Genomic DNA, 57671 nt, shown 5'->3' on the forward strand with positions numbered 1-57671 from the left:
CTGGTACGCTCGGAAAATCGCTTCAAGTCGCCCCTCCGCTCCGACGCGGGGACAAAGTTCATTTCGTTCCGGTCCTCTAAGCGAGGACCATCCACTCCATTTCCTTGCCCCCGCTTCTCCGAAAAAAGTCCCGCTTGCTTCGCCTGCTCGGTTGGTAAACGCCCTCACAACGGCTCCACTGCGCTAGCAACTTTTTTCGGTATGCTAAGGTAGTTTTAGTTGCCGCCTGACACACGGGGGCGGCATTCCCTCGCTCCGACCCACAGCAGGAAGTACAGATACCGCCGCCTTGCTAATACCGGAATTCCGCTGCCGCCCTCGCAGACGCAAAGTCCGCTATGCTCCGGTCCCCTGTACGGGGACCATCCGCCCGCTCCCTTGCGTCTGCTCCTCCGGAAAAAGTCACGCTTGCTCCGGCTGCTCGGTTGTAAACGCCCTCCCGACGCCTCCGCTGCGCTAGCAACTTTTTCCGGGCGACGGTGTTTTTATTTGATGCGGAACCGGTATTCCGTTGCGCGGATAAGGTAGAATTCAAATCCGCCACGGGCGGATAGGGCTTGAGACAAAAGTGAGCGGACAGGACTTCTCCTCTGCAAAACTCCAGTTTCGTTCTTTTATGGGCGGCGGATAAACCGCCGCCAGCGGGTCTCCCCCAGCTTTTCAGAAAACTACGGGGTTTGTAAGCTGAAATGAGATGATAAGTCCCTTTTCCTGCAAACCGACAGTTTCGCTCTCTTTTGGGGGCGGCGCAGCTTAGCTGCGCCGCCTTTAAGCCGCACATTTGCGGTACTACCAAAATTCCCTCTTGAATTTTAATGGCCTTCGCCCGAAAAAAGTTGCTAGCGACCAGACGGCGTCAATAAGGCGCGCTTGCAAGCCTTTAGCTGGACGGGAGCGGGACTTTTTTCGGAGGAGCGGGGGCAAGGAAATGGAGTGGATGGTCCCCCCACAGGGGACCGTAACGGAATGGACTTTGCCCCCGCGAGCAGCGAGTGGATTGTCTGGCTTTACCCAGACAACCGGCGAGCGGGCGGTTTTGGCGATACTCTGATAGAAACACAAACCAGCCTTTCAGCCCGTTCCCCTTAACACTGAAAAGTACCAACAAAAACTGTGGCCGGCACTTTCTCTGACTAACCAGATCGTGATCGCCTCAACTATGGGTTTCCAAAGGGACGAGTCCCTTTGGGCGCATCCCCTTCCCGTATCCCTTTCGCATCCCTCGTATTCCTCCTGCACAAACCTTCGTCCTTGCTATTCCAGCGGCAAAATCAGCTGATTTTACCCCAATCTATGCTTTTTCTTATGGAAAGGTGCGCCGTTATTTTAAAAGGTCAGCTGGCTGGATGCCACGCCGCTGCCTGCTGCCGGGGTCAGGCCCAGGTGCTCATAAGCTTTGAGGGTGACGCACCGTCCGCGGCTGGTCCGGCTGAGGAAGCCTTCCTGCATCAGGTAGGGCTCATAGACATCCTCAATGGTGACGCTTTCCTCCCCCACTGCTGCCGCCAAGGTATCCAACCCTACCGGGCCGCCGTTGTAGGCCTTGATGATGGTGGTAAGAATCCGCCGATCGATGTTGTCCAGGCCCATAAAGTCCACTTCCAGCCGCTCCAGGGCTTCTCCGGCAATCTCCGCCGTAATGGCCCCGTCTCCCATCACCTGGGCGAAATCCCGCACCCGCTTGAGAAACCGGTTGGCGATACGGGGGGTGCCCCGGCTGCGGCGGGCCAGCTCCAGAGCGCCGTCCGGCTCACAGGGGATACCCAGAATACCGGCGCTGCGGGTAATGATACGGGCCAGCTCCGCCGTGGAATAGAGCTCCAGGCGGAAGATGACGCCGAAGCGGTCCCGGAGGGGACCGGTCAGCTGTCCTGCCCGGGTGGTGGCTCCCACCAGGGTGAACTTGGGCAGGTCGATACGGATGGACCGGGCGGAAGGGCCCTTGCCGATAATGATATCCAGGGCAAAGTCCTCCATGGCCGGGTAGAGGACCTCCTCCACCGAGCGGTTGAGGCGGTGGATCTCATCAATAAAGAGGATGTCGTTTTCCTCCAGGTTGGTCAGCAACGCCGCCAGATCTCCCGGCTTCTCAATGGCCGGGCCGGATGTGATGCGGATGTTGACCCCCATCTCCCCGGCAATGATCCCTGCCAGGGTGGTTTTGCCCAGGCCGGGAGGCCCATAGAGGAGCACATGGTCCAGAGGCTCCCCCCGCATTCGGGCCGCTTCGATAAAAACCCGGAGATTTTCCTTGGCCTTCTCCTGACCGATATACTCTGCCAGGGTCTTGGGCCGGAGGGTGTTCTCCACCTCGCTGTCATCCCGGGTGTAATCCGGGGCCACGATGCGGTTTTCCAGGTCCATATCCTTTTCATGATCGAAAATATTTACCACAGCTTTTCCCCCTGCCCCTTCAGAGACTTTTTCTCAAACAAATCATGGCATCTGCTGCAAAAATTTCTTTCCATGTGCGGAACTGAAAGGCAAAAAAACAGCATACTTATTTGAAGCAGCTCACAGATTTCTGGACAGCTTTTTCAGCGCCGCCTTGATCAGCTCGTCCGCCGGCAGCGACCGGTCCAGACGTGCCACCACCGCCGCGGCGTCAGTCTGGCTGTAGCCCAGCGTCACCAGGGCGCCAATGGCTTCTCCCTGGGCGGAAAGCTCCCCATCCGCGTTCTCAGTCAGGTTGAATACAGCTCCTGTCAACCCCTTGGCCGCATCGTCGCTGCCCACCTTGTCCTTCAGCTCCAGGATGATCCGCTGCGCGATTTTGGGACCCACGCCCGGGACCTTCAGGGCCTTGACATCCCCCGCCGCGATGCTCAGCAGCAGCCGCTGGGGTGTGGTGCCGGAAAGAATGGATACCGCCACCTTGGGACCCACCCCGGAAACAGTGATGAGCATCCGAAAGCACCTCAGCTCCTCCTCAGTGGCAAATCCGTACAGCTCCAGCACATCCTCCCGCAGATACAGATGGGTCAGCAGTGTCACCTGGCTGCCCCGGGGCGGCAGACTGGCCAGCGTATTGGTAGTGGAGGTGCATTTATAGCCCACCCCTCCGGCTTCCACCACAGCGTAGCCCGGCTCCACCACCAGCAGCTTTCCCGTTACACTATAGATCATGGTTTCTCACCTCAGCAAATCGAGTTTCCGGGTCAGATTGGAGGACCCGGTGTGTCCGTGACAGATGGCCACCGCCAGGGCATCGGCGGTATCGTCAGGACGGGGGACCGCCTTCAGGCCCAGCAGCCGGCGGGTCATCTCCATCACCTGGGCCTTTTCCGCCTTGCCGTAGCCCACCACCGCCTGCTTGACCTGCATGGGGGTATACTGAAAGGTAGGCACACCTGCCTGACAGGCCGCCAGCAGAATCACACCCCTGGCCTGGGCCACATCAATACCGGTGGTCTTGTTGTTGGTAAAGAACAGCTGCTCCACCGCCATGGCCTCAGGCCGGGTCCGCTCCAGCAGTTCTGTCATATCGTCATAGATCATCTTCAGCCGCTGGGTGAATTCCATCCCCGCCGGGGTAGTGATTGCCCCGTACTCCACTGTGCGGAAGCGGCTGGAAGCATAGTCCAGCGCCCCATAGCCCACAATGGCATAGCCGGGATCGATGCCTAAAATACGCACGTTTTCCGTTCCTCCAGAATCACAGAGTGATACAGTTTATATTATATCATGTTTGGTATATTGGCACAAGAACCAATGGGGCGTTTATGGAATTTTAACAACTTCTGTCAAAAAGCAAAAAAACACTTGATTTTTGGTTTTTCCTTGTGTATAATATAGCTTGTTCTCGGGCAAAAATGTCTTCGAGAGACAGAATATGGACGTTTAGCTCAGCTGGTAGAGCTTCCGCTTGACGTGCGGAAGGTCGGGGATTCGAGTTCCTCAACGTCCACCAAGGAAGAAATCCCTGCAATAGCGGGGGTTTCTTTTTTTGCTTTTTGGCGGGCAGCACTGCCTTTTATAAAAAAACAGCCGCTCTGTGGATCTTCTTTGGCAGGCTCTGCAGACCGGTGATTTTTTATACTTTTTGGAAATTTTGGACCTGAACGCCGCCACCTGATTCTCTCCCGACAGACTGCCCCATGGCCCTTCCGGACAGGGGGCGGAGGCGCTTTTACAGTATCCCGCCTGTCGTTCTTTGGCTGTGGGGATGGGGCGCGTCAAGAGCAATCCCTGTACTTTTTTATTTCACTTCTCTCCTCTTGCCTTTCGAAGCAGCGCCACGGCCTCCTCCTTTTTCAGCACCCTGCCGCTGGACAATACCTTACCATCTACCACCAGCGCGGGGGTGCTCATCACACCATAAGCGGCGATCTGGGCAAAATCAGTCACATGATCTATCGCCGTATCCATGCCCAACTCCTCCAAAGCGGCCCGGACAGCCTCCTCCAGCCCATTGCATTTTGCGCAGCCGGAACCCAGCACCTTCACTCCTTTTCATTCATATCAAAAATTTTTGATGTTTTGTGCTTGAATAAACGCCGCCTTTGGGGACGGCGCTTTAGCTTTTGGAAAAACTTTATTTCAGAAGCTGTATCTATCTGAAGTCATAAAAGTCACAGCATACAACGGACTTTCAGCCCGCGCCCCACCCACAGAGGCGTCAAGCCCCAGGGCATCGCTGGTTTGGTAAGGAACCGGAGGGCATTTATGTTTCCTCATCATCTTCATGGCTGTGCTGTTCCGTGCAGGGAGTGGTCAGCTTCCGCAGCAGCTCCACCGCTCTTTCTCTTCCCGGGGCACTGAGGCGATAATGAGTCCACTTGCCCTCCTGACGGGCTGTTACCAGACCGGAATCACACAGGACCTTCATATGGTAGGAAAGCCCAGACTGGGTTAAGTCCATGGGTTCCAAAAGCATACAGGCGCACTTTTCCCCATCCCGCAGCTGCTCCAAAATCGCCAGGCGCTTGGGGTCACACAACGCTTTGAATACTCTGGCATCCCGCTGGTAGTCTCCCACCATTTTCACCTCACATCAAAAATTTTTGATGAATCTAATATATCCCCTTCTCCTTTTTTTGTCAAGTGCTGTGCCTGTACTTTTTTATCTGCCTTTACCGCAAAAATCCGCCACCCATGGGCGGAACATATCAGGCAAATGCCGCTGGAGGCACATCTTCTTTGAGCAAAACCACTTTACTTCTGACCCTGTTGGGAATGGCAAATCAAAATTTCATGGACAACTGCCCCTATCGCTCACCAGGTCCTCCATGACCTTTTTCCCTCTTTTTGACCTGGGAAAGGGGAAAATTCCTCTGTATCCCGTGGTGTAAAAGAATTTTGACGCCGTTTTATAGAAATGCAAAAGACCTTTGATAGACAAAAAGCGCACCGGGAAGTACAATGGAACCGGAAGGGGCGGTGGAAAGGATGGAGATCGGCGCCAAACTCAAAGGAGCGCGGATCAGCGCAAAACTGACACAGGAACAGGCGGCCCAGGCCCTGGGGGTCAGCCGCCAGACCATATCCAACTGGGAGAACGAAGTTTCACATAGTTAAGGATACCAAATCACAAACCCACGCTTACATTACTTCCAGAACATTAAATTTTGGAGGTACATCCCATGAAACAACTGATTTCCTGTGAGTTTAATATCGACACCGCCTGTGTAGAACTTTACTTCACTGATGAGAGTAGGATTTCTATTGACTGCACTGCCGTTGAGAATGAAGTGGCCGATAACCGCTTTCAGAGATCGGAATTGGATTGGTTGATTTATAATGACCCGATCGCTTATGCAGATCTTGTTCTCAATGGCGATCCCAAAAGATACCTCAAATCCGTAACGGAATACAAACAATAAAAAATCATAGGGTACAGGAGCACCAGTGCAACCACTTATCGTATGCACTGGTGCTTTACATTTGTAAAATGATCGCGTGATTTCAAAGGTAAAAGTAATGCGTTCGCATAATATTTCTCGCTTTTCACAGCAAGATATGCTATAATGAAATTGTAATTTCGCCACAATGTAGTTTAGAAGATGAGGTGCAAAAAATGGCAGTGTCCTATAAGAAGCTATTCAAGATTCTCATTGATCGGGATATGAAGAAAAAAGAGTTCCGCGATTTTGTCGGCATCAGCTACTCTACAATGAGCAAACTTGAAAAGGGTGAGAACACAACTGTTGAAGTGCTGGAAAAAATATGCCTCAAACTCGGATGCGGAATTGAAGATATTATGGAAATACTCCCAGACACCACTATTTCAAAAGGCGCAGAGTAACTTTCAGAAAAAGGGTATCCACAAAATATAAGTAGGGTTTAAAGCTGTTCCCTTCCTGAATATCATCAGTATAAGTTATCCGCTTCTTCTGAGTGGAATGTGATAATATGTGATGGAAAATCATGAGGTGTTACCGTGCAAATATTGGACAACATTAATAATACCATTAAAGATGATTTGCAGAAGGAAGTCAAAAAAGGAAGCAAAATATCGATTGCTGCTGCTTGCTTTTCCATCTATGCTTATCAAGAATTGAAGAAACAGCTTGAGGGCATAGAAAAGCTACATTTTATTTTTACATCGCCTACTTTCATTACCGAGAAAACCCCAAAAGCCAAAAGAGAGTTTTATATTCCCCGTTTATCTCGAGAGCGCAGCCTATATGGGACTGAGTTTGAGGTAAAACTGCGCAATGAACTTACTCAAAAAGCCATAGCTAAAGAATGTGCAGAATGGATTAGAAAAAAGGTTGTTTTCAAATCCAATATTACTCAAGAACAAATGATGGGGTTTATAACTGTGGATGAAAGCACTTATATGCCAATCAATGGATTCACCACAGTTGATTTGGGCTGTGAGCGCGGAAATAATGCTTATTATCCTGTACAAAAAACCGAGAGCTTTGAAAATGCAGACTACTTTCTGAAACTCTTTGACGATCTGTGGCACGATGACAAAAAACTTCAAGAAGTAACAGATATTGTAATTGAAAGTATCAGTACTGCCTATAAAGAAAATTCGCCAGATTTCATTTACTTTTTTACTCTCTACAATATTTTTAATGAGTTTTTGGAGGATATTTCTGACGATGAGCTGCCCAATGAGGCAACCGGATTCAAGGACAGTAAAATTTGGGGAATGCTTTATAACTTCCAGCGAGATGCTGTTCTTGCAATTATTAGTAAGCTTGAAAAATTCAACGGCTGTATTCTTGCAGACAGCGTAGGCTTGGGTAAAACCTTCACTGCGCTGGCCGTTATCAAATACTATGAGAACCGCAACAAATCCGTCCTGGTCCTCTGTCCCAAAAAACTGTCAGAGAACTGGAATACATATAAAGGCAACTATATCAACAATCCCATTGCCTCTGACCGGCTGCGCTACGATGTCCTTTACCACACAGACTTGTCCCGTGAACACGGCATTTCCAACGGGATTGAGCTTGACCGTCTAAACTGGGGCAACTACGACCTTGTGGTCATTGATGAGAGCCACAACTTCCGCAACGGCGGCGAGATCACCGGTGAGGATGCCAAGGAAAACCGTTATCTAAAACTGCTCAACAGAGTGATCCGTGCCGGAGTTCGGACAAAGGTGCTGATGCTCTCCGCAACGCCGGTCAACAACAAATTTATCGACCTGAAAAACCAACTTGCCCTTGCCTATGAGGGAGACGCTGCACAGATCAACGAAAAGCTTGACACCACCAAGAGCATTGACGAAATCTTCCGTCAGGCGCAAACCGCCTTCAATGCGTGGAGCAAGCTTCCCGCTGAGCAGCGCACCACGGACGCTCTGCTGAAAACACTGGACTTTGACTTCTTTGAGCTGCTGGACAGCGTAACGATTGCCCGTTCCAGAAAGCACATTGAAAAATATTATGATACCGCTGACATCGGCAATTTCCCAAGCCGGTTGCCGCCCATCTCGCTCCGGCCATGCCTGACCGACCTTGACGGGGCAATCAACTACAATGAAATCTATAATCTGCTGATGTCCCTGAGCCTGACCATCTACACACCGTCCAGCTACATCATGCCGTCCAAGATGGCAAAGTACATTGACCTCACCCACAACAAGGGAACGAGCCTGACACAAAAAGGCCGTGAGGAAGGCATACGGCGGCTCATGAGCATCAATTTGCTCAAGCGCCTGGAAAGCTCGGTGTACTCCTTCCGGCTGACGCTTGATCGCATCAAGGAGCTAATCAACGGTACCATCCAGACCATCAAGAACTACCGGTCTGGCGGCTGTATGCTTGACCTGACCGATATGTCCAATGCGCAGGACTTCGACTATGACGATCAGAACACCGACTTCTTCTCTGTCGGCAAGAAAGTCAAAATCGACCTTGCGGATATGGACTATGTATCATGGCAGCGGGAACTTGAAAAGGATGCCGACAATCTGGAACTGCTCTCCTTGATGATTGCAGACATCACGCCGGAGCATGACACCAAGCTGCAAACCCTCTTTGATACCATCCGCTCCAAGCAGAAGCATCCCATCAATCCGGGCAACCGTAAGCTGATCATCTTCACCGCATTCTCCGATACGGCAGACTACCTGTACGCCAATGTCAGTGCATTTGCGAAAAAAGAGTTCGGCCTTGAGACGGCGGAGATCACCGGCTCGGTGGATGGCCGTACAACGATACCCCGCCTGAGAGCGGATTTGAATACGGTTCTGACCTGTTTCTCCCCTCTATCAAAAGGCAGAGCCGTCCTCATGCCGGGAAGCACAGATGAACTGGACATTTTGATTGCCACCGACTGTATTTCTGAAGGTCAGAACTTGCAAGACTGCGATTATCTCATCAACTACGACATTCACTGGAACCCAGTGCGTATCATCCAGCGTTTCGGACGAATTGACCGTATCGGCAGTAAGAACAGCCAGATTCAACTTGTGAACTTCTGGCCGGATATGGACTTGGATGAATATATCAGTCTAAAGAGCCGCGTAGAGACCCGCATGAAAATATCGGTCATGACTTCTACCGGCGACGATGACTTAATCAACCCGGAGGAAAAAGGTGATCTGGAATACCGAAAAGCGCAGCTCAAGCGGCTACAAGAAGAGGTTGTGGACATTGAAGAGATGTCCAGCGGCATTTCCATCATGGACTTGGGACTGAACGAATTCCGGTTGGATTTGCTGGAATATATGAAGAAGCACGATGATGTAGAAAAGGCTCCCAACGGAATGCACGCCGTCGTGCCAAAAGGCGAGGGTGCGCCCGCCGGTGTTGTTTTCGTCCTGCGAAACATCAACGACAGCGTGAATAAAGACAACCGGAACCGCATTCATCCGTTCTACATGGTCTACATCAGCGAGGATGGTGAGATTGTCTGCGACTACCTCAACCCGAAAAAGATGCTGGACACCATCCGACTGCTCTGCAAGGGCAAGGACAAGCCTTGCGTGGAGCTGTGCAGGCGTTTCAATGAAGAAACCGAAGATGGCCGTAGGATGGGCGAGGTATCAGAGCTTCTGAGCGATGCCATCAACTCCATTATTGATGCAAAAGAAGAGAACGACATTGACAGCCTGTTCAAGAGCGGCGGCACGACGGCCTTGATGTCCGCTGTTTCCGGGCTGGATGACTTTGAGCTGATCTGCTTCCTTGTCGTGAAGTAAGGAGGGATTGCCATGCTGGGTCTACCCGAAAGAACAGAATTTAATAAGCGCATCCCTAAACAAAAGTTTTATGAGAACATAGACATCCCTCACACGCTCAAGCGAGTGTTTGTAGATCAGATCCGTATCATCTATTGGCGCAACAAGCTGGCAGCGACCACCATGAACATTGCAGCTGGGGAGGAAGTCACGGAGATCGAAGTGTTTGAGGTCAGGGTGCAGGAGCCGCAGTTTGACGAGGCCGTCCTGCGGCAGATTGACAAAGAGATTCCCTATCACATTCTTTTTCTGCTCACCTGTGACAGAAAAGAACAAGCGTGGATTGGCTACAAGGAGGCCGCTGCTTCCGGCAGCAACGTCTTCAAAGTCAGCCGGTATTATCACACCGACTAGGTACCGGAGGGAAGCCTCAACTTCTCCATCGACGGTCTGAACATGGATGCCGTCTATGCTAACCTTGTGCGGCAGATCGCTGGGGATTCCCTCTCTTCTACACAGGGGGAAACGCTTCAAGAATCTGTGGCACGGGATGAAGCAAAGCAGGAACTTCTAAAAAAGATCGCTTCTCTCGAAATGAAAATCCGCAAAGAAAAACAACTAAACCGAAAAATGGAATTAAACGCAGAGCTGAAAAAGATTCGCAAAAAAATGGAGAGCCTTTTAGGGGGCGGTGAGTAAGTGAAAAACACGAAACGCATAGAGGAATCTGCGACAACCGCTTTGAAATCAGCATTATTAAAGTGTCCCATATTGGATGCTTACATTGATTCAAATGACAAGACGCCTTCTTGGGATGGAACGGTTTTTGTTTACAAATCGGAGGATCAAAAGAAAGAAAACATCAAAGGGCGTGTTCCAATTCAGGTGAAAGGGACAGAAAAGATTTTTGTCTCGGATGTTGCGACATTTTCATGCAGCACAGTGGATTTGAGAAACTATTATCATGATGGCGGCTGTATTTTTTTCTTAGTAAGCGTAGTACCTGCAACAGGAGAACATAAGATTTTCTATGCGAGCTTACTTGTTGTGGATCTTGATAAAATCCTGAAAAGTGCAAAAGCACAGGGAACCTATTCCATTCGACTAAAATTATTTCCTGAAAATGATCCGAAGGAAATGGCGCATATTTTCTTGTCTTTCACCAGCAATGCTCACAAACAATCGAGTTTTATAGGGAAAGACTTGCTTTCAATAGAGGAACTTGAACGCAGAGGAACAAAAATTGAAAGCTTGACTTTCAACGCTTCTGGGATCGGTTTGAAAGAGGAAGATTTGCCGAGCTTTATGTCCGCGCACGATTTCTATTTGTATGCAAAACCAGAAGGACTTGATATTGAAATTCCCATTGATAGGATAACGGATGCAATCGTTTCGAAACCTGTTGATGGGGATATAAAAGTCAAAGAACAGATTTATTATAATTCCTATGCAGTCCAATATTTTAAGGGCGAGCCGACGATAAGAATTGGTAGAGGGCTAAGTTTAGTTCTAAATCAGGAGCAGAAAAAGTCTTCTATAAGCTTCAAACCCAGTGGTACGCTTTCCGAATTTATAAAGGACGCTTCCCTTTTTTTGGATGTTCTTGAAAGCCGGGAAATCAGCATCAATGGTGCAAAAATCACTTTTAATGATCCAATTACAGTAGATGTTGCATCGCGCAAAAGCAGCTTAGCCTATTATAAGGATGTAAAAAAGATGCTTGAATTGCTCGGAGTAACCGAAGAATTGCAGATTGACTCTATTTCTCCTCAAGACGAATCTAACCTTAAAAACTTTGTTGGAGCTGTATTATACAATCGAAAAATCGGTTTCCGAAACATGACGGAAAAAACTTTTTACGGTCCGTTCAAAATTGCTAATCTTGTAATCTGGATATGGGCTGAGCGAAATCAAGAAGGGCAATATTCCGTCCAGAACTTCTTTTCCCCGCGCCATATCGCAATGTTTACATTAGATGACATGAAACACAAGAATCCGATTCCTGCATCTCAATTTCTTTTCCTTGATAAAAGTGCGTTCATCCACACATCAAACATAAACTATGAACTGATGTACCAAGATATAATCCAAAAAGAACTAAAACCTGAGATGGCGGATCGTTATGTTTTCTGGCTTTTGGATATATTAAGCGCCTATGATGAACAAAAGCAGAAAGACCCCCTGCTTTTAGGATTTGCTGAGAAAATATGCGAATGGCTTCAAGCGCAAGGGCTTACTGATGGAAACATTATGCTGCTCAATAAATTGCAAATCGTAAAGCGGCGGCGCAAGTTAAACCCATCGGAAATTGTTGAGTTGGCTAAACTTACTGTTCCAGATTGTCCTCCAAACATTCGCTGCGGTGCATATTTATTACTGGATGATAAAGTAGCTGCGCAGAGAACTTTTAATGAAATGGATGAGGAAATTCAAAAAGCATTTCTCACATACCCGATTTGCTTTTTTGGGAATCTCCAAATTGCGGAGTGCGATAAATTCAGCCATAAAGTGGAACTGGAACCAAGCTGATCTGACCAAGTGTAATTTTTGATATGATAAGCCTAATTTGGCGGCGATATAAGCTGACCGAAAGCTCTTATGAATATTGCACTTGGTATATGGTGCAGAGATTGAAAAAAACATCTGCCAACTTAGTGTATCCAAAATTAGTTTTATCTTTATTATGTGAAATCCTCCCCAAAAAAGATTAAGAAAGGGGACGCTAAACAAAAATGCTACTAAGTAAAAAGACTCTGGAAATATTGCGAAGTATAATAAATGGCGATGGAACAGATCATTACCGATCAGGCCCCAAACTTGTCAGCTTTTTTAATCAGCTTGGCTTTAATGATGCCTATGGACAAGGCTTCCCTTCACGATGGGCATATACTGATGATCGTCTTCAAAGGATCAATGGAACTCCTGAGTTAGATAAATGTATTAAGATGACATTTGCCGTTATTGATTTTGTCGGTGAGATAGATACGCTGGATCAGCTAATTGCGCAGTTCAATCAATATATGGCTTTTGATAAATGGCAAGTTATCAGAGATAATGAAATCATATCTTTCAAACGACTTGATAAGATTGTCATATCAAAATCTCAAAGAGAATCCTCGGAAATACAAGAAGAAGACTTCTTAAAGCAAACATTTGATGTTAATGTAGGAAAGTTGCAATTAGACGCTAACATTAGCGATATTGTTAAATATAGGCTTTGCGAAGTAGAAGCTTGTATCAAATCAGAGGCACCATTAGCAGCTATATTCATGATCGGGAGTATTTTAGAAGGTATTTTATTAGGAGTTGCAACTGCATATCCCAAACAATTTAATCAAGCAAAGTCTGCTCCCAGAGACAAAACAAGCGGGAAAGTTAGAGCTTTTCCAGAATGGACGCTAAATAACATGATAGATGTGGCAACAGAAATTGGCGTTTTAAAACAGGATGTTCAAAAGTTCAGTCATGTTGTACGCGATTTTAGAAACTATATTCATCCTTATCAACAGATGGCTACACAGTTTCTTCCTGATAAGCATACTGCCATAATATGCTTCCAAGTATTAAAAGCGGCTATATACCAGATTGGTACATATCGTTATGAAAATCGATAATGATGAAATGTAGGTGAGGAAATGAATCTTAAATTTACGGCAAAGATGGAGCCTGAATGCAAAGATTTTCTAAAAATAAGAGATGCATCAAGCGATTACATGACAATAGATACTTTTATACAAAGGCACCCTGACATATCTGAAAAAGAACTAAATGAATGCTATATTAAATATCGTGGAAAGGAACAGACTTACAAAGAAAATACAGAAGAATACTGTGCTTTTTCCGAAAAGATGAAACTGATACACTACACACCTCCGATTATGGTTGTACAGCCGTTCATCAAACCATCCATTTATTTTATGCAGAAGGCTATTGAATGCTTGGGATTTGCGCGTTTTTTTACCATGAAAAGCGCCCTTCTTTTGGATACTGATTATAACATTCGATGGTCACAAGGCTATATTCCACAGTATCTATTTCGCTGTATTTATTTTGGAACTGCATCAACATGGTATTCTAATGCTTTTGATCATGTGCTACAAGCAGTTTATTGGGGGAAAGAACTGTATACATCTGTTGTAGACAGGGACGGAAATCCTTACGATGAAGGATGGGACACAAAGAAAACTCTGTCATTATGCACTTACGAGTTTGTGGTAGGAGAACTAAAAAATCGTAATGAAACAAAAGCAAGAAAACTACTTACATCTTGCTCAGCCAAAATTGAAGAGGTTCGTAAGTGGGCTAATTATATTAAGCACAAAGGCGGCATTGATTATAGCTACCTTGAAGCTGAAAACCCGTTTAAATTCTATGTTATCCCTACGAGTTCCATTAGCTCAACAAGTATGAAAAATGGTGCGCAATACCAGCCACCTGATGAAAAATACGAAATAAAAGATTTCAAATCGCCAATAAAAATAGACATTGACGACAAGATGCAAGAACTTGTCAAAGCGTATGATGCAATCTTTGAGTGCATTGAAAAGATGATCGCCGAAATGGACTATGATCAGTACGCAATAAAAATTGGAGGAAACTCATAATGGATCATATGAAACTGGAAACGCCTGATTTAACGGCGCAAAATATCGAGAAGATCGGCGCACTGTTCCCCAACTGTGTTACAGAAACGGTGGACGAGAACGGCAAGCCGAAAAAAGCCATCAATTTTGATCTGCTGCGGCAAATGCTCTCTTCTGATGTGGTAGAGGGCGACGAAGCCTATGAGTTTACATGGGTAGGCAAGAAGGCTGCCATTGTGGAGGCTAACAAGCCCATCCGCAAGACGCTGCGCCCCTGTCCGGAAGAAAGCAAAGACTGGGATACTACCGAAAACCTCTATATCGAGGGCGACAATCTGGAAGTCCTCAAGCTCTTGCAGGAGAGTTATCTGGGCAAGGTTAAGATGATCTACATCGACCCTCCCTACAATACTGGCAAGGATACCTTTGTGTACTTTGATCAATTTGAGATGGATAAGGACGAATATAATGAGGGTATATCAAGATATGATGAAAATGGGAATCTGAATTTTTCTCAAAATCCAGAAACTAATGCTCGTTTTCATTCTGCGTGGTGCTCTATGATTTATCCATGCCTACTTCTCTCAAGGAATCTTCTTGCAAATGACGGTGTTATCTTTATCAGCATCGATAACCACGAAGTAGATAATATGCTCAAGATATGCGATGAAATTTTTGGCACCGCAAACAGAATTGCTTGTATTGTCAATGTTAATAATCCTAAAGGACGATCCGATGAAAAGAACATAGCCACAGCACATGAATACATTGTGGTTTATCAAAAAAACGAAGCAATATTGTCGGGGTTTGAGCCTGAAGAAAATGTCACCAGAAGATATAACAAAGTAGATAAAGAGGGTAATCGCTATCGTTATATTGATCTTAGGAAAACAGGTGATAGTGATCGGCGCGAAGATAGACCAAAAATGTTCTATTACTTCTACTTCAATCAGGCAACTGGCGAATTTTATCCCTCGTATGATGAGAGAACTCCTGATGGATGGATTAAAATTGTCCCTATGAAGGACGACGGGTCTTTTGGACGATGGAGAGTTGGCATTGAGACAGCCGAATCTCGAAAAGAACTTCTTGAACCTACATATATGTCCGTAAAAAAGAGATGGACAGTTATGGAGAGAGATTACCTGTCGGACGATCTCCGAGTGAAGGCGACAACTGCATGGACATTTAAAGATTTGAACAGCGAACGAGGCACAGAACAGTTCGTAGATTTGGGGTTTGATAAAAATATTTTTCCTCGGCCAAAACCCTTGGGTACGATTCTCAGGCCATTACTGCTATCCACTAAAAAAGGCGATGTTGTTCTGGACTTTTTCTCTGGTTCCTCTACTACTGCCCATGCAGTGATGCAGTTAAATGCTGAGGACGGGGGCAATCGTAGGTTCATCATGGTTCAGATTCCTGAGCCTTGCGATGAAAAGAGTGAAGCCTACAAAGCTGGATACCGGAACATCTGTGAAATCGGCAAAGAACGTATCCGGCGTGCTGGTGAGAAAATTAAGGCTGACAGCCCGCTGACCACGGCAGATTTGGATGTGGGTTTCCGTGTGTTCAAGCTGGCTGACAGCAACATGAAAGATGTCTATTATGCGGCAGATGAGCTTGACCAGCAAACTCTTGCAGATATGGTTTCCAATATTAAAGAAGATCGCACCGCCCTTGACCTGTTCTTCGGCTGTTTGCTGGATTGGGGGCTACCCCTTTCCATGCCTTACCACAGTGAGAAAATTGACGGCTGCACCGTCCATACCTATAACGATGGAGACCTGATCGCTTGCTTTGATAAAAACATCCCGGAAAGCGTGGTCAAGGAAATTGCCAAGCGTAAGCCGCTCCGTGCCGTGTTCCGCGACGCCGGTTTTGCTGACAGCCCTGCGAAAATCAATGTCTTTGAAATTTTCAAGCTCTATATGCCGGAAGATGCGGATGATATAACCAAGCGTGTGAAGGTGTTGTAATGCAGGCGGAATTTCTTGTTTTTCAGGCTAAATCATTTTATAATGCGTATCTTAATCTTGAAAGAATTGATATGCAATCTGGCGATTTCTTATTCACAGTTCCAATGCTTGTAAATGGGGCTTTTTCTATTGAACTGTGCTTAAAAGCAATTTTGACCCAAAATAGCATCAGCTATAAAAAAGAACACAATCTAATGGTTCTATTTAGGATGCTGCCTGAAGAATTTCAGTGTGAAGTCATTGGTTATTTAATAGAAAAAGCACCCGAGTACAAAGACATGGAGAAGTTCACAAAAGAATTTGTTCTTGTTTCAAATGCATTCGTTGATTGCAGATATGCTTTTGAAGGAGTTGTTCCATCCTTTGACTTTCGTTTTCTTGCTGCCTTGGCAAATGCTTCCATCAGAGGTTTACTTGCGCACTATGATGTCAAGCTTGTTGCAATGGAAGAGAAACCGATGACAGATGAGGAACTGGACAAAGTAATGGAAGATAACCGTCAACAATTTATTGAAAAGAATATCAGCTATATTGCAAAAAAGGAAAAGGGATCTCTGTCATGAAACTTCAATTCAAACATCAGAAGTTCCAAGCAGATGCAGCAAAAGCAGTTGTGGATGTCTTTGCCGGTCAGCCATACCTCACGCCAACCTATATGATGGACAGAGGTTCTGGTACATACCAGATTGGCATGGAAGAGGAACACGACTTTACCGGCTGGCGTAATGAGCGTATTGTGCCGGAGCTGTCTGATGCACTGATCTTGGAACATCTGAACAAAATACAAAGAGCCAATCAGATCGCGCCTTCTCCCAAATTGGAAGGTCGGTATAATCTGACGATCGAAATGGAAACCGGTGTGGGTAAAACATATACCTATATCAAGACCATGTTCGAGCTGAACAAGCACTACGGATGGAGCAAATTCATCGTGGTGGTTCCCTCTATTGCGATCCGGGAAGGTGTGTATAAGTCTTTTCAGGTGACGCAGGACCATTTTGCTGAGGAATACGGAAAGAAAATCCGCTTCTTCATTTATAACTCGGCTCAACTCACCGAAATTGACCGGTTTGCCTCCGACAGCTCCATCAATGTCATGATTATCAACTCACAGGCATTCAATGCAAAGGGCAAGGATGCCAGACGCATTTATATGAAGCTGGATGAGTTCCGTTCCCGTCGCCCCATTGACATTATTGCAAAAACCAATCCGATTCTCATCATAGACGAACCGCAGTCTGTGGAAGGTAAGCAGACAAAGGAGCGTCTGAAAGAGTTTAATCCCCTTCTTACCCTGCGCTACTCCGCCACCCACAAGACGGACAGTATTTACAACATGGTTTACCGGCTGGACGCAATGGAAGCATACAACAAGCGTCTGGTCAAGAAGATTGCCGTCAAGGGCATCACGGAGTCCGGCAGCACGGCAACTGACGGCTATGTGTACCTTGAAAGCATCAACCTGTCAAAAGCTGATCCTACTGCTACTATTCAATTTGACTTTAAGGGTGCTACGAGCATTCGCAAAAAGACAATGACGGTAGGGATTGGATTCAACCTCTATGATAATTCCAACGGCATGGAGGAATACAAAGACGGTTTTGTGGTCAAGTTCATCGACGGACGGGACAACCACATCGAGTTCCTGAATGGCATCAAAATCTATGCTGGTGATGTGATCGGCAGGATTAGTGAAGAACAGCTTCGCCGGATTCAAATCCGTGAAACCATTCTCTCCCACATTGAGCGGGAGCGCCAGCTATTCCATAAAGGCATTAAGGTGCTGAGTTTGTTCTTTATTGATGAGGTTGCCAAATATAAACAATATGACGCAGCAGGACAAGCCTACAATGGCATCTATGCGGATATGTTTGAGGAAGAATATGCGGATATTGTGGGGAATTTGCAGCTTTCCATTGGAGATGAGGCATACATAGCCTACCTCAACGCTATCGAGGCAAAGGATACCCATGCAGGATACTTTTCCGTCGATAAAAAGGGCAAGATGACCGACAGTAAGCTCTCCGACAAGAAGGAAAAGACTTCCGACGATATTGATGCTTACGACTTGATTATGAAAAACAAGGAATTGTTGCTTGACCGCAATCCAAAGCGTTCGCCGGTGCGTTTTATTTTTTCCCACTCTGCACTGCGAGAAGGCTGGGATAACCCCAATGTATTCCAGATTTGTACCCTGAAACAGAGCAGCAGCGATGTTCGCAAGCGTCAGGAGGTAGGCCGTGGCCTCCGTCTGTGTGTCAATCAGGACGGCGAGCGTATGGATGCTAATGTGCTGGGCAACGATGTCCACAATATCAATGTATTGACGGTCATTGCCAGCGAAAGTTATGATTCCTTTGCTAAGGGCCTCCAAAGCGAGCTGGCCGAGGCTGTTGCAAACCGGCCTGAAAAGGTCACTGCCGATCTTTTCAAAGACAAGGTCATCACTGATGCACGAGGCAACGAACAGGTCATCGATGGTGAGATGGCACAGGCTATTTACTTTGACATGGTGGTCAACGGCTATGTGGACAAGAAGGGCGCATTGACAGATAAATACTATGCTGACAAGGCCAACGGAGAAATCAAGGTGGCCGAGGAAGTAGCCGACTGCGCAGATGCTGTCATCAGGATTGTGGACTCTGTTTACGACAGCCGTTCCATGCAGCCTGAGAACGCCCGCGATAAGAATGTCGAACTGCGAGTTGACCCAGAAAAACTGGCTATGCCTGAGTTCAAGGCATTGTGGCAACGCATCAGCCCGAAATCTGTTTATGTAGTGGACTTTGATACAGATGAGCTTGTATGCAATGCGATTACTTCTCTTAACAGAAATCTTCATGTGCCGAAGATCTACTTCAAAGTTGAGACTGGCGCAATGGATGAAATAAAATCAAAAGAAGAACTCGCAAGCGGAAATGCTTTCGTGAAAAAGCAGTCTGCAACCTATGACAGCGGCAAACGAATCCATGCCAGCAGCAGTGTGAAATATGATCTTATCGGAAAGCTCGTGGAAGAAACAGGTTTGACCAGAAAAGCCGTAGTTGCTATTCTGACTGGCATTGAAAAGATCACTTTTAATCAGTTCAAAGACAATCCCGAAGAGTTTATCATTCGTGCTGCCGCCCTGATTAACGACGAGAAGGCAACTGCAATTATCCAGCATATCACTTATAATGTACTGGATGAGCGGTACACCACCGACATCTTCACCGAGCCGACCATCAAAGGTAAGCTGGATGTCAACGCCAGAAAAGCAACCCGCAGCCTGTTCGACCATATTGTTTATGATTCCACTAACGAGCGTGATTTCTCAAGTGAGCTGGATGCCAATAGCGATATAGCTGTTTATGTAAAATTGCCGGACAGTTTTTACATCTCTACGCCGGTGGGACACTACAATCCTGACTGGGCGATTGCATTCTATGAAGGAACTGTAAAACACATCTATTTTGTGGCTGAAACCAAAGGTTCGATGCGTTCCATGCAGTTGCGATTGATTGAAGAATCCAAAATTCACTGCGCCCGAGAACATTTCAAAGCCATTAGTGATAACAATGTGGTTTACGATGTTGTAGACAGCTATCAGACATTGCTTGAGAAAGTTATGCGATGAAAGATTGACATAAAAACATTGCATATCAGCAAGAAACAGCTAATATGCTTTCCTTTGTTTGATAATCGCCATCTTTCATAACAAGAGCAACTACTTTTGTGGCGAATACTTTGCTGATCGTCGTATCCCACTCTGCCAAGCGGATAATCTCCGCTGTTCCAGCCTCAAAATCAAACGAAATCTCACCCCATTCGCCGTCGTTGTCCACCTGGTAGAGGTAGACAGCGGCGGCGATTTTCTTTTTGTGTTTGGTCTGGGATTTGCGTTTCAGCCGGATCATGTGAAGCACACCGGCTTCTGTCAGCAGACAGGCTAAGTGTTCCACGGCTTTGCGGTAGGCCCGTTCTGCACCACTGGCCGTGCTGCCCTCAAAGAGGACTGCCAGTTCTTCAAAGGTCAACCGGGTGCTGGTGGGACTGACCCGTCCACAGGTCATACAGATGGCGTTTCTCTTTTCCAAGAGGGTCTGTTCCCGGTAATTCAGCTTTTCAAATGCCTCCCGGACAGTTTTAGCCTGGATGCCGTCCCATAGAATCTCCGTATAATCCCAGTGGTCATCCCGGCTGACATCCTCGCCGGTTTCTTCACTGTCCTCATCCTGAATGGTCTGATAAAACGGAACACGGCTTCGATTTTGTTTGGCCAATGCCAAAAACTTTGCTGCGGTTTCCTCGGTACAACCGTTTTTCTGGGCATATTTCTGGATTGCCGCCTGTTCAGACTGACCGGATTGATTGTAGAGCCATGCAATCCCTCGCACAGCCTTGTACTCATCCACATTTTCAAAGGAACCGGCCTCCTCCTGCATCCGACAGGTCAAAAGAGCATTCCCGATAAAATGATGGGCATAGGTCAGAAAATCCGCCCCTTGTGTTGGATTGTACTCCCGGAGACAATCCAGCATGGCAAGCACACAGCCCATTTTATAATCCAAAAAGCGTTCCGGGTCATAGCGATCCAGCCCCTCCCGCAACAGGAAACGGCGAACACGACTATTAAGCCGGTTTTCATAGTGGTGCAGGAAAAAGGAAAACCAGCGCAAATTACGGCTCTGCACAGCCTTAATGATATAATCATTCAGATTTTCATGGACAGGCGGTTCGGGGTCAAGCTGAAAGATGCGTTCCACTTCCCGCATGTTCAAGCCCTTGGGTTCCGTCAGAAAGCTGTATTTGGCACAGTAGCCGGACAGCTCCCATGTCCACGCTGTATCCATTTTCCCTCACCACCTTTCGGATGTTTCTCTGCTTATTTCTTTTGTACGGCCTTCAAAAGTGCATCTTGGGTCATTTCCTGCTCATAGACAGTGCTGGCATAACGCTGATCTGAAAGCGCACGGAGCATCTTATCTTTTGCCAGCTTTTTCATAGCTGCTGCCGTTTCTTCATCCAGCTTTCCACGGCGGGTGCTTTGCAGGATGGTGTTCATACGGCGGGTATAAATGGCCTTGATGGGGTGATCGTCTGCAAGCTCCCGCTGTTCCCGACCTCTCAGATTGCCGATTTGTCGGCACGTCCGTCCCCGTTGGTCGCCGGTGGCCAGACCGCCGCAGTATTTGGTATGCCGTGCGTCAATAGTGAGAAACCATCTGCCGCAGATGGGGCATTTTTTAGGTGCATGGCCCACACAAAGCCCCTCAAACAGATCGGAACGGAACATCCCCACAAAGGAAACATAGTGCATCCGTTTGACCAGCTGTGGCTCTGTCTTTCCGGGCCGAGTGGCGGCTACATACTGCACAGAAGCATTGGTCAGGGTCATCCAGGCTGGGTTATCCAGCGACAGAGTTGGCTCACTTTTGAAGAACTGCCCGAACATTGCCGCATAACCGTCCGAGGTACGGTCATAGCCGGGTTCATTCAACCGCTCTGCAAATTTCGTCAGGGTTTCCTTGTATTGCCCCAGAGAATAACTCAAATGCCCCAGTACCTGCGCTATTCGGACGAGCATTGTTGCCTTGCTGTGCTGACCAGTCAAAGCACAAATCAGCTGCTCCTGCTGGGTAAGCTGCAAATAGGCTTTGGCGTCCTCCATGTATTCTTTGGAAAAGATGGCTGCAAGTTTTTGCTCAAAATAGCTCCGATTCAATCGGGAGAAGGGTGGTGTCGCCTGCAAAAAGGAGATGATCTCGCCAGCGGCCTGCTGCACCTGCGGCAGCAGCTCCATATCCACGGAACCGGTGTTCATCCCCTGAAGCAGCTGGTTCAGCACATTGCAGGGAGTATCCAGTTTTTCAATGGTACTGTCCGGGATGTTCAGCACCTCGCAACCAATGGTTCCTGTGGGCATGGTACACCCCTCATAGTTCACGGTGTCCTGCCAGAAATCCAGCGACAAAACCGCATGGTTGATGATCTGATCCATCTTCTCCCTCCTGTCATGTTTTTTTATTTTTATAATAGCACACAATTAAATTCTTGTCATGTTTTTTGAAAATGCCTTGTCATGCCATTAGCCTGTTTTTTTCGATTTTCCCCATAACCTATACAGAGGGGTGAGAAAACTGCCCCATCAAAAAGGAAATGGAGGGAATCTGTATGAATCTGTTTGAAGTGGTGAAAGCCAGTATCAACACACAGGAAGCAGCGCAGGCGTATGGAATTGACGTCAACCATTATGGCATGGCACTGTGTCCGTTCCACAATGACCGTCATCCGAGCTTATATGTATCGGATGACCACTACCACTGTTTCGCCTGCGGGGAACACGGGGATGTGATCGACCTGACTGCCAAGCTGTTTGACCTTCGGCTATATGATGCGGCCCGAAAACTGGCGTCGGACTTTCACCTTGCGCCGGACAAGCCCTTGCCGGAAGTCATTCGCCGGAAAATGAAACACAAAACCAAAGCACAGCAGCTTCGTGAGAACGAGCGGCTGTGCTTTTCTGTTTTGAACGAGTATCGGCGGCTGCTCCTGGATTGGGAAAAACGGTATGCACCGCAAGCACCGGAAGATGTGCCGGACAAGCGGTTTGTAGAAGCCTGCCACCGGCTGCCCTGGGCAGAGTATCAGCTGGACATCCTGCTGCAAGGCTATTCCTATGAACGAGGCGAAGTCGTAAGCGAACTAACGGCAGACGGATACATCCGCAAATTACAGGCCCGCCTGAGAAAGGAGCAATACCATGAACAGCCCTGTTTGGATTGATGAGAAAGGGAAAATCATCGAGCCGGAATATTGCCGGGATTTCCTGTCCCGGCATCCAATGCGCTGTATCAACGACCGCTTTTATACTGTGGAGGGACCGTTGCCGGATGAAAGCAAATTAAAGCGAACGATTTATGAGGAAATCTCGCCCTGGCTTCATGCCAAGGTCGCACAGACGGTGGAGCAGGTGCTCAAGACGTTGAAGCTGGCGGCATATGCAGACCCTTTGCCCCTGCAATGTGACCGCATCCATGTGGCGAACGGCACTTGTTTTCTGGATGGCACGTTTACGAAGGAAAAAGAGTATTGCAGCAACCGTCTGTCAGTATCCTATCGGGCTGATGCTCCGGCACCGGAACACTGGCTGCGCTTCCTTTCGGAACTGCTGGGGCCGGAGGATATTCCTGCCTTGCAGGAGTATCTGGGCTACTGCCTGATTCCATCCACCAAAGGACAGAAAATGCTCATGCTGATCGGCAAGGGAGGCGAGGGCAAAAGCCGGATCGGTGTGGTGATGAACGCCATTTTCGGGCTCAACATGAACACCACTTCCATTCAGAAGGTAGAAACTAATCGGTTTGCCAGAGCCGATCTGGAGGGTAAGCTGCTGATGGTGGACGATGATCTGGACATGAACGCCTTGACCAAAACCAACTATGTAAAATCCATTGTGACAGCAGAACTGCGGATGGATTTGGAACGGAAGAAAGAGCAGAGCTATCAGGGGCTGCTTTATGTGCGTTTCCTCTGCTTCGGTAATGGGGCATTGACTGCACTTCATGACCGCAGCGACGGTTTCTTTCGCCGCCAGATCATTCTAACCACCAAGGACAAGCCTGCGGATCGGTTCGATGACCCGTTTCTTGCCGAGAAACTGATTGCCGAAAAAGAGGGGATCTTTCTCTGGATGCTGGAGGGATTGCGGCGGCTGATCGCCAATCACTACCACTTCACCATCAGCCAGAGAGCCAAGGACAATATCACTTCCGCTGTCCGTGACGCCAATAACATTCTGGACTTTCTCGATTCTGAGGGATATGTGGCATTTAAGGCCGATTATGAAGCCAGCACCAAAAATCTATACGCAGCCTATAGGCGGTGGTGTGAGGACAACGCAGAAAATCCACTGTCCCCAAAGAGCTTTGCAAACCAGCTCAGCCAGAACGCAGAACGCTACCATTTGGAGCCAGTCAATAACCTGCACATCGGTGGTGGAAAGCGGTGCCGGGGGTATATGGGCATTTATGTTCTGCTCTCACCTGTGGAGTTGTAATGAAACTTCAAAACCTTCTGTTCGTGCGTTCATGCGTTCCTAATCGGGTGCAGCCTGTGGAACGAAGGAACACACGAACGCAAAAAATAGAAGTTCATTTTTTATTGTTCGGCTCAGAGGGCGCTCTAAAATCCGCACTTCCCAATCAATGGTTGTGCAAACAGTGAAAAACACTACCATAAGCAGAACACAAATCATTATTCGGTGATTTACAGAATGGTGATGGTGGTATGCGGGAAGGTGGCTATTTTCACGGTTTCGCTTGCAAGCCCACCTAATGGCAAAGTCGATGGGGTGCTGTTGTGGACAGTTCTTCATAGGCGCAGTCCTGAGCGATTTTATGAATGTTATCCGTGTTCGCTGAGGCGTGTAGCGTGCATTCTCCACGGCAAACTAACTTTACGAAAGAATGAGGTGTTTTCCATGAAATCCAATTTGAGAAATGAAATCAAGTCGTACATCGTGCGTTCCGGTTATACGATGCAGGAAGTCGTTGACAGGCTTTCTGAGGATTACGGCTGGAGTGACAGCGTTTCCAACCTGTCCAACAAGCTCCAGCGGGAGTCTCTGCGGTATGTGGAAGCGGTACAGCTTGCCGACGCCCTTGGCTATGATCTCGTATGGCAGAAACGGAGGGACACATGATGCCCGCCGTTCTTACCCGTCGTATCTCCCGTCCCCATCGAAAAATCCGCAGATTTGGAGATGGATGGCAGAGTGGATTTGCAAAATCTGCTCTACCTGTGAGCGGCAGAATTGAAGCAATCAAGAGTGCGGAGAGACTGTCGGTCACACCGCCTTTTGAGGATTTGGGTGCCACACACAAGCCTCTAAAGGCGGCAAGGCATCCGCAGATGCCGCATTCTCCCTCGGAGAGCCCACGGCACTTTGCAGCCCTTCGGGATGAAAGTGTCATAGTGGGTTATTACACTTCCCGCAGGAAGTGCATCCCCGTCCCCCAGCCGTCTGCCGCACAACAGAAAGGAGCTGATTTTTATGGCCAGAAACGACGGAATCGACCGCACCTTTGCCCGTAACCAGGACTTGCCCACCCTTGATGATGTGGCGAAGGTGCAGGAGCATAACGAACGGGAAAAGGACAGCTACTCCAACCAGGATATTGATACCACCCAAACCTACCGGAATATCCACTTCAAGGCTCCCACCGACAGCTATGCCGCTATGTTTGATCAGATGATTGCCGATGGTGTCATCTCCACTCGTGGTCTGAAAGCCGATGCGGTGAAATACGGGGAACTGATTTTTGATGTGAACTCCGCTTACTTTCACAATCACGGCGGATATGAATATGCCAAGCAATTCTACACCGACGCATACAAAGCTGCCGTAGAGATCGTGGGCGGTGAGCAGTATATCCTCTCTGCCGTCATGCACGCCGATGAGCGCAACCGAGCCATGTCGGAAGCTCTGGGGCAGGATGTGTATCACTACCACCTTCATGTGGTCTATGTCCCGGTGGTGGAAAAACAGATTCTCTGGTCGAAGCGGTGCAAGGATAAGTCCCTTGTAGGTACAGTCAAGGAGACCATTATGCAGGTCAGTCGCAGTAAAAAGTGGGAATCCAAAGTTGCTCTGGATGAACAGGGCAATCCGCTTCTGACCTCCAAGGGCAAGAAAGTTCTGCGGACATCGTACAGTGTCCTGCAAGACGATTTCTTCAACTATATGAAAGCTGCCGGATATACCGATGTGGAGCGTGGAGAGCGTGGCAGCACTGAAGAACATCTGACTGTGACCCAGTTCAAGGTGGCACAGGAGCAGCAGCGGTTGGAAGATGTGACCGCCCAAATCGCTCAGACAGAACAGGCGCTGGGCACCGCACAGGCTGCCGTTGAGAAAAAGCAGAAGGAACTGCAATCCCTGCAAAAGCAGACCAAAGAACAGCGCACTGCCGCCCTGACCGTACAGGAAATCCGCTCCATGGGGAAAAAGACGATCACCGGCAATATCACTCTGACCCCATCCGAGTGCAGCACACTCAAGGATTATGCGGTCAATGGGATTCTTGCCAAGGCGGAAAACAGCCGTTTGGAAGAAAAACTGCAAAGCGCACAAAAAAGTGCCGCTGTCTGGAAACAGCGATATGAAAAGATTTATGACAAGTACCAAGAACTGAAAAAGGAAGTCCAGCCATATCTGGACGCTGTCAAGCTCGCACCCGAAAAGGTGCGGGCTTTTCTTGATGCCATTTTGACCCGGACCCGGCAAACAAGGCAGCACGATCAGCCTGTCCACCGTAAGCCGCAGGATATAGAACTTTAATTGATGGAGGAAACTGCATGAGAAAACACAAAGATTTTATGAGCGAACCCGACTATGGTTATATCGACATTGAAGCCTGCTTTGAACCTGTTTTTGAGCCGCCGTTGGAAACTCTGGAAGAATGGCGCAGATGGGAGGATGAACCCGAACCGACGCTGGAGAACACCTCGGTCTATGTCACAGAGCCGGATGGCATTCAATATTTTTACTGCGGCAATACCAGGATTCGGGTATCCGAGCATTTCTCCCAGGCAGGCAAACCCATGGACAAGCTAATTGAAAATGTGGTCCAGTATGCTGCCCGCAACGCTGGATAAACCCATTCCACAACAAAATGTCGTTGAACCACACCCACGCTTACGGTATAATAAAAACAGAAGTATTGTAAGCGTGGGTTGTTTCGATTAGAAGGAGGATTTTTACCGTGAAACAACCTTACAATACCGCACTCTATATGCGTCTCAGCCGTGACGACGAAAACTATGGCGACAGCGTGAGCATCGAGACCCAGCGCACCATTTTGCAGCAGTACGCAAAGGAACATGGCCTTTCGGTGTATGGCGAATATGTCGATGACGGATGGAGTGGAACGAACTTCGAGCGTCCCAGCTTTCAGCGGATGATGGATGATGTGGAGGCCGGAAAAGTCAACTGCATCGTTACTAAAGACCTCAGTCGCTTTGGCCGTGAACACGTGATGATGGACTACTATCTGGAATTTGTGTTCCCGGAAAAGCAAATCCGCTACATTGCCGTGGCTGAAAACGAGGACACCGAAAAAGGACTTTCGGATTTTGTGCCGTTCAAGAACCTTTTCAACGAATGGTTCGCAAAGGATACCAGCCGCAAGGTGAAAACGGCGCTCCGTGCCAAATTTGCTGCCGGAGAACGCACTTTTGCCTATGCGCCGCTGGGATACATCCGCCATCCCGAAATCAAAAACACTTTAGCCATAGACGAAGAAACCCGCTGGATCATCGAGAAAATCTTTGACCTTGCACTTCATGGGGCGGGTGCAGCGAAAATCACCAAGACCCTGATTGCAGAGAAAGTTCCGACTGCGGGCTGGCTCAATTATCAGCGGTATGGAACTTTCGCCAATATCTATGCCAATGCGCCGGAAGAAAAATCCTATGCCTGGACGATCGCTCAGGTCAAAAGTATTCTGCAAGATGAAACCTACATCGGCAACAGTGTACACAATAAGCAGACCAATATCTCTTATAAAAACAAGAAAAAGGTGCGCAAGCCGAAAGAAGAATGGATTCGGGTGGAAAATACCCATGAGGCGATCATTAGCCGGGATGTGTTTGAGCAGGTACAAAAGCAGATCGCCAGCCGCAGGCGGCAGCAGAAGGATGCCACAACGCAGATTTTCGCCGGTCTTGTAAAATGTGCAGATTGTGGCTGGTCTATGCGCTTCGGCACGAACCGGCAGAACAAAACGCCGTACAGCCATTTCACTTGCAGCCAGTACGGACAGATGGGAACACAATGCTCGGCGCATTATATCCGCTATGACACGCTCTATGTCTATGTGCTGTCCAGAATCCAGTATTGGTCCCATCGGGCGCAGCTAAGCGAAGAAAAACTCTTGCAGCAGATTTTGAAAAACGGTGACCGGGAACGCATGACCGCCGCTAAGCGTCAGGAATCCGAACTGCAACGAGCGGAAAAGCGCAAGGCAGAAGTGGACGGAAAATTCGTCCGAATGTACGAGGACTGGTCCGCCGGACGCATCACCGAGTATAACTTCAATCTGCTGACGAAAAAGTACCAGGCAGAACAGCTGGAGCTGGAGGAAAAGATCAGCCGCTTGCAAGCGGAGCTGTCCGCAGAGCAGCAAACTGCCCTGGATGCCGAAAAGTGGGTCGCTCTCATCAAGCAGTACGCCAATCCCACAGAACTGACCGCTGAACTTCTCAATACCCTGATTGAGAAGATTGTGATTCATGAGGCTACTAAAGGTGCGGATGGGATGCGAGATCAGGAGATTGAGATTTACTACCGATTTATCGGCAAAATTGATTAACTTGCATCCATATCCTTAACTATGGGAAACAGAAAAAACTTATCCGGATATTATCAGTGTGGTCAAAATGAGTGATCTGTATCAAATCAGCCTGGACCATCTGCTCAAGGAGGAGCATACCATGGGAAACTACCTTCATTATCTGGAGGAAAGCACCAATACTGTGCGCAGCAATAAAAAGAAAGGAAACATCATCCTCATTGCCGCCTATCTTGTGATCTGGGCCACGGCCATCCTGGTGTTCTGGTTTTTCACAGAGGGTTCCGACGCCATGGGATACAGCCTGATGTTTCTGTGGATCCTGCTTCCGGCGGCCACCTTTTTCTTTTCCGCGGCAATGGGAAAAAACCGCTGTTGGGGGCGGTGGAGCTGGCTGGCCCCCATCCCATTTGGAATCCTGTATATGCTGGGGGAATACGCCACCTTCAGCGCCGCCAATATGGCCGCTTTCAGCAAAATAAACCCGCCCCATTGGGAGATGATCCCCATAGGAGGGGCCATTTCAGCCGCCGGGCTGGCGATTGGATGGGCAGTGAGCCTGATGGGGAGAGGGAAAAAAGAAGGATAAAGGGATTTTCAGAACCAGCTTTATTTTAAGACATTTGCAAGAAAAAACGAAAATCCGCCGGACACAGCAGCCTGTATCCGGCGGATTTTCGTTTGTTTGGTATTTTGTGTATGTATGAAGGAAGAAAGCAAATGTTACAGCTGCGCCAGCTTCCGGCAGATGGCCTGACCCATACCAGTGGTAGTGCCGCTGCCGCCCAAATCGGGGGTGACGGCCTCCTTGTCGGTCAGTACCGCCGTCATAGCCTGAGCCAGCTCATCGGCGGCCCGGACACCGGCGGCGTCCCCTTTCTTGTTGGCCAGCCAGGAGAGCATCATCCGGGCGGATTCTATCATGGCGAAGGGATTGGCGATATTCCTGCCGGCGATATCGGGGGCGGAGCCGTGGGTGGCCTGGGCCATACAGTAATCAGGACCCACGCAGAGGCCGGGAGCCATCCCCAATCCTCCCACCAGTCCGGCGGCCTCATCGGAAAGGATATCGCCGAACATATTGGTGGTGACCACTACATCAAATCGGGTGGGGTCCATGAGCATCTTCATGGCAAAGGTGTCCACCACCACTGTTTCCAGTGTGATGTCCGGATACTCCGTCGCCACCTCACGGCAGGCGTCCAGAAACAGGCCGCAGCCCAGCTTGAACACCGTATTTTTATGGACGGCGGTGACCTTCTTCATGCCGCCCCGCTGACGGGCCAGCTCAAAGGCGGTGCGGGCCGCCATGGAGGAATTGCGCCGGGTGATGACCCGGAGGGAAAGGGCCATGTCAGGCGTGGGCATACAATCGCTGGTGCCCTTATACATATTCCGGTCCGGCTGGAAGCCCTCGTTATTTTCCCGGACAATGATCAGATCGGTTTTGGGGTTGATGCAGGACACTCCCGGATATGCCTTGGCGGGCCGGATGTTGCTCACCAGATCATAGTTCCGCCGGAGGATGGGATGGGGATTGACGCAGTTGGGGTCCTTGGGGTAGGCCATATGGCCAATGGGTCCCAGAATCCAGCCGTCCAGGGTGTAGAGGGTCTCCAGCACCTGGGGCAGAAGGGAATTGCCATGCTCCACAAAGGAACGGTATCCGATGGGAAGGGGCACCCACTCAATACGCACTTCCGGATGACGGGCAACCGCCGCTTTGACAGCCTCCACCGCCACCGGTACGATCTCCAGACCGATATCGTCTCCATCCAAAACGCCAATGCGATATTCCGCCATTTCATCATCCCTGCCTTTCTGCCCATCAGCATAGCAGAATCCTCTTTTCCCCGCAAGAGCGGCTGTTTCGGCTCTTGCTTTTATCGGCATTTTTCTGATAAAATAAGATTATCAGTTATTGATTTTTTCTCAGATAATCTCAGTTTACTGATTTTCCTGATCAAAGTTTCAGATCAAAAAATTTATGCAGTCAGGAGGTGTTGGTCTGTGCGCTCCGAAGCTCTCGCTGTTTTTATCGCCATTGCCCAATGCCGCAGTCTGGCGGGAGCCGCCCGGGTCTGTCATCTTTCCCAGCCTGCTGTCAGCTCCATCCTGGCGGGGCTGGAGGAGGAAACCGGCTGCCGCCTGGTGGAACGGAAAAGCCGGCAGCGCACCCCCCTGGAACTGACCCGCAGCGGAGAGATCTTTCTGGCCTACGCCCAGTCTGCCCAAACTTTGGAGCAGCAGATGCGGGAGGAGCTTTCGGCGCTGCATGAACAGCAAACAACATTGATCCTGGGCAGCGGCCCTACCAGCAGCGCCCTGCTGCTGCCTCGTCTGACCCAATTGTTCCGCCGGCGCTTTCCCCATATTCCCCTGGTGGGAAAAGCCTGTCCCAGCTCCGCTGATGTTTATGACCTGCTGACCCAGGGGGGCTGCTGCTTCGGCCTGACCAGCTATCTGCCTCAGGAGGACCGCTTCGGCCTTCATCCCCTGCTGCGGGACCCCTTTGTACTGGTGGTTCCCCGGTCCATTTCCCTCCCCCGCACCATCTCCTGCCGGGAACTGCTCAGCTTGCCCCTGATCCTTCGGGAGGAGGGCTGCTACAGCCTCCAGCTGCTCAGGGAAAAATTGGAGGAGCTGGGGCACAGCACAGGGGAACTGAATGTGGTCCTTCAGGTATTCGGCAACAGCGCCGTCAAACAGGCGGCGGCCATGGGCATGGGATGCGGCTTTGTGGCGGCCAGCTCCATCCTGCCGGAGGACCGGAACTTTCGCCAGGTGGCGGTATCGGACCTGACCCTGGAACGGTGGATCTACCTGACCTGGTACCGTCAGCGGGAGCGCACGGCCCAGGAGGAAACCTTTTTCCGTTTCGCTTCCTCCCCCACCACCGCCAAAGCATTGTCCACCGCTTCCCTGAAATAAAGGGCACAGCGCTGCTTAAAAAAGAAAAATCAGTTACTCATCCCAGGGGCGGACCAGCACAGCTGCTCACCGCCTCATTCCCCACCGATTCAACTCGTGGGCTTTCCGCCGCAACGAAGGCGGTTTTTCAAACTGGACGGACACAAAGGCAGCCCTTTCCAGCGGCTGATCACAAGGAGGTTTTTGTCATGAGCGGACCTTTTTCTCTGGGCATCGATTATGGCACCCTGTCGGTGCGGACAGTGGTGGTGGATATGACAGACGGCCGGGAGGTATCCTCCGCGGTCTATGAGTATCCCCATGGGGTGATGGACCGGGTATTGCCCGACGGCACCCCTCTTCCCGACGGCTTCGCCCTGGCCCACCCCCAGGATTATCTGGATGGGCTGACCGACACCGTCCGCCGGGCACTGGCCGCAAGCGGGGTAAACGGAGGGGAAATCATCGGCATCGGGGTGGACGCCACCTCCGCTTCCCTCATCCCATTGGACGAAAACCTTGCCCCCCTGTGCCTGGATCAGCGGTACGCCGGCCATCCTCACAGCTACATCAAGCTGTGGAAGCATCACGGGGCGGAACCTCAGGCCAAGATGCTGCGGCAGACCGCTCTGGAGCGGGGAGAAGACTGGCTCTCCCTGTGCGGCGGGGATATCCGGTGTGAATCCCTGCTGCCAAAAATCGTGGAAACCGCCCAGGAGGACCCGGAGGTCTATGATGCCGCCGCTGTTTTTGTGGAGATTGGGGACTGGCTGGTAAGCCATCTCACCAGCAAACCGGTGCGCAGCCTGCAAATGGCGGGATCCAACTGCTTCTATCACCTGGAAAAGGGATATCCCAGCGAAGAATTTCTCAAAGCCGCTTTTCCCCATCTGCCGCCGGTGACCCGAAAAATGACCGGCACTTTGGTCCCGGTGGGCAGCTCCGCGGGGGGACTGGCCCCGGAAGTGGCGGAGGCCCTGGGCCTTCCGGCGGGAATCCCTGTTTCGGCTCCCCATATCGACGCCCATACCGCCGCCCTGGGCTGCGGCGCCAGCCAGGAGGGGGACCTGACAGCTGTGCTGGGTACCAGCGCCTGCTATCTTCTCAATTCCGCCTCCCCCAACGGCGCGCCGGGGATCTACAGCACCTTCTGGGAGGCCAATGCCCCCGGCTGGTACGGTCTGGAAGGGGGACAATCGGCGGTAGGGGACGGTCTTGCGTGGTTTGTGGAACAGTGCGTTCCTGCCGCCGTTACCAGGGAGGCGGCGGAGCGGGGGCTTTCCGTCCATACGCTGCTGACGGAGAAAGCCGCTGGGCTGGCTCCGGGGGAAAGCGGCCTGCTGGCCCTGGACTGGTGGAATGGCGTCCGTTCCCCCTTGATGGACCCCACCCTGCGGGGGGTGGTAGTGGGACTGTCCCTCCATACCCGCCCGGAAGAGCTGTACCGGGCTTTTCTGGAGGCCATCTGCTTCGGCGCCCGGCGGATCATCGACTGCTGTGAAACGGCGGGTCACCCGGTCAAACGGATCTTTGCCGCCGGAGGCATCGCCGCCAAAAACCCCCTGATGATGCAGCTGCTGGCGGATATCTGCGGCAGGCCGGTACGGGTCTGCGCTTCCGCTCAAACCTGCGCTCTGGGCAGCGCCATTCTGGGAGCTTCCGCCGCCCGGCCCGGAACCTTTTCTCAGCTGATCGGTCAAATGGCTTCTCCTGTTGTTTCCATCTACCAGCCACAGCCGGAGGCGGTGAAGGTATACGAGGACCTTTACCGGCAGTATCTTGACCTTTCGGAATTTCTGTGCCGTCCCCAAAGTCCGCTGCGGCAGATTTCTTCTTTGAAAAAAGATTGTTTATAAAGCTTTGCCCCATCCCACAGGAGCAGAAAAGGGGCCTGATTTTTGGCCCCTCACCTGCAAAGGACACGGGGAGCGATACCGGCAAGCATTTTATTCTCGATTCGTGTACTGAAACCAAAATCCCCGGGCGGAAACCATAGCAGCTTCTGCCCGGGGATTTCAGACTGTAGGAAAACCTGTTTCCAAGAAAAAACAAAATTCAAAACCATAAAAATCAGGACATGTGCCTGATTTTTATACCTCGACCCGCGCCCACTGGGGCGCGAAACCGGGGGTATCGCCGCTGGTTTCGTCAGGAACCTGCGGCGTATCCAGGGGGACTGGGTCCCCCTGGAAGTGTGCCGAACCCCTTCGGCACACTCAGAGGGACATGCGCCTGATTTTTATACCTCGACCCGCGCCCACTGGGGCGCGAAACCGGGGGTATCGCCGCTGGTTTCGCCAGGAACCTGCGGCGTATCCAGGGGGACTGGGTCCCCCTGGAAGTGTGCCGAACCCCTTCGGCACACTCAGAGGGACATGCGCCTGATTTTTATACCTCGACCCGCGCCCACTGGGGCGCGAAACCGGGGGTATCGCCGCTGGTTTCGCCAGGAACCTGCGGCGTATCCAGGGGGTATGGGATACCCCCTGGAAGCATGTCGAACTTTTTCGACATGCTCAAATCCCCGGGCGGAAACTATGGCGGCTTCCGTCCGGAGATTTTTACCAAGCGCTGTTTTATTGTGTAAGGAATTAGCCCCAAAACCCTTCCTCAGACATTGAAGCGGAACAGGACGATGTCGCCGTCCTTCATCACATACTCCTTGCCCTCGCTGCGTACCAGGCCCTTTTCCTTGGCGGCGACCATGGAACCGCAGGCCATCAGATCGTCAAAGGCCACCACCTCAGCACGGATGAAGCCCCGCTCAAAGTCGCTGTGAATCTTTCCGGCGGCCTGGGGAGCCTTGGTACCCTTGACAATGGTCCAGGCCCTTACCTCCGGTTTGCCGGCGGTGAGGTAGGAAATCAGTCCCAGCAAAGCGTAGCTTGCCTTGATCAGACGGTCCAGGCCGGATTCCCGCAGGCCCAATTCCTCCAGGAACATCATCTTGTCCTCGGGGGACAGCTCGGCGATCTCCTCCTCCATCCGTCCGCAGATGGGGATGACCTCCGCCCCTTCCCCCTGGGCGATCTTCAGCACTTCCTGGTAATGAGGATTTTTCTCCACATCACCGGCGAAGTCCGCCTCGCTCATGTTGGCGGCATAAATCACCGGCTTGCCGGACAGAAGGGGCACTGTGGCGATCAGCTCCCGCTCCTCCTCAGAGCACGGAAAACTGCGGGCGGAACGGCCCTGCTCCAGATGCTCCTTGAGGGCGGTGAAGAGCTTTGCCTCCTCCAGCGGCTTCTTGTCCCCCGCCTTGGAGGCCTTGAGGCAGCGGTCGATACGCCGCTCCACCAGATCCAGGTCGGACAGGATCAGTTCCAGCTCAATGGTCTCAATATCCCGCTTGGGGCCGATCTCCCCTTCCACATGGACGATGTCCGGATCCTCAAAGCAGCGCACCACATGAACGATGGCGTCCACCTCCCGGATGTGGGAAAGGAACTTGTTGCCCAGGCCCTCTCCCTTGGAAGCGCCCTTCACCAAACCGGCGATATCCACAAACTCCACCACCGCGGGGGTGACCTTATCAGGGTTGTACATCTCTTTCAGGCGGTCCAGCCGCTCATCCGGCACCGCAACCACGCCTACATTGGGCTCAATGGTGCAGAAGGGATAGTTTGCCGACTGAGCGCCGCCGCCTACAATGGCGTTAAACAGGGTGCTTTTGCCCACGTTGGGCAGTCCGACGATACCTAATTTCATATATCTCTACATCTCCTTAAAAAATGCCGTATTTACAAGGTTTTTGCGTTTTAGCGTTTTGGCGGCTACGCCATTTTTACGCCATTTACACATTAACTTGTATTGGGTTATATCAACATACGCTGCTGAGCTGAAATTGCTTGACCGCCTGATCCAGCGTTTCATCTGTCACATGAACATACCGATCCATTGTGGTTTTGATGCTGGCGTGCCCCAGCAGCTTTTGCAGCACTTTCGGCTGCATTCCGCTTTCAATCGCACGGGTTGCGTAGGTATGGCGCAGCGCGTGCATACAAAAGCGGTTGATCCCCGCTTCATCGCAAAGCTTATAGAGGTGGGTATCATAGGAACTGTTTTTCGCCGGTTCCCCTGTGCGCCAGTTGATAAAAACCAGATCATGCATCACGAGCCGGGAAATAACGCCGGTGCGCCTGTCCATATATTCCAGCGCTTGCGCCAGCAGTGGGGATTCTTTTCTGTTGCTCCGGCTGTCCCATTCCTCTTTCAAAATATCATACGCTTTATCCGTTAAAGGAATAGTGCGATAGCTCTGCTGGGTTTTGGGTGGACCTGCGCGCCAAGCTTTCTGCCCGTGACGAAACTCTAACGTCTTGTTCACCGTAAGCGTCCGGCGCTCAAAGTCGATTGCGTCCCATGTTAAGCCGATCATTTCCCCCGTGCGCAATCCCGTTTCGAGGATGAGTGCATACTGGTTGTAATTATGGGAGCGCTGTGCTGTTTCGAGGAAGAGACGCTGCTCTTCCCGCGTCAGATAACGAATGTCGTCTGCCGCACGGACGGGTTTTGTAAACCGAACACCATCCATAGGATGTTTTACGATTAAGTCGTTCATCTTCGCAGCCTTAAACATTGTCCCCATCGTGATATAAGCCTGACGGATGGTGGAACCTGCATAATTCGCATCCATCTGGATGAACACCTTTTTGCAGTGCATCGGTTTTACATTGGCAATCCGCATTTTTCCAATTACCGGCTGGATGTTGTGAATATAGCGATCCCGATAATTTCTGAGGGTATTGGGGGCCAGATCGCCGACAATATTTTCAATCCAGAATTCAAACCATTCATCCACCGTCGTATCGGTAGCGACAAACACATCGTCATGCTTATCAGCGTATTTCGCTTCCTCGATCCAGTTTCGCGCTTCAGGCAGCGTCTGAAAATACTTCTCATGCCGCTTCCCGGTCTTATCAACAAATCGTGCGCTATACAATCCGTCCTTTCTTTGGTAGATACCCTTACCGCAGTCTTTTCCCTTGAGAGTTTTTCCCATGGACGAGCTCCTTTCCCGCAGAGAAGAAAAGAGCACACTACTACACTATATAGTATAGCGCATGGTGCTCTTTTCCTCAAGGCTTCTCCGCGAATTTTTCAAATGCTATGTCAGATCACGAGCGCCTGACTGATGTACTGTTCAAACTCTTTGCGCTTCACCAATTTCTTGCTGCCCACAAAAAGTACGAATGAGCAGTTTGGAGAGCGCAGCATACTGTCGATTTTATTGATTCCGATATTGCTGTACTCAGCGGCTTCCTTTGCCGTGAGTGTCATTTTCAGGTGGATCGGCACCTTGCCGATGGAATTATCCATGTGATTGCCCCTTTCGTAGAATAATAGTTCGTTAATTTGTCTGATTTAGAATTTTCGCCGCCCGCTTCACATTTTCCACAGCGTTGCCCTTTCGGAAATTCTCACCGTTAAACTGGATGGGGATGCAGACCTCCAAAACCCTGTCATAGATACGGCGCTCGTCCAGATCGGCGGCCTTCTGCATCACGGAGAGTGGGATGTTGGTGGTGACGATCATCGGCTTGCCGGTAAGCAGCCGTTTGTTGACCACATCAAACACGCGCTCCTTGCCGAAGCTGGTATTCCGTTCCGCGCCCAGGTCATCCAAAATCAGTAGCTCCGGGCGCATCAGCATTTTCATGTAGGCATCCCGGTCAGCGCCGAAATTGCCCTGCATCCGGTTCACCACATCGGACAATCCGACAAACAGGACGGAAACCATTTGCTCAAGTAAGGCGTTGGCAATACAGCCCGCCGCATAGGATTTTCCGGTCCCCACATTTCCGAACAGGAGCAGTCCGATTCCGTCTCGGCGAAAAGCATCCCAATTTTCGGAATAGGCTTTCGCCTTGACAAGCTGCGGCGTCATAACATCGGCATTTTCAAACCGCCATCCGGCGGCGGGAATATCCCGAAACGCTTCGGAACGAAGCATGGCAATCCGATTCAGCCATTCCAGCTTTCGTTGTTCCGCTTCACGCTGTGCTTGTTCCTCAGACGCGCATTTACAGGCAATCGGGTGTTTGTCCAACCCGCTTTTGCGGTACTGTTCGGGGAAATAGGCTTCCTTGGGCGTGTGGCACTTGCCGCAGTATTTCAGCCCGTCATCCGGGTTGATATAATCCTCCGGGGCGGTGTTCAGGGTCTCTGCTGCCTCAACGATTGCAGCCATAATCGGATTCACATTCACAGACATTCTCCTTCCTCATAGGTCTCTGTGTAGTCGTAATTCTTACCGGGTTTTGATTTGCTGTCCTCGTCCAGCCACTTGCGAATGGTGGCATAATGGTTGGCGTAGTGCTTTCCGCTGGAGGCCATATAGGCCGACAGCCGGTTGATGTAATCCTCGTATTGGCCGGGATATGTCGATTGCAGATCGGCCAATTCACTGTCCAAAAGAAAAACATTTCGATACTGTCCAAAACAGCGGCGGGCATTCTCTCTCCTGTTATTCTGACTGGAATCTGTTTTCTTCTTCTCTTTCTTACTTGTGGGCAAATTTTGCCCCATGCAAGGGGAAGATTCCTGCCCTTCCAGCAGGCAGATGTTACCTTCTGGATGGAAAGAAAGCTGCACCTTATCAGGCAGTTGCAGGAAAATACGGTTTGCCCGGTTCCAACCTTGCCGGACGCGGGTGATGAGGCCCGCGCTTTCCAATTCGGCCAGCGCGGCCTTGACCGTCCGCTCGCTCCGGTTCATGTCGTTCGCCATCTGCCGGATGGTGTAGATCACATAGACATCCCCATCCTCCGACACCCAGCCGGATTTCTGGGAGAGCTGTGTGCGTCCCAGCAGCAGGGCATAGAGCAGTTTGGCATTGATCGAGTATTCTCCCCGAAGGATAAACCGAGGCAGCGGTACGAAAGGCGGCAGCGGGGTGTCGGTTTTGTAGTAGATGGTACATCACTTCCTTTCTCCGGAACAAGGCGATTAAGGCGGACGGTGGGATCGTTTGGAGTGGTAATGCGGGCAGACGATCACCACAGTGCGGAAGCTCTGCTTGCAGTTGTGAACGCACCTGCGGCAAAGGGCGTTATAGGCGATGCGCCCCCGGTCATTCAGGAAGAACGCCCATTCTTCTTTTCTCTTTTTACTCATACGCGGCATAGCGGCCTCCTGTGGTTATAATTCCTTTCGCTGGGTCTCTTTGAGCAGCGACCAAATTTCGGCTTGCCGTTCTTTCAGCTCCGCAACATCCTCAGCGTAAAGATTCCCGGTGCTGTTGATCCGGCGGCAAATCTGGTTGATATTGCTGGCAGCCCGGCTGACGGCTGCGGCCAGCTTTTTCTGCTGGGTGTAGTCCACTTTGATGATGTAACCGTCAATCGCCATCTTGCGGAGATATGCACCCATGTTCCTGGTGCCGAGCTGCGCCATCTTGTTTTGGATGAGCCGCCGCTCCTGCTCGGTGACGCAGAACTCGATGCGGATCGGTCTTGTGCGTTCAGCCATTGGATATTCGCCTCCTCAAACTACAACGGACAATTTTTTGCGGATTGGGGGGACACTCGAAAAAATATCCCCTTTCATATTTCAACGGACAGTTTCGAGCAAAAACTTGGTACCTGCTCAGAAAAAATTTCTCTCTCACTTTACAACGGACATTTTATTCGCAGATTAGCGGGTAAGGCGGGAATAAAATTTCCAAGCCGGAAAGTGCCTCCCAATTTACAACGGACACTTTTTAGGCTAAACGCAGGTATGGCAGCAAAATATTTTTGAACCGAATTCCCCTCCTACTTTACAACGGACATTTTCTCCGAGAAAAACAGGGGTCTGCCTGAAAAAAGTGAAAATAAAATGCTCCCGGCTTTGGAAAAAGCGGAAGCATCATGTTCTGCGGATATGAGATTTGAGAGAACAGCAAGCACAGCCGCTGTCCGTACACAGCGGCGAAATGAGCGTTCCGGCCTGTCGGCCAGTCTGCTCATTAGTTCTTGTTGGGAGCACCCAAACCCCTACTAATTCGCAAGAAAAATTGACTTGCATCATAATATCAACTCTGATTTTATCTCCATGTTGTCAATGCAGATGTTGACTATCATCGTGATTTTAGATATACTATTATCAGATTGTTGCTGCGAGGTGAGCGGATGGACTATATGACAGAACTTGCTGCGATTGCAAATAAAAACGGCGGCATTATCGAAACGAAAACAGCGGCGCAGCATGGCATTTCCAAAGCAATGCTCTATAAGCTGTGCAAGGCGGAAAAGATTCACCGTATAGTCAAGGGGCAGTATGTGCTCCCGGAAGATATGCAGGACGAGTTGCTGTCCATTAGCCGCCGGTCTGGAAAGATTATTTTTTCCCATGAAACGGCGCTGTTCCTTCACGGGATTTCCGACCGGACACCCTTTGAGCACACCGTAACCGCGCCCTCCGGCTGCATCCCGTCTGCGGCCATCAAAGCGGAGTGCAAGGTGTACTACATCAAACCGAAGCTGTTCGAGCTGGGCAAAACAATGCTGCAAACCCCCGCCGGGAATCCTGTTCCCTGCTACGATTTGGAGCGCACCATCTGTGATGTGATCCGCAGCCGCAACAAGATCGGGACAGAGACATTTTTATCGGCGCTGAAACAATACGCTGTCAGCCCAAAGAAGGATTTGAACCGGCTGGATGAGTACGCCCGTCAGATGCGGGTATCGGGCGTACTGCGCCAATATTTGGAGGTGCTACTGTGAGCAATGCCATGAGCCTGAAAGCGAAAATCCGCAACATCGCCAAGCAAAAAAATATCCCGGCGCAGGTCATTTTGCAGAACTATATGTTCGAGCGGCTTCTTGTCCGCCTTGCGGCCTCCACATATAAAGACAAGTTTGTGCTGAAAGGCGGAATGCTGGTAGCGGCCATCGTAGGGCTGGACAACCGGGCGACGATGGATTTAGACACCACGCTGAAAAACCTGCCCCTGACCCCGGAGACCATCCGCAGCGCACTGGAACAGGTGGCCGCCGTGCCCTTTGATGACGGCGTGACCTTTGAGGTGGGGAAAATCTCGCCCATCCGAGAGGATGATATTTACGGCGGCTACCGTGTAATGCTGAACGCCCATTTTGACACGCTGATTACTCCGCTGAGCATCGATGTCTCCACCGGGGATGCTATCACGCCCCATGCGGTGCAGTACCAATTTTCAGAAATTTTCGATGACGAAAAAACCTACGAGCTGTGGGCATACAACATTGAAACCGTCATGGCGGAGAAGGTGGAAACCATCCTGCGGCGGGGTGTGTTTAACACCCGTCCCAGAGATTTTTACGATGCGTACATTCTGGCAACCACACAGAAATTTGATAAGGCTGTGTTCGCCGAAGCGTTAAGTGCCACCGCAACCCATCGCGGCACAGCTCGTCAGATTGCGGATATATCTGCCATTTTGCACAACATCGAGAGCAGCCGAGAACTCAAATCCATGTGGGAGAAGTACCGCAAGCAATTTGCCTACGCCGCCCACATTGAATACGGCCAGATCATGGATGTGCTGAAAGCACTGGTTGCCTGACAGCGGCGGCCCTAACTCGAAATCAAAGCGCCCATGCCGCTGCGCGGGTTCGATTGGACACAATTGCCTCCCGATGCGGGACAGGTCCTTTACGACAGCAATAGGAAGGAAGAACAGTTATGCCGACACTTGAATGGATCGGAAAAGATAAAGTCGTCAACCACCACCAGGAGGTGCCCTTCCGGGTATTGGAACGGCAATACAGCTTCGACGAGAACGGCCGGCACGCTGAGGATAACGGCAGCGAAAATATGATTATCCACGGCGACAACCTGGACGCGCTGAAAGCCCTGCTGCCCCGGTATGAGGGGCGGGTGAAGTGCATCCACATCGATCCCCCTTACAACACCGGCAACGAGAAATGGATATACAACGACAATGTCAACGATCCCAAAATCAAAAAGTGGCTGGGCGAAGTGGTGGGCAAAGAGGGGGAGGATCTGACCCGCCACGACAAGTGGCTGTGTATGATGTACCCCCGATTGAAGTTGCTGCAAAAGCTGCTGGCGGCAGATGGGGCAATTTTTATCAGCATTGATGACGTGGAGTTACCCAACACCCGATTGCTGATGGATGAAATATTTGGTTCGAGCAATTTTATTACAACTATTATTTGGCATAAAAACTATGCTCCCAAATCCAGCGCAAAATATGGGCTCTACTCCAAAGTTAGTGGATAAAGGGATTTTGTGATATACTCTCTAGGGGGTGATACAGATGATAGCTAACTTTCCTGACATGATAGCCGGATCTCTCAACCTGAGTGAACCGTGGTATGTTGAGGGGGCGGAGTTTTCACCGGAGAAGAAAGAAGTCCACATCTATGTCAATGTCCGGGAGGGCGCAGAGTTTGCCTGTCCTTCCTGCGGAGGTGCCACTGTACGCAATGGATATGAGCCAACAGAGCGTGTTTGGCGGCATGGGGACTGTCTGTTCTACCCGTCCTTCGTCCATTGCAAGCGGCCCCGGGTGAGGTGTCCGCATTGCGGCACAAAGCAGATAAGCGCGCCGTTTGAGCGGAAGAATAGCCGGTTTACCTTGCTATTTGAGGGGTACGCCATGCTTATCCTTGCCGATATGCCGCGGGCAAAGGCAGCGGAAATCCTCCGCTGCAACGAAAAGTCCCTGTCCGCCATCCTCTCCTACTGGGTGAACGAGGCCGTGAGCCGTCAGGACTTGAAGGGGTTAGTGAGGCTCGCCGTTGACGAAACCTCCCGGCTCCGGGGACACGACTATGTTACTGTCTTTGTTGACGCAGACCGGCGGCGTGTCATTGATGTGGAACAAGGCAGAGAGAAAAGCGTTATCTCCACCTTTGCCGAGAAACTAGAGAAACACGGCGGTTCCAAAGAGGCTGTCTGTGCTGTTACGAGTGATATGTCCAAGTCCTATCTGCCTGGCATCGCTGAGAACTTCCCAAATGCCCTGAGCGTGATTGACAAGTTCCATGTCAAGCAGATACTCACCAACGCCCTCGATATGGTACGCAAGGAGGAGCAGAAGTCATCCGAAGCCAAGCAGGCCCTCTTTCAGGGCCGCAGGCTGTTCATGATACCCAGAGGACGAATGTCAGAACAGCAGGTCGCCAAGCTGGACTCCCTCTCCAAGCGGTATCCTAAGACCGGTAAGGCATACAGCATTGTTGCTGCCCTGGATGACTTCTACGCTTGCTATACGGTGGAGGAAGCAAGGAACGCCTTTGACTCTCTCTATTCCTGGATGCGGATGCGCCGTTGCCGGTTGCAGCCAATGAAAGACGCTGCCACCACACTACGCAACCACAAGGAGAAGATACTGGCCTACTTCTACCACCGCATTACCAACGCTGTCTGTGAGGGTATTAACTCCATGATACAGGCAGCCAAACGGAAAGCCCGTGGCTTTAATACCTATGAGGGCTTTGCCTCGATGATTTACCTCGTTGCTGGTAAACTCCAACTCGCTGTCCCTAACCCTTTCTAAATACTCCTATCCACTAAAACGGGAGTAGAACCAAAATATTTCTGTATCTGACAGAATATCTTGTACCATATATCCATATATCCATGTAAACAAGTAATTCCGGTGGAAGTTACAACTGCTTCATCGTTTTATAACACTAACTTGTGATCTCTCCGTAAGTGGAGTTTGATGAATATAATATCACCCTCTTCCTAATGGGCGTTAACAATATACAGCCTATATCTCCTATAATGGTGAATATAAGAGAGTGTGTGATGAGACCATGCGTATTGCATAAAGTGAAGGGGAATCTATGAAGACAAGGGGATTGAGAACACCAGCATCCATCAATGCCATATTGCTGTTGAGCATATTTACATTCGTCTTTTTAGGCGTGGAGTATCTTTATGTCAATATGATGTCTCGTATGGTTGGTGAGGATCAGACAGTGATTGCTCAAAATTACGCACTCGGTATCAGCGTTTTGGGATTTATCTTGTATCCGGTTTTGAATCGGGCGGTTCATGAACGGTTCAAAGCCCTACTTACCTTTTCTACCGTTCTGGTCTCCATCATCTGCATTTTTCTAATCCAGCAACATATCTCATACGCCATTACCCTAACAGCAGGGTTGATTTTGTTTTTTCTGATGGGGCTTTTCGGCAGTTCGGCTCACTATTTGGCTGTCTGTACCATCCATGGGGAGCGAACACTGGCCCGGCTGGTGGGTTTTGCCTATGCGGGCGGTATTCTTCTGCAATATATCAATAACAACTTAATCAACATAGAAATTGCCGAAGCGGTCATTCTTTCTGTTTTTCTAGCAGTGCTGAGCGTTCTGTTTATACGGACGAGGCATGTTTTTCGCGTGGAATTGATGGGTGAAGAGAAAACTTTATCTAAAGCGTTGGAGAAAACAAACGGCCCAATACAGAAAAAAATAACGACGGGCTTACTCCTGGTCTTTCTAGTGGCCCTGATGGCCTGCGTATTCAGCACATTGGACAACGCAATCACCTTAGGCCATGCTGCAGGCGCAATGGATATCGGGCAATGGCCCCGCATTCTGCTGGCGCTGAGCGGCCTGGCGGCAGGCTTTCTCTTTGATATTCGGAACAGAAAATACATGACGCTTATGATGTACTGCGTAATGGTATTCTCTGTTCTGTGTGTGATAATACTTCGGTGGGGCGGCCCATTTTTGACCGGAGTAGTGATCGCCTATATAGCTTCCGGATTTTTTGTTGTGTTTTTTACCACTAGCTTTTTAGAATTTGCGGCTTGCATGCGTATACCAGATCTCTGGGCAGGCATGGGACGGGCGGTGAATAACCTTGTGGCGGCGCTGATTACCAACAGCTCAGTAACTCTGCTCCTTTCAGGCAGAAACCTCACACTGGTCATCTTCATGCTGGTGTTGTTTGTTGCTGTCAGTATTCTGATGTTTGCCTATACGACTAGATCCCATACGGCATTGGCCCCGCCCGAGGCCCCGGCAACAGGATACACGCCAAAAGAAAAGTTTTCTTCCTTTGCAAGTCTTTTTTCATTGACCGACCGAGAGCAGGATGTTCTGCAGTATCTTCTGGTTTCCGATAGCAGTGTGCAGGATATCGCGCAGCAGATGGCGATCTCAAGACCCGTACTGTACCGCCATATTAGCAGTCTCAATGAAAAAACAGGTACCAAAAGCCGAATCGGCCTGTTGCAATTTTATTATGAGTGGATTCCGGAAAAAGAAGACGCCGCCCTTGAAAAAAGCCCGGATTTTAGGGCTTGAGACAAATGCAACCCCTTGTTATCTCAGAAAAAACAGCATAAAAACCAAAAAAGAGATGAATGTAACCTTATATTTTAGGATACTCCATGCTATTCTCTGTTTAAGGGACTGGCGCGGAGATCTGAAAAGCGGTATAGCGCTGTGTCAGAATTTCTGGTGCGGCGCTATTTTATTTGCGCAGAAGTTTTCTGCAAACAAGAAACCGGAAGGAGTGGATATAAAGCTGTAAAACAATCCCGTGAAATCACTATTTCAGCAAATTTTACGTTTCTATCTAAAGCGTTTGTATGGATCAGGAGGACTTATGGTATGAAAAAGTTGAGGCGGACAAAATTTATACTTCTACTATTGGCAGCAGTTTTTCTGACTACCCTTTCCGGATGCGGAGAAGCTGGAGACCTTGCGCAGTCTCAGATCTCTTCGGATTCCAAATTGGAAACCCATCCTTCGGACACAGAACCAGATACCCCTCCTTCGGAGGAAGCTTTATCTTCATCGAAGGACGAGATCGCCGTCACGCCAACAGCAGCCAAATCGGTCGAACTGGAGCTGTATGAAACAGCAGATTTCAGTTTGCAAATCCCCAAGGGATGGACGGTAACGAGCGGCGGCACAGGCATGTATCACTCCATCCGGGTCCAGGATCCTGCTGAGCCTCTCAACCAGATTTTCGTGCTGCTGAAGGCAGATGCTTTGCTCCACAGTCAGGAGGGAAAGGACGCCTGGGCTTATTATTCCGGGATTTCAGGCGTCCCCGGAATGCAGATATTTGCCCTGGCACCAGTCCTGTCAACCCCCTCTACTGAGAACTTTTTTAAAATTTTTCCGCAGTATGCAGATTTTGCTGTGCAGGCTGAGCCGGGTTATACTGGCTATACCTTCCCCCGGTTTGAAGGATTTGCTGTCACCGAGCGTTTCCCGTCAACCGGCGGTTTGAGTGCTTACGCACTGAACGATGAGATTCTACGGGCTACCTTTACCGAAGGAGGAAAAGAGGGTGAGGGCATGTTTGCCGCGTCAGTGGTGGATTTCGGAAGTGCTGAGATTGCGGCGGGGCCACCAGTAGGATATCAGGTCCCATCGGCGGATGGCGGCTATTATATGGCCTATAATGTGATGGCTGTAACTGCCGTGAAAGATTCTTTTCTGGAATGGGTCGACATCCTTACGGAGTGCGCAAGGAGCCTGGAATATTCTGAAAGCTATGTAAATGCCGTAAAACAGGCCGGAACTGAAACCGTCGCGCGGGCTATGGAGTTCAGCCGGAATGCAAACGAGGTGCTAGACGGGATTATGTCCTCCTGGGAAAACCGAAACACCAGTCAGGATATCATCAGTCAAAAGCAAAGCGATGCAACCCTCGGATACGAGCGTATCTGCGATACCGAAACCGGGGAAATCTACAAAGCGGAAAACGGCTGGAGCGACGGGTATCATGGCGACCGGTATCAGCTGGTCTCAGAAGACTCGATGTATCTGGAACCCATCAGCGGATATATCGAATGACAGCCACAAATAGAGAACCGATAAAGAAAAAAGGAGGCGCTGATATGGAAAATGTAAAACGGATCCTTCCCTATGTGAGGCGGTATGTGCTGATGGCGATCTACGATGTGTTGGATGAAGAGAGCATTTCCTATCACAAGGAAGAAGACGCGATCGTGGCCAGGGCAAAGGTGTATGGAAATATCAGCGTCTTTTCTATTTCTGCCGAGGAAAAGGAGGTAGGAACCGAGCTGAGGGTCGCGTTGCTGCAGCCATGCGGGGGATTGTCTGAACAGGGAAAAGAACGGACGATGGCCGCTATGTCGGATCGGATCGTACAGTATCTCGAAAATGAGCTTTTAATGAATCGACCCGTCGAAAGACTGAATCATGAGCCGGAAAACGGCTCTGGAAAACGGCTCTGTCAGATAAACAAAATCATAAGAGAGGAGTATTGTTATGGCGTTTCTGGATAAGTTAGGCAGCTTGGCAAAAAATTTGGGGGGATAAAACCAACGAAGCGATTGCGATGAGCAAGTTGAACGGAAAAATTACATCGGAAAAGGCTCTTGCGGAAACAGAGCTGAGAAAAATCGGTGAGTATTATTATGGCCAATTTCTTTCCGGCGGCCAGATAGAGCCAGAGATACTGGAGGCCTGTCAGTCGGCCAAAGCCCATTACGATGAGGCTGCACATGCACAGTTGGAGATTGACCGAATCCGCGCGGCGGAAGCAGCGCAGGCTGTCACGACGGCCTCGGCAGGTCCTGTTTGCCCATCCTGCGGGACAGAGAACACAGCGGGAACAAAATTTTGCCGGCAATGTGGAACAAAACTGGTGGCAGAGTCCCCTGCTGTATGCCCACAATGCGGGGCGGCTGCGGAACCGGGAGTGAAATTCTGCCCGGAATGCGGCACGGCTCTTTCTCAGCCGGAACAAGCCCCTCGGCCAGATGAACAATGACTCCACTGAAAGGAGGCTTTTGCCTTGAAAGAAGAAAAACAACGACTGATGCGAACGTTGGCTGACGCATATCAAAGCGGCTGGGCAAAATGGCTGTTCCTGATTCTGACAGTACAGACGCTTCTCCCAACTTTGATAAATACCATGCTGCTGTTTACCTCCAAGGCTTCTCTAGGGAACGTGCTCCCGGCTTTTGTAAGCTTCTTCTGCCTGCTGGCAAGCGGCGTCCTGGTTATCCCTGCGGCTATGAGCGCCACAGGGGAGAAGAAGCCGCGGCTCTCTCTGTACCTGACGGCGTTCTTCCCTTGTGCAGCCGCAGTACTTCTCTCCGATGAGATACTTCTCTTCGCACTTTACCGCCTTTCTGAAGGCGGCGGCGTATGGATAGCCCTGCTTGCCTACCTGCTTGCCGTCCTTCTGATGACGGCGGCATACATCAGAGCCGTCTCCGTGGTTCTGGCCAAAAAGCCTGTGCTGAAATCATGGAGAACCATATGGGCTCTGCTGCTCTGTGCCGCGATGGTTTATCTGTCCGTCTATCTGCTTCCCTCCGCGGCGCAAGCCCTGACGGCGGCCCTGTTCCAGGGCGGAACGCTATGGTTTTCCAGCGTGCTGGGGGTGTTCGCATCTGTACTGGCCGGCTGGCTTCTTTTGCCTGCCATTTTGGCGCTGATTGCCAGCCGGATGGCGCCTGCCGGGCAGACGGCCGGGGAAGCCGTCGCTCCCTCGGAAAACGGAACCTCTCCAGAGGGGGAACAGGGCCCGGCGGAGTCTCTCGGAGGAGTCCGGCCAAAACGTCGCTTTTCCACGGCGAAGGCGGCGTCACATGCGGTGGAGCTTCTGTCCGCAGCCGTATTGGCCGCCGGCCTGGGCCTGGCAGTTTTTCCGAACCTAGGAAAGACGGACGCCGTCGAGGAATTCATCGGCGACTATGTGACAAAGGCAACGTCGGCCACTATTTCCGTAGGGATCGGAGATTATGTCTTTGCAGTAAAAGCATACGATGAAATGGAGCTGGAACTGGACGCCTGGGCGTTGGCGCTGGGCTTTGAGCTGGAGGAGCTTTCCTATTCCAGCCTTTCCGACATGGTCCGGGATCATCCAGACAACGATACGGTGGCGTATCTCTATGCCTGCACGTCCGGAGAATCAACCCAGCTGGCAGGAATGGAAGAGCTGTATATTACCGGACGGTATGAGGGCTACGACTTTTTGTTCAGTCTGTTGGATGAATACAAAAGGGCAGAAGAAAACGAGGAACTGACCAACGTGCAGCAACTCCGCCGCAACCGCATTCTGACAGGCCTGGCAGCAAACGGAGTTTGGTCCGGGACCGAAAGGCTCAGCCCGCAGACTCTGATGGAGGACGAGGATGCAGCCGCTGCGGCAGTGACGGCCTGTATCGATCTGTGCGACGAGCTGTACAACAAGGGCTTTTATAACGCCATGGCCGAGATTCAGGACATGGTAAACCCTCAAAGCATGGACATTTCCAGCGTGGTCAATTATGCGGGCAACCATCCGGACGATATCGAGGCGCAGAAGGCCGCTATGGACGCTATTCTACAGGAAAGCTCGGCGGAATTGGCAGGAAGAAGCTCTTATCTCAGTGTTTACGAGCGGTATGACAGCCTGTGGAACAGCGAAATAGCGCCGGGGGCCACAGAGGAGGAAAAGCTGGCTCATATCAAATACATGATCTCCGCATACCAGATGAGCCTGGATTTTGAAAAAATTGTGGAATATGCCCTGACGGCTCTCGAGACCTATAGAGACGATCCGGAGCTGATGCGCTCCGCTGTGTACGCTCTGGCCGAAAGCGGCGAAGCGGAGGAGTGCCTGAAGCTGACAAGCCGCGCTCTGGCGAAGAATGCGGAAGACCCCTATATGCTGTATTATGCGGCGGTGGCGGAGATGCATCAGCAGGATTACGATGCTGCGATCGATTATGGGCTGAAGCTTTCCGGCCTGGTAAAAAACAGCAGCGTCCCCGAGATAGCGGACAACTATCTGTACCAGTACGTATCAAAAATGAACACGACGAGGGACGCCGGTTACGGCGGGGCCGTCAGCGAATATGTAGGGTTTTATAATTATCTCAGCGACGAGCAGCTTGCAAAAATTGAAGCGGATGAGCTGCTTTACCAGTATATCCAGGCCTGGCGCGGCACATACACCTATAACCAGGGAACCAGGGAGGAAGCGCCTGTGGAAGAGGTGCTGGCGTCACTGGACAGGGTCCTCGCCATCCAGCCGGAAATCGGGCAGCCTTACCGAATGAAGGCCGACCGTTTGGCGGCGGCAGTGACCAAGAGCGAAAAGGCCCTGAGTGATACGGAGGCCTATCAGGAGATTGTGGATCTTTATATAAAGGCCACCCAATATGTGCCCAACGACCCCTATATCTGGTTTAACCTGTACGACATATACCGTCAAATGGGCGATTACGTCCATGCGCAGCAATGCGCTGAGCTGGCGCTCACCTTTTCCAGCTGGAGCGATTATATCGGGGACGGCGAGGGCATCGGCGTCCATATCCATTCGGATATCAGCGCCTCGCAAAGCTTGCTGCTGGACCGTTTCCGCGAGCTGTATAACGAGAGGAACGGGATCGAGGAGGAAGAAACCGGTTCTGTGGGAGAGGGGGAATAAGATATGGTATCCATCATCTTCGGCATCCTGCTGGCGATCGATCTGTTTTTCATATTCTTTGCCGGCGGTAGCCTAGCGCTGACGATTCCCGCGGCTCTGCTTTGCGTGGCGGGAATCCTGTCCCCATGGCTGTTTCCACGTCTGCTTGCTTTCCTTGAAAAAAAGGCCGGCGAAAAGGGGCAAAAGCTGCTCAAATGGAAAAAACAACTGAAAGGGCTGTTCTGCTGCATCCTGGCGGCAGGCTCGCTGTTGTGCGGCAGTCTGGCGGGAATCCGGTATGGGGACGATGAGACGGATCTCTATAATTCCCTGTGCGCAGAAATGGAGGTAGCCGCTGCCATGGGCGATCTGGAAACCTGTGAAAACCTCGCTGTCGCCTATATTGTGCAATTCGGAGAAACCGAAACCGTCAATTTAAGCCTGGCGAAGGCGGCTTCCCTGGCCGGGGTGAAAGAGAGGGCGGATTTGTATTTTTCCCATTTGAAATCTAAGACCTCCCGGGAATACTACGCCGCCCGTTCCTATTATGTCAGCTCCTTCTCAGATGAGGAGGACGAAACGGAGGAGCTACGGAACCTCTGGCGGGAAGCGGCGATGGAGCATCCCGACTGGGGATATGCCAACCTGATGGCGGGAGTGGCTTATCTTGCTTTCGGAGAACGGTTGGAGGATGACTCTTTGAAGTTGAAATACGACAACGGGGAATGGGTCGAGTTCCGGAACACAGGCCCCTCCACCTACACGGCGCAGTATTACTTGGCCCTTGCTTACGGGCAGGAGCCGCAAAACCCGCTGCCAGCCGTCTATCTGGGCGTGATCTCCTGCATGCAGGCGCATTTTGGCGAAGCGGAGCAATATTTTCAGGCTGCTGAGGAGCGGATGCGAACCAGCGGGATGGACAGCGAGCTGCAGGATACCATTGACACCTACCGGCAGATCATGAAGGAGGCGTGACAATGAAACGGAGAATTGCATCCCTCTTGCTTGCGATTACAATGACCCTCACGGCGCTTCCCTTCGCTTCCACAGAGGCGGAGGCCAGAGTTCTGCTGCCGCCGGGGGAATCGCTGAGCACGCGCCCCAGTTGGGAGCGGCAGTTTCAGGATGCGCTGAACAATCTCTCCATGGGCTTCAACTCCACAACGCAGCAGTATGACGCGGGAGTGAGAGACCTGATACAGCAAAACAGCGAAAACTACAACTTTACGCCGTATGTCGGGAATTCTTTCAGTGTCTTCGCAAAGAACGCGCCCCAGGAAGATGGGGCCGGGCAGTCATACGAGGGGATGAACGTATATGAGGTGGCCGATGCCATCAGCCCTCCCGGAGCATTCAACAGCGACTTCGTTGAGTTTCTGGAAAATGAACTCTTGTACACCGCGGAGGGGATTGCCGGCCCCCTCCTTGGCGATCATAATTTCATTAACGACTTCATGCAGGAGACCGGCCGCCCCTCGAATTCCTACAATTTGGCCATGAACGAATTTGCCGACGGTTTCAACCAGTTTTACAGTATCCCTCTGATAAAGTTCGGCGTCGACACTGTTGGAATCATAGGCTCTAGCGAGGAAATAATGGCCGGAATGATCGTCCGTGACCTCAATCATGGTTCTCCATTGGTCCAAAAGGTCGCCGCAGAGTGGGACAACTTCCTTCCGACCGTTAGTAAATTGTCCACTATTAGCGAAAAGGTGGGATACGTCGGCGCGGTGCTCGACGCTTATAAGTATGTAGGCCAGATTTCCGAAGGCTTCAGCAACAACCCCTTTGCCGGCGGAGGCTATGAGGGGTTGGAATTCGCGGTCAATGCATTGGACGGAGCGATGATCGGCGTTGCTCTGGGAGGAGGGCCGCCGGGTGCGATAGGAGCCCTCACATACGGTATTATCCGGGATCGGCTTGATTCGGATCCGGTTCTCGTTGATGTGGTAAAAACCTTGTGGGATAAGACTGGTTTTGTTGGGCAGATAGCTGATGCCGAAGTCCGCATTATGAATGAATTGCTCACGCCTCTCCTCCTGGAGGGGATGATCGCATGGGACGATTTGACCGGATGGGAACATTTCGGCGTTGAAGACGATGCGAACATAGCGGGCTACGACCATGTGCAAAAAATGCGGGAGCTCTGGTATCAAAAGAACCAGGAGCTGGCACAACTGATACGGGAGGGGAAGGAAAACACCCCGGAAGCGCAGGCGCTGATACAGTGGCTACTGGCCCGGCAGAAATGGGTCAAAAACGACGGCCCGCGCGCCGGCCATGTGGATATGAAAAAGCCCAACATCTACCTGTACCCCGAAACGAAGACGGAGATCACCGTCACCTTTGACCGGCCGGAGCTGCTGACTGTATCCGACCCGCTGTATGGGGACGGATGGACAGTTACCGCCCATCCGGACGGCACGTTGGAGGATGCAGGCGGCAAATATGGCTTCCTGTTCTACGAAAGCCTGGCCGTTCCCTCCATTTTCCGCCTGGACGAGGGCTTTGTGGTGAAGGCGGAGCAGCGGGAGCAGACCTACCGCCGGGTGCTGGAGGCTTATGGCTTCAACGAGCAGGAAATTCTGGACTTTATCGAATACTGGACGGATTACCTGGAGCCCGGCGTAGATTATGTGATGTATCCGCTGCTCACCGAAGGGGTGGATGCGGAAATGCCGGTCCGCTTCTCGGTCCAGCCGGACAACATATTCCGCCTGTGGTTTGGCTTTGTCCGGTACGAGGGCGGCGCGGTTCCCGAGCCGGAAATCGTTCCCATGGACCGTAGCGGCTTTGAGGCGGTCGAGTGGGGCGGCGCAGTACTGAACTGAGAGCAGAAAACAAGAGGCGCGGGGAGACAGCTTCTTCCCGCGCCTTACAGTAAAAAAGGAGGATCTAGTGTGCCATGAAGATTCGGGCTACATGGAAAAAGCGGATATGGGGAATGGCACTGGCGCTTTGCATCACGCTCCCAGCGCTTGCCCAGCCTGCTTTGGCTGCGGAAGAATATATACCCGGCAATCCCCGCTGGTCAGGCTACAAAAATCAAGTGCAGTGGGATAAGCCGGAAAACGCCGGTTCCAGCGACAGTTTCGAGTACGAGGCTCATCTGCTTCTCGAAGGCGAGGTGTTGGAAAACCAGACGTCGGAGATCCAGCCCTATGTCTTTTTCTCATCCGATACCGTGACCCTGCCGCAGGAGGAATACACCATCCGGGTGCGTGCCCGGTGGATTATGATCGTCGGGGATCCGGACGGCCAATATATGGTAGCCGATGTTGGGGACTGGGGGCCCTGGGCCTCCAGCGGCCCGGAAGCAGACGGGCCGGCCCCTGCTGCGGCTGGCTCCGGGAAGGTGGAACTCACCTTTCCGGATAACGGCGTGTCCGTCTCCCTCCAAGCGGATTTATCGGAGGATGCAGAGCTCTATGCCGATACAATGGCGGCGGAAAGCCTGCTCTGCGCCGATCCCGGACTGGAAGCCCAGCTGCCAGGGCTTTTATCGGTCTATGAGATTTCGATCCGGCAAAGCGGCAGACGGCTGGAGCTGGGGGACATTCCGATAGAGATCCGCATCCCCTTAAATGATCATCTGAAAAGCCAAAGCCATCATCAGGCGGTTTATCTCGGTGAGGAGCCGGAGCCTCTTGAAACCGTTTCCGAGGGCGACGCTTTGATTTTTGAAGCCCCTTCCCCGGGGCGGATCGCTATCCTCGGATCCGACAAGCCCTTTGTGCCGGTAGCCGCTTCCTCGGATAGCCCACAGTCTGAAGCGTCTGGAACTGCTTCCATGGAAAGCAAAACCCCGGAAACCTCCGCTCAGGCGTCCGATGGCAACGGCTCTGAAGAACCAGTCTCACCGGACAGTCCGCAGGCAGAGGAACCCGAACCGGAAAAGGATGACGGCGAAACTTCCTATATGGCGGTTGGGCTGATCGTTGCCGCAGCAGTTGCAGCAGGGGTTACGGCTTTTATCCTCCTTGCACGCAGAAAAAAAGCATCATCTCATAAATAGGATGAGACTATCAGAACCATACAAACATCGGGATACCATGCCATTGTATCCTGTCCAGCTTTATCCCCGGCAAAGCCGGAAAAAGGAGGAGAGCTCATGAAGAGACTGATTGCAGTGTTGCTGACCATTTGCATCGCTGCTGGATTGCCCGTAGCGGCATTCGCGGAAAACGGACCGTCTTCCGGAGAATGGAGCAGCGCCTGGATTCAACTGATTCAAGGAGAAGAAGCGCAGCTTCTATTCAGCAGCAGCGAGCCGGCTGTCGAAGTAGACCTGCCCGGTTTCATTCACTCGCTGATATGCCTTCCGCATCCGCCCCCACTTGGGGATCAGGCCATAGGCGAACAGGGGGACGATGATTACGGCGGCGATGGCGTAGAAGGTAAAGGGGATGATGTGGTAGAAGGTGTCAATAGCACTGCCGTAGCCCAGCTCCGGGATACCGGCTTCGGCGTAGAACAGACCGGCGAAGAAGACCGCCCATGTGGAGAAGGGCAGCAGAGCGCAGACTGGGGCGCCGGTGGAGTCGATGATGTAGGACTGGGCCTCCCGAGGGATCTTGTGGTTGTCGGACAGCCTTCTCATGCAAGTACTCAGGTTTATCGAGCGGGAAATTAAGCGAGGGAAGCATTATGTTAAGGAAAAAATCAAAAAGGCATTTTTATATAGTAACAGTAATAATGGTTCTTCTCGTAATATGGACCGCATGGAGCAATACAACTGTGGGGATTACGCACTATACGGTTGCAAGCGATAGGCTCCCTGCTTCATTTGATCATTATAGTATTGTTGTCGTTTCTGACCTACACAATGCCGAATTCGGTGAAAACAACAGTCAATTAATAAAATTGATAGAAAAAGAAAAGCCTGATATTATTGTAATAACTGGGGATTTGGTAGATTCCAACAAGACCAATATTGATATAGCCCAAAAACTCGTGGGAACTCTTACAGGGATTGCACCTTGCTATTATGTAACAGGAAATCATGAGGCATGGCTTGGTGAGCAATATCAGGAATTAGAAAGTATATTGCTTGATGAAGGTGTTGCTATTCTCCATGATAGAGCAGTACAATTGATAAAAAACACGGAAAGCATACAGCTTGCTGGCTTAGATGACCCCGATTTTACAGATAGAGCCCCCCTTCAGCAAAGCATGATAAAAACGAAAATCAATAATATGAATCTAACTGACAATTATTGTGTGTTGCTTTCACACAGACCAGAAGCATTTGAAGACTATGTATCCGAAAATATTGACCTTGTTTTGAGTGGCCATGCACACGGAGGACAGTTTCGCTTACCTATTATCGGTGGAATAGTGGCGCCTAATCAAGGATTGTTTCCAAAGTACGATGCCGGGATATACTCAGAAAATTATACAACTATGGTTGTAAGTATCAGGATGTGCTGCCCGGCGTTCCCAACCTTTGCTTCAAGGTGCCCACCGGCGGCGGAAAAACCTTCCTCGCCTGCAGCGCCGTCCGGCCTGTGTTTGACGCACTGCCGTTTACCAAGACTAAGGCGGTGGTGTGGCTGGTGCCGTCCGACGCAATTCTGACGCAAACCGCAAAAGCCCTAAAAGACCCGCGCCATCCTTACCGGCAGAAAATTGATGTGGATTTCGGAGGGCGGGTAGAGGTTTATACCAAGCAGGAGCTTTTGAACGGGCAGAATTTCAACCCAACTGCCGTCACCGAACAGCTCTCCATCATGGTGCTGTCCTACGATTCTTTCCGCGGTCGGGGCAAAGAGGGCTTAAAAGCCTATCAGGAGAACAGCAATCTTGCCGCCTTTGCCAAAGTGCTGGGCGCGCCGGAAAACCCCATTGAGAATGCGGATGAAACGGCGCTGTTTCAGGTCATCAACCAACTCAATCCACTGGTGGTCGTGGACGAGAGCCACCATGCCCGATCCGAGTTGAGTATAGAAATGCTCGCCAATTTTAACCCCTGCTTTGTGCTGGACTTGACCGCCACACCCAAAAAGCGCAGCAACATCATCTCCTATGTGGATGCGGTGCAGCTCAAGGCGGAGCACATGGTCAAGCTTCCGGTGATCGTCTATAACCGGGACAGCCAGGCTGAGGTGCTGATGGACACGATTGACCTTCGGGATAGGTTGGAAGAAATCGCCAACGCAGAATATCAGAACGGTGGAAAGTACATCCGCCCCATTGCCCTGTTCCAAGCACAGCCAAAGGGGAAGGAGGACGCAACCACCTTTGAAAAAATGCGGAAAGAACTGGTGGAAGCCGGGATTCCCGCCGGACACATAGCCATCCGCACCGCCGATGTGAACGAGCTGAAAAACGTGGATTTGCTGTCCCCGGATTGTTCGATACGGTACATCGTCACGGTAAACGCGCTGAAAGAGGGCTGGGACTGCCCGTTTGCCTATATTCTGGCTTCTCTTGCCAACAAGACCAGTCAGGTGGATGTGGAGCAGATTTTGGGGCGTATTCTGCGCCTGCCCTACACCGCCGAGCACAAAGCAAAAGCCCTGAATATGTCCTATGTGCTGACTTCTTCCAACGACTTTAACGATACAGTACAGCAGATCATCCGCGGGCTGAACAGCGCGGGATTCAGCGACCGGGATTACCGGCTTGCCGAGCCGATAGAACCTGCTAAACCTGCTCCCGTGCCGGAACAGCTTCCGATGTTCGAGCCGGAAACCGCGCAGGATGACTTTGCCGGGCTGGACGGGAAATCCATCTGGGCAAAGCTGCAACGGCGCAGGGAGAGCGAAAAAACGCCGGATTCCGCCCCTAAAGCAGACAGTATGCTTGCCGAGGCCCGGCAGGCGGGCGACGCATACAATCAGGCGGTGCAGGGCGCGGACAACGATCCGTTTGCTGCCGTTCTGCCGTGGGAGGTGCGGGACAAAGTGAACACATTTCCTATCATCCCCCAATATCGAGGGAGCGTGGACGGGCTGCTGATCCCGCAGTTCTTCCAGGTGATCCCGCAATCCCTGTTTACGAACGGGGATAAGGTGCTGCTGAGCAAGGAGCAGCTTGCCGACGGCTTCACTTTGAAAGGTAAAGCATACGATATTGATTTTGATGCGGCAGACGATGAGATCGTCAAGGTCGATGTGGCGTCTGGCCGCAGTGTGCCGAGGGCTTACCAGATGGAAGCCGCCGACCAGCGGTATTTCAAGGAATATTTCAGCAATCTCCCATCGGAAAGCCGAGTGCGCCAGTGCAAGGACATGATGATCCACCAGTTGGACAAGCTGAACATGGTGGATGGCGGAGATTTACGCGCTTATGTCAATCTCATTGTGGACGGGATGGATCGGGAACAGCTTGCCGCTATGGAAAAGGCCCCACTGGGCTTTGCGGCAAAAATCCGTGCCAAAATCGAAAGCCTGCTGGATCAACATTACAAGGAGACCTTCTTCACATGGCTGGACCGTGGCAAAATTGTGTGCGAGCCGTCCTACCGTCTGCCATCGGCAATCCATCCAACAAGCAGCACGGCGATTTACGGAAAGTCGCTCTATGAGGCTGAGGAGGGCATGAACGAGCTGGAACAAGAGCTAGTGAAGCGGCTGACAGCCATTCCCAATGTGCTTTGGTGGCACCGGAATATCGCCCGGCACGGCTTTGCCATCAACGGCTACTTCAACCACTACCCTGATATTATGATTATGACACAAAGCGGCAAAATCATCCTTGCCGAAACCAAGGGTGATCACCTGAAAAACGACGACAGTCAGGAGAAGATCGAACTGGGTGCGGCTTGGCGGAACGCAGCGGGAAATCGGTACCGCTATTACATGGTGTTCCAAGACGGGGAAAATCTGCCGCATGGAGCAGTGAGCATGGGGCAGTTCTTGGAGACTGTTGAAGCCTTATAACAAGTGAATGACCGCATCTCATGTTTTCTGATGGGGCAGCAGAGAAATCTGCTGCCTCTTTCTTATGGTGACTA

Annotated in this window: 46 protein-coding genes, 1 tRNA gene and 4 pseudogenes; 35 read left to right on the forward strand and 16 right to left on the reverse strand. The window is 50.8% G+C overall.

Annotated elements, in window-relative coordinates:
- Window positions 1-1326 precede the first annotated feature (1326 nt).
- The 3 genes from ruvB to ruvC form a co-directional block, all read right to left on the reverse strand.
- The gene (ruvB, locus tag BQ5383_RS04480; RefSeq protein ID WP_071429996.1) at window positions 1327-2364 is read right to left on the reverse strand and encodes a Holliday junction branch migration DNA helicase RuvB; all 1038 of its coding nucleotides are present in this window, start codon (window positions 2362-2364) and stop codon (window positions 1327-1329) included.
- Window positions 2365-2514: 150 nt separating this feature from the next.
- Window positions 2515-3126, reverse strand: a complete 612-nt coding sequence (gene ruvA, locus BQ5383_RS04485) for a Holliday junction branch migration protein RuvA (protein WP_071429604.1) — start codon at window positions 3124-3126, stop codon at window positions 2515-2517.
- 6 nt (window positions 3127-3132) lie between these two features.
- Window positions 3133-3636, reverse strand: coding sequence for a crossover junction endodeoxyribonuclease RuvC (gene ruvC, locus BQ5383_RS04490; RefSeq protein WP_071429606.1), 504 nt, complete (start codon window positions 3634-3636; stop codon window positions 3133-3135).
- A gap of 198 nt (window positions 3637-3834) precedes the next feature.
- Here ruvC and BQ5383_RS04495 point away from each other — a divergent pair.
- Window positions 3835-3910, forward strand: a tRNA-Val gene (locus BQ5383_RS04495).
- Window positions 3911-4203: 293 nt separating this feature from the next.
- On the opposite strand, the pseudogene BQ5383_RS04505 reads toward BQ5383_RS04495, so the two are convergent.
- A pseudogene (locus BQ5383_RS04505) lies at window positions 4204-4446 on the reverse strand (thioredoxin family protein); the annotation flags it as partial.
- 217 nt (window positions 4447-4663) lie between these two features.
- Window positions 4664-4981, reverse strand: a complete 318-nt coding sequence (locus BQ5383_RS04510; protein WP_071429998.1) for an ArsR/SmtB family transcription factor — start codon at window positions 4979-4981, stop codon at window positions 4664-4666.
- Window positions 4982-5361: 380 nt separating this feature from the next.
- Here BQ5383_RS04510 and BQ5383_RS19960 point away from each other — a divergent pair, with 380 nt between their 5' ends.
- The 11 genes and pseudogenes from BQ5383_RS19960 (at window position 5362) to BQ5383_RS04560 (ending at window position 19761) form a co-directional block, all read left to right on the forward strand.
- Window positions 5362-5517, forward strand: coding sequence for a helix-turn-helix transcriptional regulator (locus BQ5383_RS19960; RefSeq protein WP_338061407.1), 156 nt, complete (start codon window positions 5362-5364; stop codon window positions 5515-5517).
- A gap of 65 nt (window positions 5518-5582) precedes the next feature.
- Window positions 5583-5822 carry a DUF6061 family protein gene (locus tag BQ5383_RS04515; RefSeq protein WP_071429612.1) on the forward strand — a complete coding sequence of 80 codons (240 nt, stop codon included), beginning with the start codon at window positions 5583-5585 and terminating at the stop codon, window positions 5820-5822.
- A 194-nt stretch (window positions 5823-6016) separates the two neighbouring features.
- Entirely contained in the window at window positions 6017-6244 is a 228-nt protein-coding gene (locus BQ5383_RS04520; RefSeq protein WP_071429614.1) for a helix-turn-helix domain-containing protein, read from the forward strand.
- A gap of 537 nt (window positions 6245-6781) precedes the next feature.
- Window positions 6782-9604, forward strand: coding sequence for a helicase-related protein (locus BQ5383_RS04525; RefSeq protein ID WP_338061408.1), 2823 nt, complete (start codon window positions 6782-6784; stop codon window positions 9602-9604).
- 12 nt (window positions 9605-9616) lie between these two features.
- Window positions 9617-10282: pseudogene (locus tag BQ5383_RS04530) on the forward strand (DUF4391 domain-containing protein).
- Window positions 10283-12112 (forward strand): hypothetical protein, encoded by a 1830-nt coding sequence (locus tag BQ5383_RS04535; protein WP_071429618.1) that lies wholly within the window; start codon window positions 10283-10285, stop codon window positions 12110-12112. It begins immediately after the preceding pseudogene.
- Between the two features lie 203 nt (window positions 12113-12315).
- Complete coding sequence (locus BQ5383_RS04540; protein WP_071429620.1) at window positions 12316-13197, forward strand: DUF4145 domain-containing protein; 882 nt, start codon at window positions 12316-12318, stop codon at window positions 13195-13197.
- A gap of 21 nt (window positions 13198-13218) precedes the next feature.
- Window positions 13219-14187, forward strand: a complete 969-nt coding sequence (locus BQ5383_RS04545; RefSeq protein ID WP_071429622.1) for a hypothetical protein — start codon at window positions 13219-13221, stop codon at window positions 14185-14187.
- Window positions 14187-16145 carry a site-specific DNA-methyltransferase gene (locus tag BQ5383_RS04550; protein ID WP_071429624.1) on the forward strand — a complete coding sequence of 653 codons (1959 nt, stop codon included), beginning with the start codon at window positions 14187-14189 and terminating at the stop codon, window positions 16143-16145. Before BQ5383_RS04545 ends, BQ5383_RS04550 begins: the two co-directional genes overlap by 1 nt.
- The gene (locus BQ5383_RS04555; RefSeq protein ID WP_071429625.1) at window positions 16145-16708 is read left to right on the forward strand and encodes a HEPN domain-containing protein; all 564 of its coding nucleotides are present in this window, start codon (window positions 16145-16147) and stop codon (window positions 16706-16708) included. Before BQ5383_RS04550 ends, BQ5383_RS04555 begins: the two co-directional genes overlap by 1 nt.
- Window positions 16705-19761: a type III restriction-modification system endonuclease gene (locus tag BQ5383_RS04560; protein ID WP_071429627.1), complete on the forward strand. Its 3057-nt coding sequence runs from the start codon at window positions 16705-16707 to the stop codon at window positions 19759-19761. The genes BQ5383_RS04555 and BQ5383_RS04560 overlap by 4 nt, the downstream gene beginning before the upstream one ends.
- 25 nt (window positions 19762-19786) lie before the next feature.
- Here BQ5383_RS04560 and BQ5383_RS04565 read toward each other — a convergent pair whose 3' ends face one another.
- Window positions 19787-20977, reverse strand: a complete 1191-nt coding sequence (locus tag BQ5383_RS04565; protein ID WP_071429628.1) for a hypothetical protein — start codon at window positions 20975-20977, stop codon at window positions 19787-19789.
- Window positions 20978-21009: 32 nt separating this feature from the next.
- Window positions 21010-22125 carry a DUF6076 domain-containing protein gene (locus tag BQ5383_RS04570; RefSeq protein WP_071429630.1) on the reverse strand — a complete coding sequence of 372 codons (1116 nt, stop codon included), beginning with the start codon at window positions 22123-22125 and terminating at the stop codon, window positions 21010-21012.
- A gap of 173 nt (window positions 22126-22298) precedes the next feature.
- Between BQ5383_RS04570 and BQ5383_RS04575 the strand changes: the two genes are divergently transcribed.
- The 7 genes from BQ5383_RS04575 (at window position 22299) to BQ5383_RS04605 (ending at window position 29066) form a co-directional block, all read left to right on the forward strand.
- Window positions 22299-22910 (forward strand): CHC2 zinc finger domain-containing protein, encoded by a 612-nt coding sequence (locus BQ5383_RS04575; protein ID WP_071429632.1) that lies wholly within the window; start codon window positions 22299-22301, stop codon window positions 22908-22910.
- Entirely contained in the window at window positions 22888-24183 is a 1296-nt protein-coding gene (locus BQ5383_RS04580) for a DNA primase family protein (protein ID WP_071429634.1), read from the forward strand. Before BQ5383_RS04575 ends, BQ5383_RS04580 begins: the two co-directional genes overlap by 23 nt.
- A gap of 423 nt (window positions 24184-24606) precedes the next feature.
- Entirely contained in the window at window positions 24607-24828 is a 222-nt protein-coding gene (locus tag BQ5383_RS04585; RefSeq protein ID WP_071429636.1) for an LLM class flavin-dependent oxidoreductase, read from the forward strand.
- 351 nt (window positions 24829-25179) lie between these two features.
- Window positions 25180-26466 carry a plasmid recombination protein gene (locus tag BQ5383_RS04590; RefSeq protein WP_071429638.1) on the forward strand — a complete coding sequence of 429 codons (1287 nt, stop codon included), beginning with the start codon at window positions 25180-25182 and terminating at the stop codon, window positions 26464-26466.
- Window positions 26467-26483: 17 nt separating this feature from the next.
- Entirely contained in the window at window positions 26484-26783 is a 300-nt protein-coding gene (locus BQ5383_RS04595; RefSeq protein WP_071429640.1) for a hypothetical protein, read from the forward strand.
- 107 nt (window positions 26784-26890) lie between these two features.
- A complete protein-coding gene (locus BQ5383_RS04600; RefSeq protein WP_071429642.1) occupies window positions 26891-28498 on the forward strand; it encodes a DUF4368 domain-containing protein in 1608 nt (535 codons plus the stop codon).
- A 58-nt stretch (window positions 28499-28556) separates the two neighbouring features.
- Entirely contained in the window at window positions 28557-29066 is a 510-nt protein-coding gene (locus tag BQ5383_RS04605) for a transcriptional regulator (RefSeq protein WP_235821936.1), read from the forward strand.
- A 134-nt stretch (window positions 29067-29200) separates the two neighbouring features.
- On the opposite strand, the gene BQ5383_RS04610 is transcribed toward BQ5383_RS04605, so the two are convergent.
- On the reverse strand, window positions 29201-30280 hold the full coding sequence (locus BQ5383_RS04610) for an isocitrate/isopropylmalate dehydrogenase family protein (protein ID WP_071429644.1): 1080 nt from the start codon (window positions 30278-30280) through the stop codon (window positions 29201-29203).
- A 207-nt stretch (window positions 30281-30487) separates the two neighbouring features.
- Between BQ5383_RS04610 and BQ5383_RS20605 the strand changes: the two genes are divergently transcribed.
- Entirely contained in the window at window positions 30488-31408 is a 921-nt protein-coding gene (locus tag BQ5383_RS20605; RefSeq protein ID WP_071429646.1) for a LysR family transcriptional regulator, read from the forward strand.
- A gap of 188 nt (window positions 31409-31596) precedes the next feature.
- Window positions 31597-33243: a ribulokinase gene (locus BQ5383_RS04620; RefSeq protein ID WP_071429648.1), complete on the forward strand. Its 1647-nt coding sequence runs from the start codon at window positions 31597-31599 to the stop codon at window positions 33241-33243.
- Window positions 33244-33997: 754 nt separating this feature from the next.
- On the opposite strand, the gene ychF is transcribed toward BQ5383_RS04620, so the two are convergent.
- The 7 genes from ychF to BQ5383_RS04650 form a co-directional block, all read right to left on the reverse strand.
- Entirely contained in the window at window positions 33998-35095 is a 1098-nt protein-coding gene (ychF, locus tag BQ5383_RS04625) for a redox-regulated ATPase YchF (protein WP_071429650.1), read from the reverse strand.
- A gap of 112 nt (window positions 35096-35207) precedes the next feature.
- Window positions 35208-36389 carry a tyrosine-type recombinase/integrase gene (locus tag BQ5383_RS04630; protein WP_071429652.1) on the reverse strand — a complete coding sequence of 394 codons (1182 nt, stop codon included), beginning with the start codon at window positions 36387-36389 and terminating at the stop codon, window positions 35208-35210.
- Window positions 36390-36499: 110 nt separating this feature from the next.
- On the reverse strand, window positions 36500-36706 hold the full coding sequence (locus BQ5383_RS04635; RefSeq protein WP_071429654.1) for an excisionase: 207 nt from the start codon (window positions 36704-36706) through the stop codon (window positions 36500-36502).
- Window positions 36707-36737: 31 nt separating this feature from the next.
- Complete coding sequence (locus BQ5383_RS04640; RefSeq protein WP_235821937.1) at window positions 36738-37595, reverse strand: ATP-binding protein; 858 nt, start codon at window positions 37593-37595, stop codon at window positions 36738-36740.
- Window positions 37592-38302 carry a replication initiator protein A gene (locus BQ5383_RS04645; protein ID WP_071429656.1) on the reverse strand — a complete coding sequence of 237 codons (711 nt, stop codon included), beginning with the start codon at window positions 38300-38302 and terminating at the stop codon, window positions 37592-37594. Before BQ5383_RS04645 ends, BQ5383_RS04640 begins: the two co-directional genes overlap by 4 nt.
- A gap of 33 nt (window positions 38303-38335) precedes the next feature.
- On the reverse strand, window positions 38336-38503 hold the full coding sequence (locus tag BQ5383_RS21030; RefSeq protein ID WP_172724564.1) for a hypothetical protein: 168 nt from the start codon (window positions 38501-38503) through the stop codon (window positions 38336-38338).
- Window positions 38504-38527: 24 nt separating this feature from the next.
- Entirely contained in the window at window positions 38528-38857 is a 330-nt protein-coding gene (locus BQ5383_RS04650; protein WP_071429658.1) for a plasmid mobilization protein, read from the reverse strand.
- A gap of 650 nt (window positions 38858-39507) precedes the next feature.
- Between BQ5383_RS04650 and BQ5383_RS04655 the strand changes: the two genes are divergently transcribed.
- The 12 genes from BQ5383_RS04655 (at window position 39508) to BQ5383_RS04715 (ending at window position 53729) form a co-directional block, all read left to right on the forward strand.
- The gene (locus BQ5383_RS04655; protein WP_235821938.1) at window positions 39508-40092 is read left to right on the forward strand and encodes a type IV toxin-antitoxin system AbiEi family antitoxin domain-containing protein; all 585 of its coding nucleotides are present in this window, start codon (window positions 39508-39510) and stop codon (window positions 40090-40092) included.
- On the forward strand, window positions 40089-40913 hold the full coding sequence (locus BQ5383_RS04660) for a nucleotidyl transferase AbiEii/AbiGii toxin family protein (protein ID WP_235821939.1): 825 nt from the start codon (window positions 40089-40091) through the stop codon (window positions 40911-40913). Before BQ5383_RS04655 ends, BQ5383_RS04660 begins: the two co-directional genes overlap by 4 nt.
- 119 nt (window positions 40914-41032) lie before the next feature.
- The gene (locus BQ5383_RS04665; RefSeq protein ID WP_071429660.1) at window positions 41033-41593 is read left to right on the forward strand and encodes a DNA methyltransferase; all 561 of its coding nucleotides are present in this window, start codon (window positions 41033-41035) and stop codon (window positions 41591-41593) included.
- Between the two features lie 37 nt (window positions 41594-41630).
- A complete protein-coding gene (locus tag BQ5383_RS04670; RefSeq protein ID WP_071429662.1) occupies window positions 41631-42875 on the forward strand; it encodes an ISL3 family transposase in 1245 nt (414 codons plus the stop codon).
- Between the two features lie 292 nt (window positions 42876-43167).
- Window positions 43168-44634, forward strand: coding sequence for a LuxR C-terminal-related transcriptional regulator (locus BQ5383_RS04675; protein WP_071429664.1), 1467 nt, complete (start codon window positions 43168-43170; stop codon window positions 44632-44634).
- Window positions 44635-44775: 141 nt separating this feature from the next.
- Window positions 44776-46140 (forward strand): hypothetical protein, encoded by a 1365-nt coding sequence (locus tag BQ5383_RS04685; protein WP_139193343.1) that lies wholly within the window; start codon window positions 44776-44778, stop codon window positions 46138-46140.
- Window positions 46141-46184: 44 nt separating this feature from the next.
- Window positions 46185-46595: a hypothetical protein gene (locus BQ5383_RS04690; RefSeq protein WP_071429670.1), complete on the forward strand. Its 411-nt coding sequence runs from the start codon at window positions 46185-46187 to the stop codon at window positions 46593-46595.
- A 53-nt stretch (window positions 46596-46648) separates the two neighbouring features.
- A complete protein-coding gene (locus BQ5383_RS04695) occupies window positions 46649-47083 on the forward strand; it encodes a zinc ribbon domain-containing protein (RefSeq protein ID WP_071429672.1) in 435 nt (144 codons plus the stop codon).
- Window positions 47084-47107: 24 nt separating this feature from the next.
- Window positions 47108-49735 (forward strand): tetratricopeptide repeat protein, encoded by a 2628-nt coding sequence (locus tag BQ5383_RS04700; protein WP_071429675.1) that lies wholly within the window; start codon window positions 47108-47110, stop codon window positions 49733-49735.
- 3 nt (window positions 49736-49738) lie between these two features.
- Window positions 49739-50689 (forward strand): hypothetical protein, encoded by a 951-nt coding sequence (locus BQ5383_RS04705; RefSeq protein WP_071429677.1) that lies wholly within the window; start codon window positions 49739-49741, stop codon window positions 50687-50689.
- A gap of 2 nt (window positions 50690-50691) precedes the next feature.
- The gene (locus BQ5383_RS04710; protein ID WP_071429679.1) at window positions 50692-52545 is read left to right on the forward strand and encodes a hypothetical protein; all 1854 of its coding nucleotides are present in this window, start codon (window positions 50692-50694) and stop codon (window positions 52543-52545) included.
- Between the two features lie 74 nt (window positions 52546-52619).
- On the forward strand, window positions 52620-53729 hold the full coding sequence (locus BQ5383_RS04715) for a hypothetical protein (RefSeq protein WP_071429681.1): 1110 nt from the start codon (window positions 52620-52622) through the stop codon (window positions 53727-53729).
- Between the two features lie 237 nt (window positions 53730-53966).
- Here the strand turns inward: BQ5383_RS04715 and BQ5383_RS04720 are convergent, their stop codons facing one another.
- The gene (locus tag BQ5383_RS04720) at window positions 53967-54314 is read right to left on the reverse strand and encodes a hypothetical protein (RefSeq protein WP_071429683.1); all 348 of its coding nucleotides are present in this window, start codon (window positions 54312-54314) and stop codon (window positions 53967-53969) included.
- A gap of 95 nt (window positions 54315-54409) precedes the next feature.
- Between BQ5383_RS04720 and BQ5383_RS21995 the strand changes: the two are divergent.
- A pseudogene (locus tag BQ5383_RS21995) lies at window positions 54410-55006 on the forward strand (metallophosphoesterase); the annotation flags it as partial.
- Between the two features lie 119 nt (window positions 55007-55125).
- Window positions 55126-57597, forward strand: a pseudogene (locus BQ5383_RS04725) (DEAD/DEAH box helicase); the annotation flags it as partial.
- Window positions 57598-57671 lie beyond the last annotated feature (74 nt).

Origin of the sequence: Angelakisella massiliensis (assembly GCF_900104675.1) — a bacterium.
GTDB classification, from domain to species: domain Bacteria; phylum Bacillota; class Clostridia; order Oscillospirales; family Ruminococcaceae; genus Angelakisella; species Angelakisella massiliensis.

What these genes read in the sequence shown, in the direction of transcription:
- BQ5383_RS04705 (WP_071429677.1), top strand. Translation starts at nt 49,739, where the DNA reads ATGGTATCCATCATCTTCGGCATCCTGCTGGCGATCGATCTGTTTTTC.
- BQ5383_RS04630 (WP_071429652.1), bottom strand. Translation starts at nt 36,389, where the DNA reads ATGGGAAAAACTCTCAAGGGAAAAGACTGCGGTAAGGGTATCTACCAA.
- BQ5383_RS04635 (WP_071429654.1), bottom strand. Translation starts at nt 36,706, where the DNA reads ATGGATAATTCCATCGGCAAGGTGCCGATCCACCTGAAAATGACACTC.
- BQ5383_RS04580 (WP_071429634.1), top strand. Translation starts at nt 22,888, where the DNA reads ATGAACAGCCCTGTTTGGATTGATGAGAAAGGGAAAATCATCGAGCCG.
- BQ5383_RS21030 (WP_172724564.1), bottom strand. Translation starts at nt 38,503, where the DNA reads ATGAGTAAAAAGAGAAAAGAAGAATGGGCGTTCTTCCTGAATGACCGG.
- BQ5383_RS04590 (WP_071429638.1), top strand. Translation starts at nt 25,180, where the DNA reads ATGGCCAGAAACGACGGAATCGACCGCACCTTTGCCCGTAACCAGGAC.
- BQ5383_RS04620 (WP_071429648.1), top strand. Translation starts at nt 31,597, where the DNA reads ATGAGCGGACCTTTTTCTCTGGGCATCGATTATGGCACCCTGTCGGTG.
- BQ5383_RS19960 (WP_338061407.1), top strand. Translation starts at nt 5,362, where the DNA reads ATGGAACCGGAAGGGGCGGTGGAAAGGATGGAGATCGGCGCCAAACTC.
- BQ5383_RS04655 (WP_235821938.1), top strand. Translation starts at nt 39,508, where the DNA reads ATGACAGAACTTGCTGCGATTGCAAATAAAAACGGCGGCATTATCGAA.
- BQ5383_RS04520 (WP_071429614.1), top strand. Translation starts at nt 6,017, where the DNA reads ATGGCAGTGTCCTATAAGAAGCTATTCAAGATTCTCATTGATCGGGAT.
- BQ5383_RS04525 (WP_338061408.1), top strand. Translation starts at nt 6,782, where the DNA reads ATGCCAATCAATGGATTCACCACAGTTGATTTGGGCTGTGAGCGCGGA.
- BQ5383_RS04565 (WP_071429628.1), bottom strand. Translation starts at nt 20,977, where the DNA reads ATGGATACAGCGTGGACATGGGAGCTGTCCGGCTACTGTGCCAAATAC.
- BQ5383_RS04560 (WP_071429627.1), top strand. Translation starts at nt 16,705, where the DNA reads ATGAAACTTCAATTCAAACATCAGAAGTTCCAAGCAGATGCAGCAAAA.
- BQ5383_RS04670 (WP_071429662.1), top strand. Translation starts at nt 41,631, where the DNA reads ATGATAGCTAACTTTCCTGACATGATAGCCGGATCTCTCAACCTGAGT.
- ruvB (WP_071429996.1), bottom strand. Translation starts at nt 2,364, where the DNA reads ATGGACCTGGAAAACCGCATCGTGGCCCCGGATTACACCCGGGATGAC.
- BQ5383_RS04540 (WP_071429620.1), top strand. Translation starts at nt 12,316, where the DNA reads ATGCTACTAAGTAAAAAGACTCTGGAAATATTGCGAAGTATAATAAAT.
- BQ5383_RS04675 (WP_071429664.1), top strand. Translation starts at nt 43,168, where the DNA reads ATGAAGACAAGGGGATTGAGAACACCAGCATCCATCAATGCCATATTG.
- BQ5383_RS04610 (WP_071429644.1), bottom strand. Translation starts at nt 30,280, where the DNA reads ATGGCGGAATATCGCATTGGCGTTTTGGATGGAGACGATATCGGTCTG.
- BQ5383_RS04665 (WP_071429660.1), top strand. Translation starts at nt 41,033, where the DNA reads ATGCCGACACTTGAATGGATCGGAAAAGATAAAGTCGTCAACCACCAC.
- BQ5383_RS04715 (WP_071429681.1), top strand. Translation starts at nt 52,620, where the DNA reads ATGAAGATTCGGGCTACATGGAAAAAGCGGATATGGGGAATGGCACTG.
- BQ5383_RS04710 (WP_071429679.1), top strand. Translation starts at nt 50,692, where the DNA reads ATGAAACGGAGAATTGCATCCCTCTTGCTTGCGATTACAATGACCCTC.
- BQ5383_RS04510 (WP_071429998.1), bottom strand. Translation starts at nt 4,981, where the DNA reads ATGGTGGGAGACTACCAGCGGGATGCCAGAGTATTCAAAGCGTTGTGT.
- BQ5383_RS04695 (WP_071429672.1), top strand. Translation starts at nt 46,649, where the DNA reads ATGAGCAAGTTGAACGGAAAAATTACATCGGAAAAGGCTCTTGCGGAA.
- BQ5383_RS04690 (WP_071429670.1), top strand. Translation starts at nt 46,185, where the DNA reads ATGGAAAATGTAAAACGGATCCTTCCCTATGTGAGGCGGTATGTGCTG.
- ychF (WP_071429650.1), bottom strand. Translation starts at nt 35,095, where the DNA reads ATGAAATTAGGTATCGTCGGACTGCCCAACGTGGGCAAAAGCACCCTG.
- BQ5383_RS04555 (WP_071429625.1), top strand. Translation starts at nt 16,145, where the DNA reads ATGCAGGCGGAATTTCTTGTTTTTCAGGCTAAATCATTTTATAATGCG.
- BQ5383_RS04550 (WP_071429624.1), top strand. Translation starts at nt 14,187, where the DNA reads ATGGATCATATGAAACTGGAAACGCCTGATTTAACGGCGCAAAATATC.
- BQ5383_RS04720 (WP_071429683.1), bottom strand. Translation starts at nt 54,314, where the DNA reads ATGAGAAGGCTGTCCGACAACCACAAGATCCCTCGGGAGGCCCAGTCC.
- BQ5383_RS04570 (WP_071429630.1), bottom strand. Translation starts at nt 22,125, where the DNA reads ATGGATCAGATCATCAACCATGCGGTTTTGTCGCTGGATTTCTGGCAG.
- BQ5383_RS04650 (WP_071429658.1), bottom strand. Translation starts at nt 38,857, where the DNA reads ATGGCTGAACGCACAAGACCGATCCGCATCGAGTTCTGCGTCACCGAG.
- BQ5383_RS04585 (WP_071429636.1), top strand. Translation starts at nt 24,607, where the DNA reads ATGAAATCCAATTTGAGAAATGAAATCAAGTCGTACATCGTGCGTTCC.
- BQ5383_RS04515 (WP_071429612.1), top strand. Translation starts at nt 5,583, where the DNA reads ATGAAACAACTGATTTCCTGTGAGTTTAATATCGACACCGCCTGTGTA.
- ruvA (WP_071429604.1), bottom strand. Translation starts at nt 3,126, where the DNA reads ATGATCTATAGTGTAACGGGAAAGCTGCTGGTGGTGGAGCCGGGCTAC.
- BQ5383_RS04575 (WP_071429632.1), top strand. Translation starts at nt 22,299, where the DNA reads ATGAATCTGTTTGAAGTGGTGAAAGCCAGTATCAACACACAGGAAGCA.
- BQ5383_RS04595 (WP_071429640.1), top strand. Translation starts at nt 26,484, where the DNA reads ATGAGAAAACACAAAGATTTTATGAGCGAACCCGACTATGGTTATATC.
- BQ5383_RS04545 (WP_071429622.1), top strand. Translation starts at nt 13,219, where the DNA reads ATGAATCTTAAATTTACGGCAAAGATGGAGCCTGAATGCAAAGATTTT.